The organism is Plantactinospora sp. BC1, assembly GCF_003030345.1.
In the GTDB taxonomy this organism is placed as follows: Bacteria; Actinomycetota; Actinomycetes; order Mycobacteriales; family Micromonosporaceae; genus Plantactinospora.
Genome location: NZ_CP028158.1, coordinates 5,627,943 through 5,685,140 on the forward strand (window position 1 = coordinate 5,627,943; position 57,198 = coordinate 5,685,140).

51 protein-coding genes (2 of these 51 running past the window's edge) are annotated in these 57,198 nt (G+C 72.6%); 32 read left to right on the forward strand and 19 right to left on the reverse strand.

Annotated features, from left to right (window positions below):
* The 8 genes from sufB to C6361_RS24670 all read left to right on the forward strand — a co-directional run.
* A protein-coding gene (gene sufB / locus C6361_RS24635) for a Fe-S cluster assembly protein SufB (RefSeq protein WP_107263055.1) crosses the window boundary here: on the forward strand, window positions 1–140 show its 3' portion. The gene continues 1,291 nt to the left of window position 1, outside the view; 140 of the gene's 1,431 nt are visible here — the last part of the coding sequence; its start codon lies off the left edge, out of view; the stop codon is at window positions 138–140.
* Between the two features lie 57 nt (window positions 141–197).
* The gene (sufD, locus tag C6361_RS24640) at window positions 198–1,373 is read left to right on the forward strand and encodes a Fe-S cluster assembly protein SufD (RefSeq protein ID WP_107269148.1); all 1,176 of its coding nucleotides are present in this window, start codon (window positions 198–200) and stop codon (window positions 1,371–1,373) included.
* Complete coding sequence (locus C6361_RS24645; RefSeq protein WP_107269149.1) at window positions 1,373–1,702, forward strand: non-heme iron oxygenase ferredoxin subunit; 330 nt, start codon at window positions 1,373–1,375, stop codon at window positions 1,700–1,702. Before sufD ends, C6361_RS24645 begins: the two co-directional genes overlap by 1 nt.
* Window positions 1,699–2,472, forward strand: a complete 774-nt coding sequence (sufC, locus tag C6361_RS24650; protein ID WP_107263053.1) for a Fe-S cluster assembly ATPase SufC — start codon at window positions 1,699–1,701, stop codon at window positions 2,470–2,472. Before C6361_RS24645 ends, sufC begins: the two co-directional genes overlap by 4 nt.
* A 19-nt stretch (window positions 2,473–2,491) precedes the next feature.
* On the forward strand, window positions 2,492–3,799 hold the full coding sequence (locus C6361_RS24655) for a cysteine desulfurase (RefSeq protein WP_107269150.1): 1,308 nt from the start codon (window positions 2,492–2,494) through the stop codon (window positions 3,797–3,799).
* Entirely contained in the window at window positions 3,799–4,290 is a 492-nt protein-coding gene (gene sufU / locus C6361_RS24660) for a Fe-S cluster assembly sulfur transfer protein SufU (RefSeq protein ID WP_107263051.1), read from the forward strand. Before C6361_RS24655 ends, sufU begins: the two co-directional genes overlap by 1 nt.
* Window positions 4,287–4,664, forward strand: a complete 378-nt coding sequence (locus C6361_RS24665) for a metal-sulfur cluster assembly factor (RefSeq protein ID WP_234358978.1) — start codon at window positions 4,287–4,289, stop codon at window positions 4,662–4,664. The genes sufU and C6361_RS24665 overlap by 4 nt, the downstream gene beginning before the upstream one ends.
* 99 nt (window positions 4,665–4,763) lie before the next feature.
* Window positions 4,764–5,300: an alpha/beta hydrolase gene (locus C6361_RS24670; protein ID WP_107271151.1), complete on the forward strand. Its 537-nt coding sequence runs from the start codon at window positions 4,764–4,766 to the stop codon at window positions 5,298–5,300.
* Window position 5,301: 1 nt separating this feature from the next.
* Here C6361_RS24670 and C6361_RS24675 read toward each other — a convergent pair whose 3' ends face one another.
* Window positions 5,302–8,547 (reverse strand): penicillin acylase family protein, encoded by a 3,246-nt coding sequence (locus C6361_RS24675; protein WP_107269151.1) that lies wholly within the window; start codon window positions 8,545–8,547, stop codon window positions 5,302–5,304.
* A 260-nt stretch (window positions 8,548–8,807) separates the two neighbouring features.
* On the opposite strand from C6361_RS24675, the gene C6361_RS24680 reads away from it, so the two are divergent.
* Both C6361_RS24680 and C6361_RS24685 read left to right on the forward strand, forming a co-directional pair.
* Window positions 8,808–9,434 (forward strand): LysE family transporter, encoded by a 627-nt coding sequence (locus tag C6361_RS24680; RefSeq protein ID WP_107271152.1) that lies wholly within the window; start codon window positions 8,808–8,810, stop codon window positions 9,432–9,434.
* Between the two features lie 87 nt (window positions 9,435–9,521).
* Window positions 9,522–10,169 (forward strand): acVLRF1 family peptidyl-tRNA hydrolase, encoded by a 648-nt coding sequence (locus C6361_RS24685; protein ID WP_107269152.1) that lies wholly within the window; start codon window positions 9,522–9,524, stop codon window positions 10,167–10,169.
* 92 nt (window positions 10,170–10,261) lie between these two features.
* On the opposite strand, the gene C6361_RS24690 is transcribed toward C6361_RS24685, so the two are convergent.
* Entirely contained in the window at window positions 10,262–11,176 is a 915-nt protein-coding gene (locus C6361_RS24690; RefSeq protein WP_107269153.1) for a neutral zinc metallopeptidase, read from the reverse strand.
* Window positions 11,177–11,441: 265 nt separating this feature from the next.
* On the opposite strand from C6361_RS24690, the gene C6361_RS24695 reads away from it, so the two are divergent.
* The 4 genes from C6361_RS24695 to C6361_RS24710 all read left to right on the forward strand — a co-directional run bounded on the left by C6361_RS24695 (window position 11,442) and on the right by C6361_RS24710 (window position 16,723).
* Window positions 11,442–13,049, forward strand: coding sequence for an ABC-F family ATP-binding cassette domain-containing protein (locus C6361_RS24695; RefSeq protein WP_107263047.1), 1,608 nt, complete (start codon window positions 11,442–11,444; stop codon window positions 13,047–13,049).
* Window positions 13,050–13,600: 551 nt separating this feature from the next.
* Window positions 13,601–13,828 (forward strand): helix-turn-helix domain-containing protein, encoded by a 228-nt coding sequence (locus C6361_RS24700; RefSeq protein WP_007462679.1) that lies wholly within the window; start codon window positions 13,601–13,603, stop codon window positions 13,826–13,828.
* 46 nt (window positions 13,829–13,874) lie between these two features.
* The gene (locus C6361_RS24705) at window positions 13,875–14,639 is read left to right on the forward strand and encodes an enoyl-CoA hydratase/isomerase family protein (protein WP_107269154.1); all 765 of its coding nucleotides are present in this window, start codon (window positions 13,875–13,877) and stop codon (window positions 14,637–14,639) included.
* Between the two features lie 128 nt (window positions 14,640–14,767).
* A complete protein-coding gene (locus tag C6361_RS24710) occupies window positions 14,768–16,723 on the forward strand; it encodes an ABC transporter ATP-binding protein (RefSeq protein WP_199853550.1) in 1,956 nt (651 codons plus the stop codon).
* Here C6361_RS24710 and mug read toward each other — a convergent pair.
* The 7 genes from mug to C6361_RS24745 form a co-directional block, all read right to left on the reverse strand.
* On the reverse strand, window positions 16,708–17,322 hold the full coding sequence (mug, locus tag C6361_RS24715; RefSeq protein ID WP_107263044.1) for a G/U mismatch-specific DNA glycosylase: 615 nt from the start codon (window positions 17,320–17,322) through the stop codon (window positions 16,708–16,710). The two genes, C6361_RS24710 and mug, sit on opposite strands and share 16 nt — an antisense overlap.
* A 150-nt stretch (window positions 17,323–17,472) precedes the next feature.
* A complete protein-coding gene (locus C6361_RS24720) occupies window positions 17,473–18,234 on the reverse strand; it encodes an SDR family oxidoreductase (protein WP_107269156.1) in 762 nt (253 codons plus the stop codon).
* A gap of 88 nt (window positions 18,235–18,322) precedes the next feature.
* On the reverse strand, window positions 18,323–18,892 hold the full coding sequence (locus C6361_RS24725; RefSeq protein WP_234358980.1) for a hypothetical protein: 570 nt from the start codon (window positions 18,890–18,892) through the stop codon (window positions 18,323–18,325).
* A 1-nt stretch (window position 18,893) separates the two neighbouring features.
* A complete protein-coding gene (locus tag C6361_RS24730) occupies window positions 18,894–19,745 on the reverse strand; it encodes a DUF692 domain-containing protein (RefSeq protein WP_107271153.1) in 852 nt (283 codons plus the stop codon).
* Window positions 19,742–20,680 carry a TIGR04222 domain-containing membrane protein gene (locus C6361_RS24735; RefSeq protein ID WP_107269157.1) on the reverse strand — a complete coding sequence of 313 codons (939 nt, stop codon included), beginning with the start codon at window positions 20,678–20,680 and terminating at the stop codon, window positions 19,742–19,744. The genes C6361_RS24730 and C6361_RS24735 overlap by 4 nt, the downstream gene beginning before the upstream one ends.
* A 186-nt stretch (window positions 20,681–20,866) precedes the next feature.
* A complete protein-coding gene (locus C6361_RS24740; protein ID WP_107264492.1) occupies window positions 20,867–21,445 on the reverse strand; it encodes a TetR/AcrR family transcriptional regulator in 579 nt (192 codons plus the stop codon).
* A gap of 86 nt (window positions 21,446–21,531) precedes the next feature.
* Complete coding sequence (locus C6361_RS24745) at window positions 21,532–22,329, reverse strand: thioesterase family protein (RefSeq protein ID WP_107269158.1); 798 nt, start codon at window positions 22,327–22,329, stop codon at window positions 21,532–21,534.
* 72 nt (window positions 22,330–22,401) lie between these two features.
* On the opposite strand from C6361_RS24745, the gene C6361_RS24750 reads away from it, so the two are divergent.
* From C6361_RS24750 to C6361_RS24760, 3 genes are all read left to right on the forward strand, one after another.
* On the forward strand, window positions 22,402–23,268 hold the full coding sequence (locus tag C6361_RS24750; protein ID WP_199853070.1) for a carbon-nitrogen hydrolase family protein: 867 nt from the start codon (window positions 22,402–22,404) through the stop codon (window positions 23,266–23,268).
* Between the two features lie 81 nt (window positions 23,269–23,349).
* The gene (locus C6361_RS24755; protein ID WP_107263040.1) at window positions 23,350–23,994 is read left to right on the forward strand and encodes an HAD family hydrolase; all 645 of its coding nucleotides are present in this window, start codon (window positions 23,350–23,352) and stop codon (window positions 23,992–23,994) included.
* A gap of 299 nt (window positions 23,995–24,293) precedes the next feature.
* Window positions 24,294–25,244: a serine protein kinase RIO gene (locus C6361_RS24760; RefSeq protein WP_107269159.1), complete on the forward strand. Its 951-nt coding sequence runs from the start codon at window positions 24,294–24,296 to the stop codon at window positions 25,242–25,244.
* Window positions 25,245–25,248: 4 nt separating this feature from the next.
* On the opposite strand, the gene C6361_RS24765 is transcribed toward C6361_RS24760, so the two are convergent.
* Window positions 25,249–25,494 (reverse strand): DUF2630 family protein, encoded by a 246-nt coding sequence (locus C6361_RS24765; protein WP_107263038.1) that lies wholly within the window; start codon window positions 25,492–25,494, stop codon window positions 25,249–25,251.
* A gap of 354 nt (window positions 25,495–25,848) precedes the next feature.
* Between C6361_RS24765 and C6361_RS24770 the strand changes: the two genes are divergently transcribed.
* The 4 genes from C6361_RS24770 to C6361_RS24785 all read left to right on the forward strand — a co-directional run bounded on the left by C6361_RS24770 (window position 25,849) and on the right by C6361_RS24785 (window position 29,973).
* Complete coding sequence (locus C6361_RS24770) at window positions 25,849–27,009, forward strand: polysaccharide lyase family 1 protein (RefSeq protein ID WP_234358981.1); 1,161 nt, start codon at window positions 25,849–25,851, stop codon at window positions 27,007–27,009.
* 4 nt (window positions 27,010–27,013) lie between these two features.
* Entirely contained in the window at window positions 27,014–28,051 is a 1,038-nt protein-coding gene (locus tag C6361_RS24775) for a polysaccharide lyase family 1 protein (protein WP_107269160.1), read from the forward strand.
* A gap of 305 nt (window positions 28,052–28,356) precedes the next feature.
* A complete protein-coding gene (locus tag C6361_RS24780) occupies window positions 28,357–29,001 on the forward strand; it encodes a hypothetical protein (RefSeq protein ID WP_159079460.1) in 645 nt (214 codons plus the stop codon).
* 6 nt (window positions 29,002–29,007) lie between these two features.
* Window positions 29,008–29,973: a nucleoside-diphosphate kinase gene (locus C6361_RS24785; protein ID WP_107269161.1), complete on the forward strand. Its 966-nt coding sequence runs from the start codon at window positions 29,008–29,010 to the stop codon at window positions 29,971–29,973.
* A gap of 73 nt (window positions 29,974–30,046) precedes the next feature.
* Here C6361_RS24785 and C6361_RS24790 read toward each other — a convergent pair whose 3' ends face one another.
* The 4 genes from C6361_RS24790 to C6361_RS24805 all read right to left on the reverse strand — a co-directional run bounded on the left by C6361_RS24790 (window position 30,047) and on the right by C6361_RS24805 (window position 35,200).
* Entirely contained in the window at window positions 30,047–30,829 is a 783-nt protein-coding gene (locus tag C6361_RS24790) for a TIGR03089 family protein (RefSeq protein ID WP_107269162.1), read from the reverse strand.
* Between the two features lie 82 nt (window positions 30,830–30,911).
* A complete protein-coding gene (locus C6361_RS24795) occupies window positions 30,912–31,823 on the reverse strand; it encodes an NADP-dependent oxidoreductase (RefSeq protein WP_107269163.1) in 912 nt (303 codons plus the stop codon).
* Between the two features lie 139 nt (window positions 31,824–31,962).
* Entirely contained in the window at window positions 31,963–34,767 is a 2,805-nt protein-coding gene (locus C6361_RS24800; RefSeq protein WP_107271157.1) for an aconitate hydratase, read from the reverse strand.
* Window positions 34,768–34,987: 220 nt separating this feature from the next.
* A complete protein-coding gene (locus C6361_RS24805; RefSeq protein ID WP_107263032.1) occupies window positions 34,988–35,200 on the reverse strand; it encodes a hypothetical protein in 213 nt (70 codons plus the stop codon).
* Window positions 35,201–35,259: 59 nt separating this feature from the next.
* Here C6361_RS24805 and C6361_RS24810 point away from each other — a divergent pair, with 59 nt between their 5' ends.
* Complete coding sequence (locus C6361_RS24810; RefSeq protein ID WP_107263031.1) at window positions 35,260–35,904, forward strand: hypothetical protein; 645 nt, start codon at window positions 35,260–35,262, stop codon at window positions 35,902–35,904.
* Window positions 35,901–36,587 carry a cellulose-binding protein gene (locus C6361_RS24815; RefSeq protein WP_107263030.1) on the forward strand — a complete coding sequence of 229 codons (687 nt, stop codon included), beginning with the start codon at window positions 35,901–35,903 and terminating at the stop codon, window positions 36,585–36,587. Before C6361_RS24810 ends, C6361_RS24815 begins: the two co-directional genes overlap by 4 nt.
* A 134-nt stretch (window positions 36,588–36,721) precedes the next feature.
* On the opposite strand, the gene C6361_RS24820 is transcribed toward C6361_RS24815, so the two are convergent.
* Window positions 36,722–37,615, reverse strand: a complete 894-nt coding sequence (locus C6361_RS24820) for a LysR family transcriptional regulator (RefSeq protein ID WP_107263029.1) — start codon at window positions 37,613–37,615, stop codon at window positions 36,722–36,724.
* 71 nt (window positions 37,616–37,686) lie between these two features.
* On the opposite strand from C6361_RS24820, the gene C6361_RS24825 reads away from it, so the two are divergent.
* The 3 genes from C6361_RS24825 (at window position 37,687) to C6361_RS24835 (ending at window position 44,892) form a co-directional block, all read left to right on the forward strand.
* Window positions 37,687–38,583 (forward strand): dihydrodipicolinate synthase family protein, encoded by an 897-nt coding sequence (locus C6361_RS24825; RefSeq protein ID WP_107269164.1) that lies wholly within the window; start codon window positions 37,687–37,689, stop codon window positions 38,581–38,583.
* Between the two features lie 55 nt (window positions 38,584–38,638).
* Window positions 38,639–44,200: a pullulanase-type alpha-1,6-glucosidase gene (pulA, locus tag C6361_RS24830; RefSeq protein ID WP_107269165.1), complete on the forward strand. Its 5,562-nt coding sequence runs from the start codon at window positions 38,639–38,641 to the stop codon at window positions 44,198–44,200.
* 149 nt (window positions 44,201–44,349) lie between these two features.
* Window positions 44,350–44,892, forward strand: a complete 543-nt coding sequence (locus C6361_RS24835; protein WP_107269166.1) for an NUDIX hydrolase — start codon at window positions 44,350–44,352, stop codon at window positions 44,890–44,892.
* Window positions 44,893–44,895: 3 nt separating this feature from the next.
* Here the strand turns inward: C6361_RS24835 and C6361_RS24840 are convergent, their stop codons facing one another.
* Together C6361_RS24840 and C6361_RS24850 are read right to left on the reverse strand one after the other, a co-directional pair.
* On the reverse strand, window positions 44,896–46,317 hold the full coding sequence (locus tag C6361_RS24840) for a helix-turn-helix domain-containing protein (RefSeq protein ID WP_107269167.1): 1,422 nt from the start codon (window positions 46,315–46,317) through the stop codon (window positions 44,896–44,898).
* A 719-nt stretch (window positions 46,318–47,036) separates the two neighbouring features.
* Window positions 47,037–47,543 carry a nucleoside deaminase gene (locus tag C6361_RS24850; protein WP_199853071.1) on the reverse strand — a complete coding sequence of 169 codons (507 nt, stop codon included), beginning with the start codon at window positions 47,541–47,543 and terminating at the stop codon, window positions 47,037–47,039.
* A 295-nt stretch (window positions 47,544–47,838) separates the two neighbouring features.
* Between C6361_RS24850 and C6361_RS24855 the strand changes: the two genes are divergently transcribed.
* Window positions 47,839–49,638 (forward strand): glycoside hydrolase family 15 protein, encoded by a 1,800-nt coding sequence (locus tag C6361_RS24855; protein WP_107269168.1) that lies wholly within the window; start codon window positions 47,839–47,841, stop codon window positions 49,636–49,638.
* Window positions 49,639–49,660: 22 nt separating this feature from the next.
* Here C6361_RS24855 and C6361_RS24860 read toward each other — a convergent pair whose 3' ends face one another.
* A complete protein-coding gene (locus C6361_RS24860) occupies window positions 49,661–50,707 on the reverse strand; it encodes a phosphotransferase (RefSeq protein WP_234358982.1) in 1,047 nt (348 codons plus the stop codon).
* 43 nt (window positions 50,708–50,750) lie between these two features.
* Here C6361_RS24860 and C6361_RS24865 point away from each other — a divergent pair, with 43 nt between their 5' ends.
* The 4 genes from C6361_RS24865 to C6361_RS24880 all read left to right on the forward strand — a co-directional run bounded on the left by C6361_RS24865 (window position 50,751) and on the right by C6361_RS24880 (window position 54,795).
* A complete protein-coding gene (locus C6361_RS24865; RefSeq protein ID WP_159079463.1) occupies window positions 50,751–51,995 on the forward strand; it encodes a lipopolysaccharide assembly protein LapB in 1,245 nt (414 codons plus the stop codon).
* Window positions 51,973–52,809 (forward strand): hypothetical protein, encoded by an 837-nt coding sequence (locus C6361_RS24870; protein ID WP_159079464.1) that lies wholly within the window; start codon window positions 51,973–51,975, stop codon window positions 52,807–52,809. Before C6361_RS24865 ends, C6361_RS24870 begins: the two co-directional genes overlap by 23 nt.
* Window positions 52,810–52,955: 146 nt before the next feature.
* A complete protein-coding gene (locus C6361_RS24875; protein ID WP_107263020.1) occupies window positions 52,956–53,468 on the forward strand; it encodes a SigE family RNA polymerase sigma factor in 513 nt (170 codons plus the stop codon).
* Between the two features lie 10 nt (window positions 53,469–53,478).
* Window positions 53,479–54,795 (forward strand): hypothetical protein, encoded by a 1,317-nt coding sequence (locus C6361_RS24880; RefSeq protein ID WP_107269171.1) that lies wholly within the window; start codon window positions 53,479–53,481, stop codon window positions 54,793–54,795.
* Between the two features lie 104 nt (window positions 54,796–54,899).
* Here C6361_RS24880 and C6361_RS24885 read toward each other — a convergent pair whose 3' ends face one another.
* Window positions 54,900–56,534, reverse strand: coding sequence for an ABC transporter substrate-binding protein (locus C6361_RS24885; RefSeq protein WP_107264487.1), 1,635 nt, complete (start codon window positions 56,532–56,534; stop codon window positions 54,900–54,902).
* 249 nt (window positions 56,535–56,783) lie between these two features.
* Between C6361_RS24885 and C6361_RS24890 the strand changes: the two genes are divergently transcribed.
* A protein-coding gene (locus tag C6361_RS24890; protein ID WP_107269172.1) for a helix-turn-helix transcriptional regulator crosses the window boundary here: on the forward strand, window positions 56,784–57,198 show its beginning. 548 nt of this gene lie beyond the right edge of the window; 415 of the gene's 963 nt are visible here — the first part of the coding sequence; its start codon is at window positions 56,784–56,786; its stop codon lies off the right edge, out of view.

Here is a 57,198-nt window from a genome sequence, read left to right on the forward strand (position 1 = left end):
GCCGGGGCCTGACCGAGGACGAGGCGATGGCGATGATCGTGCGCGGCTTCATCGAGCCGATCGCCAAGGAACTCCCGATGGAGTACGCCCTGGAGCTCAACCGGCTGATCGAGCTGCAGATGGAGGGCGCGGTCGGCTGACGCCGCCCGCCCCGTCGATCCGCCTTGCGACCTCGTCGAGACAAGACCAAGGAAGAGATGACTACCGAAGCATTCGCGCCCGAAGCACCCGGAGCGCAGGCGGCCCAGATCGCGCAGACCAAGGCGCAGACGCTCCGCTCGTACGACGTCCGCGACTTCCCGGCCCTGACCGGCCTGGAGGAGGAGTGGCGGTTCACCCCGCTCAAGCGGCTGCGCGGCCTGGCCGACGACACGTTCACCCCGGTCGACGGCCGGCTGCGCTACGAGGTCGCCGCGCTGCCGGACGGGGTCACGTTCGGCGGGGTGCACGAGGGTGACGCCCGGATCGGCAGCGTGCTGACCCCGTTCGACCGGATCAGCGCGCTGGCGCACGGCCGGGCCGGCGAGGCGGTGGTCGTGGCGGTGGCCCCGGAGACCCGGCCGGCCGAGCCGGTGACCGTCCGGCTGGTCGGGCAGGGCGCCGACGGCGCCTCCTTCGGGCACACCTTCCTCGACATCGGCCGGTTCGCCGAGGTCACGCTGGTGCTGGAGCAGACCGGTTCGGTGACCCTGGCCGACAACGTCGAGGTCGCGGTCGACGAGGGCGCGAAGCTGACCCTGGTCACCGTCGCCGACTGGGCGTCCGACGCGGTGCAGGCCCAGCACCTGCGGGTCCGGCTCGGCCGGGACGCGAAGGTGACGCACATCCAGGTGAGCCTGGGCGGGGACCTGGTCCGGCAGTACACCAGCGTGGAATACACCGGCCGGGGCGGCGAGGCCGAACTCTACGGCCTCTACTTCGCCGACGCCGGGCAGCACCTGGAGCACCGGCAGATGGTCGACCACAGCGTGCCGGACTGCCGCAGCTACGTCGGCTACCGGGGCGCGTTGCAGGGCGAGAGCGCGCACACCGTCTGGGTCGGCGACGTGCTGATCCGGGCCGCCGCCACCGGCACCGACACGTACGAGATCAACCGTAACCTGGTGCTTACCGACGGCGCCCGCGCCGACTCCGTGCCCAACCTGGAGATCGAGACCGGCGAGGTGGCCGGTGCCGGGCACGCCAGCGCGACCGGGCGCTTCGACGACGAGCAGCTCTTCTACCTGATGGCCCGGGGCATCCCCGAGGGCGAGGCGCGCAAGCTGGTCGTCCGGGGCTTCTTCGCCGAGCTGCTCAACAAGATCCCGGCCGAGGAGCTGCGCGACCGGCTGGGCGAGCAGATCGAGACGCGGCTGGCCAAGGCGGCGGTCTGATGATCAGGATCTGTTCGACCGAGGACGTGCCGAAGGGCAGCGTCGTCTCCGCCGCCGTGGACGGCACCGAGGTCGCCGTCGTGCACGCCGAGGACGGCAACTTCTACGCCATCCGGGACGAGTGCTCGCACGCCGCCGTCGCGCTCTCCGAGGGCGAGGTCGACGGCTGCACCCTGGAGTGCTGGCTGCACGGCTCCCGCTTCGACCTGCGTACCGGTGAACCGACCGGGCTGCCCGCGACCGAACCCGTACCCGTCTACCCCGTCGAGATCCGCGACGGTGACATCTACCTGAGTCTCACGCCGAGCAATGGAGTTACCGCACCATGAGCGTTCTGGAGATCCGTGACCTGCAGGTGTCGGTCCGGCTGCCCGAGGGCGAGCTGAAGCCGATCCTGGCCGGGGTCGACCTCACCGTGCGGGCGGGGGAGACCCACGCCATCATGGGCCCGAACGGGTCCGGCAAGTCGACCCTGGCGTACTCGATCGCCGGCCACCCGAAGTACGAGATCACCGGCGGCGAGGTGCTGCTGGACGGTCAGGACGTGCTCTCGATGGCCGTCGACGAGCGGGCCCGCGCCGGCCTCTTCCTGGCCATGCAGTACCCGGTCGAGGTGCCCGGGGTGTCGGTGGCGAACTTCCTCCGCACCGCCAAGACGGCGATCGACGGTGAGGCGCCGAAGCTGCGCACCTGGGCCGGCGAGCTGCGCGGCGCGATGGAGCGGCTCCAGATGGACCCGGCGTTCGCGCAGCGCAACGTGAACGAGGGCTTCTCCGGCGGCGAGAAGAAGCGGCACGAGATCGTCCAGCTCGAGCTGCTCAAGCCGAAGGTGGCGATCCTCGACGAGACCGACTCCGGCCTCGACATCGACGCCCTGCGGGTGGTCAGCGAGGGCGTCAACCGGGTCCGCGAGACCGGCGAGACCGGGCTGCTGCTGATCACCCACTACACCCGGATCCTCCGCTACATCAAGCCGGACTTCGTGCACGTCTTCGTGGCGGGGCGGATCGTCGAGCAGGGCGGTCCGGAGCTGGCCGAGAAGCTCGAGGCCGAGGGCTACGAGCGGTACGTCGCCGGCGCGGGCTCGGCCCGGGCCTGAGCCGAAGGGCACCGTCGAGATGACCACGATCGCGATCCCGCCGGGGATGCCACAGTACGACGACGTGCCGCGCTACGACGTCGAGGCGGTACGCGCCGACTTCCCGATCCTGGGGCGCGAGGTCAACGGCCATCCGATGGTCTACCTCGACAGCGCGAACACCTCGCAGAAGCCCCGGCAGGTGCTGGACGCGCTGCGGGAGCACTACGAGCGGCACAACGGCAACGTCTCCCGCTCGGTGCACACCGTCGGCACCGAGGCGACCGAGGCGTACGAGGCGGCCCGGGCGAAGGTCGCGGCCTTCATCAACGCGCCGAGCCCCGACGAGGTGGTCTTCACCAAGAACTCCACCGAGGCGATCAACCTGGTCGCGTACGCCTTCTCCAACGCCTCGCTCGGCGGCCCGGCCGGTGACCCGCGGTTCCGGCTCGGCCCCGGCGACGAGATCGTGATCTCCGAGATGGAGCACCACTCGAACATCGTGCCGTGGCAGCTCCTCTGCGAGCGGACCGGCGCGACGCTGCGCTGGTTCCCGGTCACCGACGGCGGCCGGCTCGACGAGTCCGGGCTGGCGGAGCTGGTCAACGAGCGGACCAGGCTGGTCTCGATCGTGCACATGTCCAACATCCTCGGCACGGTCAACGCCACCGCCCGGATCACCGAGCGGGTCCGGCAGGTCGGCGCGCTGCTGCTGCTCGACTGCTCGCAGTCGGTGCCGCACCTGCCGGTCGACGTGGTCGACCTGGACGTCGACTTCATCGCCTTCACCGGGCACAAGATGTGCGCGCCGAGCGGGATCGGGGTGCTCTGGGGCCGGGGCGAGCTGCTGGCCGCGATGCCGCCGGTCTTCGGCGGCGGTTCGATGATCGAGACGGTCAGCATGGCCGGCTCGACGTACGCGCCGCCGCCGGCCCGGTTCGAGGCGGGTACCCCGCCGATCGCCGAGGCGGTGGCGCTGGGCGCGGCGGTGGACTACCTGACCGGGATCGGCATGAAGGCGATCCAGTGGCACGAGAAGGAGCTGACCGCGTACGCGCTGGACGCCCTGGCGACCGTCCCCGGGCTGCGGATCTTCGGCCCGACGGTACCGGTCGGCCGGGGCGGGACGATCTCGTTCGCGCTGGACGGCATCCACCCGCACGACGTGGGTCAGGTGCTCGACGCCCAGGGCGTCGAGGTGCGGGTCGGCCATCACTGTGCGCGACCGGTCTGCGTCCGGTTCGGCGTACCGGCGACGACCCGCGCCTCGTTCTACCTGTACACCACGACCAGCGAGGTCGACGCCCTGGTGCGCGGGCTGGAACAGGTACGGAAGGTGTTCGGGTGATGCAGGTCGACCAGCTCTACCAGGAGATCATCCTGGATCACTACAAGCATCCGCACGGGCGCGGGCTGCGTGAGCCGTACGCCGCCGAGGCGCACCACGTCAACCCCACCTGCGGGGACGAGGTGACCGTACGGGTCGCCCTGGCCGACGACACGCTCAGCGACGTCTCGTACGACGGCCTCGGCTGCTCGATCAGCCAGGCGTCGGCGAGCGTGCTGCACGAGCTGCTCACCGGCCGGCGGGCCGGGGACGCGTTCGCGGTGCACGCCGCCTTCGTGGAGCTGATGTCGGGACGCGGTCAGGTGACCCCGGACGAGGAACTGCTCGGCGACGCGGTGGCGTTCGCCGGGGTGGCCCGCTATCCGGCGCGGGTGAAGTGCGCGCTGCTGCCCTGGATGGCGTTCAAGGACGCCGCGGCCCGGGCCGGGGTGGACGTCGAGGCAGCCGACAACCAGGACAGTAACGAGCGGAGCGAGGTGAAGACGGCATGACTGACCAGGACATGAAGGCCGCGTCGGCCGAGCCGACGGGGTCGACCGGCAGGGCCGCGGTCGCCGACATCGAAGAGGCGATGAAGGACGTCGTCGACCCCGAGCTGGGCATCAACGTGGTCGACCTCGGCCTGGTCTACGGGGTGCACGTCGACGACGAGAACGTCGCGACCCTGGACATGACGCTCACCTCGGCGGCCTGCCCGCTGACCGACGTGATCGAGGACCAGGCCCGGCAGGCGCTGACCACCGGCCCCGGCGGCGGGCTCGTCGACGACATCCGGATCAACTGGGTCTGGCTGCCGCCGTGGGGCCCCGACAAGATCACCGACGAGGGCCGGGACCAGCTCCGCGCCCTCGGCTTCAACGTCTGAGCCGATCCGGCGGGCCTCGACGGCCCGTGGTCGCCCCGCGACCACGGGCCGTCGACTTTTCCGGTGGGCTTTTCCGGGGTACGGCGGGAGGATGATCAGGTGACAGCGAAAGCGATCATCTTTCACGGTACGGGCGGGCACCCCGAGGTCGTCTGGTACCCGTGGTTGGGCCGGCGACTGGCCGACCGGGGGTACGCGGTGGAGATCCCGCACTATCCGGACCTGAACGTGGAGCCGATCGACACCTTCCTGCCGAAGGTGCTGGCCAACCACGAGTTCGACGAGCAGACCGTGCTGGTCGGGCACTCGGGCGGCGCGGCGCTGCTGCTGGCACTCCTGGAACACCTCGACACCACGGTCTCCCAGGCGATCCTGGTCGCCGGCTACTCGACCCGGCCGAACACCGACGAGGAACCGGTGCTGCAACCGGCCTACGACTGGGCGGCGATCAGGGCGAGTGTCCGGGACATCTACTTCGTCAACTCCCGGCGTGACCCGTACGGCTGCGACGAACGGCAGGGACGCGCCATGTTCGAGCGGCTCGGCGGCACGCAGATCGTCCGCGACGACGGCCACTTCGGCGACGCCGACCAGCCGTACGAGTCCTTCGAGCTGCTCGACAGGCTGATCCCCTGACTCAGTGCCGGTACGCCTGGAACTCCCAGAGCGAGAAGCCGTAGCCGGTGCCCCGGGTGAGGCCCCGCATCCGCAGGTAGCGGGTCGAGGTCGCGGGGAAGGCGACGTTGTCGGTGCCGCCGTCGCCGGCCGTGGTCGACCAGACCGGGCGCCAGGTGCTGCCGTCGGTGGAGACCTCGATCCGGTACGACCTCGCGTACGCCGCCTCCCAGTGCAGCACCACCCGGCCGACGGTGCGGGCCGAGCCGAGGTCGACGGTGATCGACTGGTTGTCCGACCAGGAGCTGGCCCAGCGGGTACCCGGATCGCCGTCCACCGCCCGGGCGGCGCCGTGTCCGAGCTGGTTGCTGGAGGCGGAGACCGGCCGCCCGGCGGCGAGGTTGCTCAGGTCGTCGCCGCGCCCGGCCGGGAACGACACCACCTGCTGGTACGTCGGCCGGTTCTGCCAGGCGATGATGTCGTGCCTGATCCCGCCCAGCGGGGACTGCACGATGGCGTCGGCGCACCACTGGTCCCCGGCGGCGCAGTGCTCGTCGCCGGGATAGACCTCGGCGGCCGGCTGGGCGGCGGCGGTGCGCAGGGTGTCCAGCAGGACCTGCCGGCAGGCGGCCAGGCTCCCGTCGCCGCAGTACGTCCGGCCGAGCCCGCCCGGGACCGGTTCGCCGAGTACCGTCCGCAGGTCGGCGTCGACGTAACCCCACCAGCCGTACTGGAACGACGAGCCCTTGTGCCCCTGGGCGTCGGCGGCCGAACCGGGCAGGTCCGAGGTGTCCCCCTGCTGGTGCCCGGAGGGTGACTCGTTGATCTGCATCGCGTTGACCAGCGCCTGGTAGAGGTCGCCGCCGAGCGGCCCGGCGAACTGGCCCCGGACCAGCAGCGGCCACCAGGCGTCGAAGACCCGGATCGCCTCGGCGTGCTGGTACGTCTCCGAGCCGGCCGAGGTCTCCACCCGGAGCGCGCCGGCCTGTCGCCACGCCTTGAGCCGGCCGATCGTCGCGGCCAGCCCGGCGTCGGTGACCGGTTGGCTCTCCAGCACCCGGACCAGCTCGTCGAGCACTTCGATCCCGCGCAGGTCGGTCAGGCCGGCCCGCTGCACCAGCGCGGTCAGCGAGGCCCGGTCGAACTTCTGGCCGGCCTCGATCGCCGCCCGGATCGGCCTGTCCAGCAGGTCGCCCCGGTGCACCGGGCCGAAGCTGAAGTTGCCGTCCGAGGCGCCGTAGTCGGCGGCCTGCTTGTTGTTCCAGCTGATGTAGTAGTCCTGGTCGACCGAGTTCGGGTGCGCCGACGCCGGATGGTAGGTCGCGGTGTTCGTCGCCGGGTCGAAGCCCTGCCACTCGTACCCCGGCTCGGCCCGCATCGGCAGGTTCGGGTTGCTGCCGGCGGCCCGGACCGGGTTCAGCCCCGAGTTGGCGTACGCGGCCTGGCGGGAGTTGACGTAGAACCAGTTGAAGGCGTACCCGATCTCGGCGGCGGCGCTCATGAACTGCGCGGCGGAGCCCATCGCGGCGGGGTCGTTGAACATCTGGAAGCCGATCGCCGAGTCGGCCTCGTGCCGGTACGTCGAGCGGAGCTGGGTGAACGCGTGCGGCGCCCCGCCGACGGTGCCCCGCCAGGCCACCAGCCCCAGCCTGGTCCGCCGGGCGACCATCGTGTACGAGCCGGCCGCCGTGCCGTCCGCCACGGTCGGCTGCCAGGAGTTGACGTGCGAGATCTCCTCCATCGCCAGGCACTGGCCGCGATACCGGTAGAAGTTGCTGGCCAGCGTCGGCGCGCTGCCGTCGGTGGTGCAGAGTGGCACCGCGTAGGTGTCGGTGATGTCCTGGGTGGCCGAGGTGGCGCTCCAGGCGTAGTCCTGGCCCCGGCCGAGCAGCACGTAGAGGTTGACTCCGGCGAACGCGGCGCCCCGGGCGCTGATCCCCGGCCCCTGCAACTCCTGCATCATCAGCAGTTGCGGGGCGAAGTAGCCGGTCTGCGGCCCGAAGACGGCGATCGGGTGGCCGGTGGCGGAGTGCGCGGCGGAGACCACGGCGGCGTTCGACATCCCCCGGGGGGTGACGGTCAGCCCCGACAGCGCGGCGGCCAGTTCGGACGGTCCGCCGCCGGCCTGCCGGGCCGAGCCGGTGGGGTTGGCGGTGACCGCCTCGGGTCGGGCCGATCCCGGGTCGGGCAGTACCACGCTGGGCGCGTCCGGGTCGGCGGCGCCGTACGGGAAGCTCTGCCCGTCGTGCAGGGTCAGTACCGTCTCCGGGTTGTTCTGCATCCGGAACGCGCTCCACACCCGGTCACCCTCGACCGGTCCGTACTTCGCCCGGGCGGCGATCCGGACCAGCGCGGACTGCATCTCGTGCCCGCCGCCGCCGCCGAAGAGCCCGCCGACCACCCCGGAGATCGCGATCAGGTCGGTCATCTGGAACGGCTCCGGCCCGCCCGCGTTGGTGATCGCGTCCAGGTGGCCGGTGAGGACGTACTCGCCGGGGCAGTTGCGGTTCGCCATGCAGTGCCGGATGTAGGCGTTGATCCCGGCGATGTACTCCTGCACGTCGGTGTAGAGCTGCTCGCCCCGGGGACCGCGCTGGCGCAGCGCGGCGACCTGGGCCGCGAGATCCGCCTCGGTGTACGGCGAGTTCCGCCAGACGCTCTGTTCGAGGGCCCGGTTGCCGGGTGCGCCGCCGGCGAACGGGGTGAGGGTGCCCCGGCCGACGTGCCGGAGCAGGTCCATGGTGAAGAGGCGGTCCTCCGCGCCGACGTAGCCGGCGCCGAACATGGTGCCGCCCCGGGTGGTGCCGGTGACGTGCGGGACGCCGGTCGCCCGGTCCCGCAGCACGGTGACGTCGGCCCGGGGCGAGTAGCTGCGTTCGACCTGTCCGGGCGGTACCCCGAAGGAGGCGTCGTTGAAGAACGCCCCGAGCTGGTCCTCGCGCAGCCCGGCGTACCCGTAGACCAGGCTGGCGTACCGGTCGAGCTGATCGCCGGCGTGCCGGGGGAGTACCCCGAGGGTCTGGTTGGCCAGCACCTCGACCAGGGTGGCGTTGCCGTTCTGGCCCGGCGGCAGGATGTCGGCGCACTGGCCCAGGCAGTGGTCGCCGGCCGCGAAGGCGGTGGTGGCCGGCGCGGCCGGCGGTGCGGTCTCCGGGCCGGTGGGTCCGGAGGGTGCCGCGGCCGGTGCCGGGGCGGCGGTCAACGCGAGCACGGCGGCGCTGAGCACCGCGATCCCGGCGGCGGCGCGGCGGCGGGGACGGTGGGCCATCGGGGATCCTTCCGACGGTACGAGCGAATGTGAGCAACATTCGGCTACCGGATGGTAACGAGTTCGCGGGCCCGATAGATAGTCCTGGATCGGCCCGCCCGAGCCGACGGATAATCCGTCGCGGGTGGCTGGCCGGCCGGCCAGAATCGTCGCGTGATCGCGCCTACCTCGTGCACCTCCGCTCTCGCCGCCGCGCCCGAACCGGCCACCCGACGACAGCGGAAGTGCCACCGGTCGGCGTCGAGCGCCCCGGCACCGTGATGGCCGACGCGCTCCTCGCCGGCCTGCTCGCCGGATACGGCGTCGCCATCCCGGTCGGCGCGATCGCCATCCTCGTGATCGGACTGACCGCGCGTACCTCGATCCGGGTCGGCGCCGCCGCCGCGCTCGGGGTCGCCACCGCCGACGGGCTCTACGCCGTCGTCGCCGTGCTCGGCGGCGCCGCGCTGGCCGGCCTGATCGAGCCGATCGCCGAACCGCTGCGCTGGGTCGCGGTCGGGGTACTCCTGCTGCTGGCCGGTACCGGAGCCTGGGGCGCCCTGCGGCACCGGGCCGACCCGGGCCGGGCCGCCAGAACCGACCGCAGCCTCGGTACCCCGCTGCGGGCGTACGGCGGGCTGCTGGCGCTGACCCTGCTGAACCCGATGACGATCCTCTACTTCACCGCCCTGGTGCTCGGCCGGCGGGCCGGTACCGACTGGTCGGCCGGGGCGGAGGCGATCTTCGTGCTCGCCGCGTTCGCCGCCTCGGCGAGCTGGCAGCTGCTGGTCGCCTCCGGCGGGTCGCTGGTCGGCCGGGCGCTCTCCGGCCCCCGGGGGCGGCTCGGCACCGCCCTGGTCTCCAGCGCACTGATCGCCGCGCTCGCCATCCAAGTGCTGCTGCGCTGACCCGGACGCGGTGGCGGGCGCCGACCCGCCGAGCGGGTACCGGACCCGGCGGCCGGGTGGTGGTGGCCGACGTCGTACCGTTCGGTGGTGAACAGCCGACCCGCTGCCGGCGGCGGCCGGTGGGTGGACGTGGCCCCGGCCCGGCTCGCCCGCTGGCTCGACGGCTTCGCCGAGCGGCACGGCGGGCCCCCCGAGGTCGCCGCCGGGCCGGACGGGCCCCGGTTGACCGCCCCGGACGGCACCCTCGCGGTGCTGCACCCGCCGCCGGGCGTGCCCGGCACGGACGACCTGCCCGCCTTCCTGGCCGCCGTCGCCGCGCCCCGGCGGCTGGGGCTGCTGCTGGCCCGCAAGGGAGCGGTGGCGGTCGGCGTCGCCGACGGCGACCGCCTCGTCGTCTCCAAGGTGGACAGCCGGTACGTGCAGGGCCGCACCGCCGCCGGTGGCTGGTCACAGCAGCGGTTCGCCCGGCGCCGCGACAACCAGGCGAAGGCCGCCGCCGCCGACGGGGCGGACCTGGCGGTCCGGCTGCTGCTGCCCGAGGCCGGCCGGCTCGTCGCGGTGGTGACCGGCGGTGACCGGCGGGCGGTGGAGACCATCCTGGCGGACCGGCGGCTCGCCCCGGTGGCGGCGCTGCGGGCCGAGCGCCTGCTCGACGTGCCCGAGCCCCGGCACACCGTACTCGTCGACGCGATCTCCGCCGCCCGAGCGGTACGCGTGCTGCTCCGCGACCCGTAGCCGGGCGGGCAGGTCGGCGTGCTGCTTCGCGACCCGTAACCGGGCGGGCCGGGCAGCGTGCCGCTCCGCGACCCGGCGCCGGGGCTAGTCGGTCAGCGGGTGGTGCCGAAGGTGTCGCAGGAGGTCGGGTCGCCGCTGGAGTAGCCGGTGCCGAACCACTTCTGCCGGTCGGCCGAGCTGCCGTGGGTGAACTGCGACTCGTCGATCCGGCCGCCGGACTTCCGCTGGATCGCGTCGTCGCCGATCGCCGCCGCCGTGTCCAGCCCCTCCTGGATGTCCCGCTCGGTGAGACTGGTGAAGATCTTCACCCCTCGCTCGTCGGCGGTGCCGGTGGCGTTGCGGGCCCACGCCCCGGCGTAGCAGTCCGCCTGGAGTTCCAGCAGCACCGAGAGGCGGTTCGCCTCGCCGGGGTCGGCCTGCCGCTGGTCGCGTACCCGTTGCTCGGTGCCGAGCAGGTCCTGCACGTGGTGGCCGTACTCGTGCGCCAGCACGTACGGCTGGGCGAACTCGCCGGGGGCGCCGAGCTGCTCGGCGAGTACCCGGTAGAAGCTCAGGTCGATGTAGACCAGGTCGTCGAGCGGGCAGTAGAACGGCCCGACCCCGGAGTCGGCCCGGCCGCAGCCACTGCTCACCGCCTGCTCGAAGAAGACCGTGTCGGACGGCTGGTACGGCCGGTCGAAGTGCTCCGGCATCGCCCGCTGCCAGTACGCCTGGATGGAGTTGACGAAGAGGGTGTTGCGGCAGTCGAGCTGGCGCAGCGCGTCGGCGGCGTCGCAGCGCTGCTCCAGTGCGGTGTTGTCGCCCTGTTCCTCGCCGCCGGAGCCGGTGAGCTGGCTGACGCCGAAGCCGCCGCCGACCAGGGTGACCAGCACGGCGATGATCAGGCCGACCAGGCCGCCCCGGCCGCCGCCGATCGGGATGGGTATCCCGGCGAGCCCGCCGCCGCCGGACCCGCGTCGGTCGTCCACCTGACTGGTATCGATCCGTGCGTTCTCGTTGAGTTCCATCACGTACCCCGATCGCCCTGATCGCCGATGCCTCGCCCGATGTCACCTGCCGGGCCGGCTGTCGCCTGCGCCGCCCGGTGTCGCGAATTGTCGATACCCGATGATCTTGATCGGTAATCCGGCACCGGTCCGGGCCGGTCGCCCGGTACAATCGCAACCGTGCTGCTCTGCGAAGGCTGAACGCCCCGAGCCGACGGATCCGTGATCCGCCGGCTCGTCCGTGTGCCCTGAGTCAGCCTTCGACCCCGAGAGCGAGTTCTCCGACATGATCACTGCGAGCGGCCTGGAACTCCGTGCCGGCGCCCGGATCCTGCTGTCCGACACCACGTTGCGGGTCCAGCCCGGTGACCGGATCGGCCTGGTGGGGCGCAACGGTGCCGGCAAGACGACCACCCTCAAGGTGCTGGCCGGCGAGGGGCAGCCCTACGCCGGGCAGATCGACCGGCGCAGCCAGGTCGGCTACCTGCCGCAGGACCCGCGCACCGGTGACCTGGGGGTCACCGCCCGGGACCGGGTGCTCTCGGCCCGGGGCCTGGACGTGCTGATGGCGCGGATGAAGGAGATCGAGGAGCAGCTCGCCGACGGCTCCGGCGACGACCGCCTGGTCCGCCGGTACGGCGCGCTGGAGGACCAGTTCGCCTCCCTCGGCGGGTACGCCGCCGAGGCGGAGGCGGCGCGGATCTGCGCCAACCTCGGCCTGCCGGACCGGGTCCTGGCGCAGACCATCGGCACCCTCTCCGGCGGTCAGCGCCGCCGGGTCGAGCTGGCCCGGATCCTGTTCCGGGACGCGGCCGAGAACGGCGGCGGCATCCTGCTCCTCGACGAGCCGACCAACCACCTGGACGCCGACTCGATCACCTGGCTGCGCGGTTTCCTCTCCGGGCACAAGGGCGGGCTGATCGTGATCAGTCACGACGCCTCGCTGCTGGAGGCCGTGGTCAACAAGGTCTGGTTCCTGGACGCGACCCGCTCGGTGGTGGACGTCTACAACGTCGGCTGGCAGAAATACCTGGAGCAGCGGGAGACCGACGAGCGGCGCCGCCGCCGGGAGCGGGCCAACGCCGAGAAGAAGGCCGGCGCCCTGATGGCCCAGGCCGACAAGATGCGGGCCAAGGCGACGAAGACGGTGGCCGCGCAGAACATGGCCCGCCGGGCCGAGAAGCTGCTCTCCGGGCTGGAGGAGGCCCGGGTCGCCGACCGGGTGGCCAAGGTCAGGTTCCCCAGCCCGGCGCCGTGCGGCAAGACGCCGCTGACCGCCGCCGGCCTGTCGAAGTCGTACGGTTCGTTGGAGATCTTCACCGACGTCAACGTCGCCGTCGACCGGGGTTCCCGGGTGGCGATCCTCGGGCTCAACGGTGCCGGCAAGACCACGCTGCTGCGGATCCTCGGCGGGCTGCTGGAGCCGGACACCGGCGAGGTCCGGCCGGGCCACGGGCTGCGGCTGGGCTACTACGCGCAGGAGCACGAGACGCTCGACGTGGACCGCAGCGTGCTGGACCACATGCGCAGCGCCGCCAGCGAACAGACCGACACCGACCTGCGCAAGATCCTGGGCGCGTTCCTCTTCTCCGGTGACGACGTGGACAAGCCGGCGGGGGTGCTCTCCGGCGGTGAGAAGACCCGGCTGGCGCTGGCCACCCTGGTCTGCTCGGGCGCGAACGTGCTGCTGCTGGACGAGCCGACGAACAACCTGGACCCGGTGAGCCGGGAGCAGGTGCTCGACGCCATCGCCCGCTACCCCGGGGCGATCGTGCTGGTCACCCACGATCCGGGCGCGGTGCTGGCGCTCAAGCCCGACCGGGCGATCCTGCTCCCGGACGGCGACGAGGACGCCTGGAGCGACGACCTGCTCGAGCTGGTCGAGCTGGCCTAGCGGCGGGTCCGTCGCCGGTCGCGGCGGATTCCGGGGTACTGACCGACGACGATCCGGGATCGGCGCCGTCCCGCCCGGGTCGAGGTGCCGAAGAGGACGGTCGGTACGACAATGTCTCGTGCTTGCCGGTGGCGGGCACAGACGGCACTGCGCGGACCGGAACACCATTCTGCGGAATCCGCCGCTACGGAATCCGAGCCGGGAACGAAACCCTCCGCGACGTGAGCCGAAACTTGACGTCCGTGGAACGAAACTCGCCGGATGATGAACCGAAACTCCCGTGGCGTGGAAGGAAACTCGACCGGGCGGCGGTAAAACAGCGTCGGCCCGGGTCGCGACCGGACGGTTGCGGCTCGAAATCCCTGCTGACGTGCGGTGCAACCTCGGATGGTGGATGCGGACCGGGCCGGTGGCGCAATCACTCAATCGGGAAACTGACAGTGCTGTGCGTGTCGGTTGGCGAAGAGTTGATATCTAGCGCATGATCGTTCGAGGCGGTCTAATAGGTGGGACCGTATCGAACCGCACAGTCTGGGACGTGAGGAATCAACATGGCAGCCACTGGCACAGCCACCAGCACTGAGAAGGGTCGCCGGATCGTCGGAGCCGAGCGCCAGACGCTCGCCAAGGACCTGGTCAAGCGGTATACCTCCGGCGAAAGCATCCGCGCCCTGGCGGCCTCGACCGGCCGTTCCTACGGGTTCATCCACCGGGTGCTCACCGAGTCTGGTGTACAGCTTCGTCAGCGTGGCGGCGCGCGTCGTCGGAAGAAGGCGTGATCCGTTCAGCAGCCTGGTCCGGACCCGTACGCCTGCGGCCTTCTGCATGACCGTCGGCGTACGACTCAATTGCGACGGGCCGGTCGCGACAGTGACGTTGTGCCGGCCCGACGTACTCAACGCACAGACGCCGCAGATGTGGCGGGCGATGCGCGACTTCTCCCGGGACCTGCCGGGTGACGTGCGCGTCGTGGTGGTACGGGGCGAGGGTCGGGCCTTCTCCGCCGGGCTCGACCTCTCCGTGGCGACCGGCCGCTCGGGGGCGGGGGACTCGCTGGCCGAGATGGCCGCGTTGCCGCCCGAGGAGTGCGCCGAACGGATCGCCGGCTTCCAGGCCGGCTTCACCTGGCTGCACCGCCCCGACCTGATCTCGATCGCGGCGGTGCAGGGGCACGCCATCGGGGCCGGTTTCCAGCTCGCGCTCGCCTGCGACCTGCGGGTGCTCGCCTCCGACGCCACCTTCGCGATGGCCGAGGTCACCCTCGGCCTGGTTCCCGACCTGGCCGGCACCAAGCGGCTGGTGGAGCTGGTCGGCTATGCCCGGGCCCTGGAGGTCTGCGTGACCGGCCGGCGGATCGACGCGGCCGAGGCCGAGCGGCTCGGCCTGGCCAGCGTGGTCGTGCCGCCGGAGGAGCTCGACGCGGCGGCCCGGGACCTGACCGCCGCGATCCTCAGCGGCGACCGGAACGCGGTGGTGGAGATCAAGGCGCTGCTGGCCGGCGCCGCCGGGCGCTCCCCGGCGGAGCAGCAGCGGGCCGAGCGCGAGGCGCAGGCCCGGCGTATGCGTGATCTTGTCGGAGCCGGCGAATAGGCTGAGCCCGACGGCGTGCGTGATCAGCCGACGGGGTGTGATCAAGGGGCGATTCGGGAAGAATCGCGCGGCCGCTCCGGTTGTCGTAGTCGTCGAGGACGACTGGGAGGTCGCGCGTGGTGAACCCGATGGGTGCCGGTGCCAGCATGGGCGGTTGGAACATGCTGCGCTCGTTGCGAAACCGCGACGAGGTGACCGCACACCGGGTGAGCCGGCGCAGCGTACGACGGGTCGTGGAGTTCGCCCGACCCTACCGGCGCGACATCGCGGTGTTCCTGGTCACGGTCGTCTTCGCCGCGATCATCGGGGTGGCGACCCCGGTCCTCGCCGGTGACGTGATCAACGCGATCTCGGGCGGCGGCGCCGACGCGGGCGGACTGGTCGTCCGGCTGGCCCTGGTGATCGCCGGTCTCGCGGTGCTGGACGCGCTGCTCTCGCTGGCCCAGCGCTGGTATTCGGCGCGGATCGGTGAGGGGATCATCCTCAACCTGCGCACCCGGGTCTTCGACCACGTCCAGCGGATGCCGTTGCAGTTCTTCACCCGGACCCAGACCGGGGCGCTGGTCAGCCGGATCAACAACGACGTGACCGGGGCGCAGCGGGCCTTCACCAGCACGCTCTCCGGGGTGGTCAGCAACATCATCCAGCTGGTGCTGACCGCCGCCGTCATGTTCACGCTCTCCTGGCAGATCACCGCGCTCTCCCTGGTGCTGCTGCCGATCTTCATCATCCCGGCCCGCCGGGTGGGTCGCCGGCTGGCGGAGATCACCCGGGAGTCGTACGACCTCGACGCCAAGATGAACGCCACCATGACCGAGCGGTTCGGGGTGTCCGGGGCGCTGCTGGTCAAGCTCTTCGCCCGGCCGGAGGTCGAGGCGCGGCGGTTCGGCGACCGGGCCGAGCGGGTCCGCGACATCGGCATCCAGTCCGCGATGTACTCCCGCACCTTCTTCGTGGCGATGCTCCTGGTGGCCTCGCTGGCCCAGGCCCTGACCTATGGGCTCGGCGGCTGGCTCGCGGTCCAGGGCGACGTCAGCGCCGGCACGGTGGTGACGCTCGCCCTGCTGCTCACCCGCCTCTACGGCCCGCTGACCGCGCTGTCGAACGTCCGGGTGGACGTGATGAGCGCCCTGGTCTCCTTCGACCGGGTCTTCGAGGTGCTCGACCTGACCCCGTCGATCTCCGAGAAGCCGGACGCGGTGGAGATCCCGCGCGGCGCCGGCCGGCTGGAGTTCGACGACGTACGGTTCCGCTATCCGTCCGCCGCCGAGGTGTCGCTCGCCTCGCTGGAGGAGGTCGCCACGCTGGACCGTACCGTCAACGAGCCGGTGCTGCGCGGCGTCTCGTTCACCGTCGAGCCGGGCCAGATGGTGGCCCTGGTCGGGCCCTCCGGTGCCGGCAAGTCCACCACCTCGATGCTGGTCTCCCGGATCTACGACGTCACCGACGGGGCGGTCCGGGTCGGCGGCGTCGACGTCCGGGACGCCACCGGAGACTCACTGCGCGACACCATCGGGGTGGTGACCCAGGACTCGCACCTGTTCCACGAGACCATCGCCGAGAACCTGCGCTACGCCAAGCCCGACGCGACCGACGACGAACTCTGGGCGGCGCTGCGCGGCGCCCAGGTGGAGGAGCTGGTCCGCTCGCTGCCGGACGGGCTCGACACCATGGTCGGCGAGCGGGGCTACCGCTTCTCCGGCGGTGAGAAGCAGCGCATCGCCATCGCCCGGCTGCTGCTCAAGGCCCCGTCGATCGTGATCCTGGACGAGGCGACCGCACACCTCGACTCCGAGTCGGAGGCGGCGGTGCAGCGGGCGCTGTCGGTGGCGCTGAGCGGGCGTACGGCGCTGGTCATCGCACACCGGCTGTCGACGGTACGGGAGGCGGACCAGATCCTGGTGCTGGACCGCGGGCGGATCGTCGAACGCGGCCGGCACGAGGAGCTGGTCGCCGTGGGCGGCCTCTACGCCGAGCTGTACCGGACCCAGTTCGCCGTCGTCGACTCCCCGGCGCCGTACGCCGACGCGGTCGGCCCGGAGCCGGTGATCACGATGCCGCGCCCCGACTACGACCCGGTCTGACCGGGCTCGGCCAGGGTCGCCGCCCGCAGTGCGGCGAACTCGGCAGCCAACCCCGGCCCGGTGAAGTGGGCGTTCAGCCCGCTCGGGTTCGGCAGCACCCAGAGCTGGGCGTCACCGATCGTCTCCGGTTGCCGGCCGATCCTTGCCGTACGCCGTGCGAACGCCGTCCGGTACGCCGTCACCCCGAGTACCGCCACCCAGCGTGGCCGGTAGCGGTGGACCTTCTCGACCAGCAGCCGGCCGCCCTCGACCAGTTCGTCCCGGGTCAGTTCGTCGGCCCGGGCGCTGGCCCGGGCCGCCAGGTTCGTGATGCCCAGCCCGTAGCCGAGCAGGTCGGCCTGGTCGGCCGGGTCGACCAGGTGCGGCGTGAACCCGCCCTGGTGCAGGGCGGGCCAGAACCGGTTGCCGGGGCGGGCGAAGTGCCAGCCGGTCGCGGCCGAGTAGAGCCCCGGGTTGATGCCGCAAAAGAGCACCCGCAGGTCCGGGGCGATCAGGTCGGGGAGGAGCCGGTCGGCGGCCGCCGCCACCTCGGCCGGGGTCGGTCGGCGCCTGGCCCGCGGCGCTGCGGTCAAGGTCGGCCGCTCTTCCGGGTCGCCCATATCACCGTCAGCACCAGACCGGACACGACCAGGCAGCCCAGCCCGCCGACGGCGAGCACGAGCCCGCTGACCGAAACGATGACATCCACCTCCCTCGGCAACGGGTGGCAACTCTATCCGGGCCGGTGCCCGGCCGGCGTGCCGAGACCGTCAGAGGCTGCGCAGCGCGCCGCCGTCGACCGGGATGGTCACCCCGGTCAGATAGCTGGCGGCGGGGGAGAGCACGAACGCGGCCACCCGGCCGAACTCGTCCGGGTCGCCGATCCGGCGCAGCGGTATCGCCGCCTCGGCGTCGGCCCGGGCCCGCTCCGGGTCGCCGGTGGCGGCGAAGAGTTCCCGGTTGCGGTCGGTCAGGATCCGGCCCGGGAGCAGGCTGAGCACCCGTACCCCGCGCGGGCCGTACTCGTCGGCCATGTCCTTGGCCACTCCGGCCAGTCCCGGGCGCAGCCCGTTCGAGATGCCGAGCCCGGGGATCGGTGCCCGGGCCGAGTTGGAGAGGACCAGGCCGAGCGCCCCGCCGGTGCTCAGGGCCGCGGCGATCGTCCGGGCGGCCCGGACGGTGCCGAGGAAGATGGTCTCGAAGGAGTCCCGCCACTGCGCGTCGGTGGCCTGGGCGGCGCTGCCGTGCGGCGGGCCGCCGACCGAGACGAGCCCGCCGTCGAGCCGGCCGAACCGCTCCAGCGCGGTCTCGACCAGCCGGGTCGCGGTCTCCGGCGCGGCCAGGTCGGCGGCGAGCCCCACCACCCGGTCGGCCGGGCCGAGCCGGCTCGCCGCCTCGGCGACCTGGTCGGGGTCCCGGGCCGAGATCACCACCCGGGCGCCGTCGGCCACCAGCGCGCGTGCGGTGGCGAGGCCGAGTCCCTTCGAGGCGCCGGTCAGCACGTACGCCCGGTCCGCGAGTCCGAGGTCCATGGAAGGGATCCTATGACCCGGACGGCGTCGAGTCGATCTTCGGGTTGCCGTGGGTGCCCGGAGTGCGCCGGGTCTGCGAGCCCGGCAGTCACGAACCGGAGCCGGCCCGGGAGCCGGGCAGGGTCCACACCCGTACCCGACCGGCGACCTGCACCACCAGCACGTCCGGGGTCCGGCGCAGCGCCGGCAGTCGACGTCGGCGCGGTGCCGTGCGGCCGTCGTACCGCCAGCCGGCCTCCCGGACGGCGAGTTCCCCGGCGGCGGGCGCCGGGAGCGTCTTCCCGGCGGCCAGCTCCCGGGCCAGGTCCCAGCCGTCCCGGACCGAGCCGGCGGGCGGGCGGCCCGCCGCCCAGGCCGCGAAGACGGCCCGCCAACTCCGGCCGTGCCCGGCGGCGAGCAGCGGCCAGTGCCGGGCGACCTCGCCGGCCCGCTTGTGCAGCAGCGCCGACCGGGCCACCCCGACCAGTCGGGCGTCGAAGCCGGCTGGCAGCGGTGCCCCGGCCACCAGGGCGGCCACCAGCGCGGCCTGCCGGTCGGCCAGCGTCCCGGCCGGTCCGGGCGGGGTCTCCCCGGTCGTCAGCTCACCGCCGGGCGGCCGGAGGCGTGGTCGTGCTGCCGTTGGGCCGGCGCCGCCGACGGCGGTGGTCCGGTCGGTCATCTCAGGTCACCGTCGGGTAGCCGGAGGCGGCGGCGATCGCGTCCAGTTCGGCGCGCAGCGCCGTCGCCGGTGGATAGTGCCCGTCCCGCTCCAGCAGCAGCGCCGGTGGCCGGTGCCGGGCGGAGAGTTCGGCGACCAGGTCGAGCACCTCCGGCGGGACCGGGTCGGTGTGCGTGTCGTGGTAGATCCCGTCGCTGGCCGCCCCACCCGCGACGTGTACGTAGCCGACCCGGTCCAGCGGCAGCCGGTCGAGCAGGTCGAGCGGGTCGGTACCCCGGTTGCGGGCGTTGGCGTAGACGTTGGCGATGTCCAGCAAGAGCAGCGCGCCGGTGCGGTCGAGGATCTCGGTGAGGAAGTCCGCCTCGTCCAGCTCGTCGTCCGGCCAGTCGAAGATGGCGGCGATCGGTTCCAGGGCGAGCGGAACGGAGAGTTCGGCCCGTACCCGGGCGACGTTTCCGACGACCGCGTCGACCGCCTCCCGGGTACGCGGCAACGGCAGCAGGTGGCCCGCCTCGATGCCGCCGGCCCGGACGAAGGCGATGTGTTCACTGGCCAGCGGGGCGTCCAGCAGCTCGGCGGCCCGGGCGAACTGGCGTACCCGGGCCGGCTCGACCGGCTCGGCGCCGCCGAGGGAGAGCCGCACCCCGTGCGGTACCACGGTCACGCCGCGGTCGCGCAGCTCGGCGAGGCCCGGCGGCGGCCCGGCGGCGGGGATCGACTCGGCGATCACCTCGACGAAGCGCAGGCCGGGCAGCTCCGCGACGAAGCCGGCGATCTCCGGCCGCCAGCCGATTCCCACCCCGTACCCGGGCTGCGGTGCCGACGCGCCGGGCAGGCCGTTCCCGGTCGTCATCCGCCACACCCGCCGCAGCCACCGCAGCCGCCGCCGCAGCCGCCGCCCGAACCGTCGCCGCCGCCGCTGCTGTCCCCGCCGCCGGATCCGCCGCCGGTATTCGCGGCCGTCCAGCCGCCGCCCGCCGCCGAACCGCTCATCGCGCGCTGCACCTCGGCCTCCATCGCGAAGGCCGGGTCGAACTCGACCAGCGCGGCCGTGCCGAACAGGGCGACGCCCAGCGCCGCACCGGCCGCGCCGTAGGTGGCATAGGCCGGGGAGTGCCTCGGTTCGAGGTGCCGGTGTTGCCGGCGCAGGTCACGCAGCAGTGCGTCCGCCGCCCGGGTCCGGCGCGGCACCACGCAGAGCAGCACCACGCTGGTGGGCGCCAGCACCAGCAGGCTCAGCCCGAGGTAGCCGACCGGCTGGCCGCCGACCAGGCCGGCGACCAGCCGGGCCAGGCCGACCGCCACCAGCCCGAGCAGCAGCACCGGCCCGATCCGGGCGACCGGGCGGGCCGACGAGGGCAGCGCCAGGCCGCTGCGGGTCAGGTCGGCCCGGAGCGCGGCGAGCGCCGCGAGGACCTGCGGGTCGCTGTCGAGGGCCCGTCCGGGTACCCCGTGCGCGGCGGCCCGGTGCACGGCGGCGTCGAGCGGGGTGGCCGGTACCGGCAACGGTCCGGTCTGCGTCAGCCGGTGCTGCGGTGCGGTGCCGATCGCCCCGGCCGCGCGGAGCGCGCCGAGGGTGGCGTGCACGGCCAGCCGGTCACCGCCGGCCAGCCAGGCGAGCTGGACGGGATGTAGCCGCTCGGCCCCCGGTGGGCGGCGCCCGGCGAAGCCGAGCAGCCGGTGGGCCAGGGTGCCGAGCAGGACGACTCCGGCGATCGCCAGGTAGCCGCTCAGGAAGACCGGGCCGGACACGCCCCAGGTCTCGGTGTGCAGGGTCAGCGCGTCCATCCGGTGCCTCCAGGCGTACGGGGGCGGACTGTCACCATTGTGGATCGGCCGTGCCAGCCGGCCGGGTCGCGGTTCGGCAAACCTCCCGAGCCGCTCGACCGGCGGCCCGGCCGGCAGCCGAGGACCGGTAGGCCCGGACCGGCAGCCCCGACCGGCGCCGCTCGGGGCGACCGGGCCGACCCGTGCTCAGCCCTCGGGGCGGCGTACCGCCTCCTCGACCAGGTCGAGCACCGGGCCGAGGTCGCCGGCCGGCCGGGCCATCGCCAGTTGCAGTACCAGGCCGTCGTAGGCCAGCTCCAGGAACCGGGCCAGCGTCTCGATCGGTACGTCGTCGCGCAGCACCCCGGCGTCCCGCTGCCGGGCCAGCCGATCCCGGGTGGCCTCGGCCAGACTCGCCGAACGTTCCGCCCAGCGCTGCGCGAACTCGGGGTCGGTGCGCAGTCGCCGGGACACCTCGAGCTGGCTGCCCAGCCAGCCGGTGGTGTCCGGCGAGGTGGCACCGGCGAGCAGGTCGCGCATGACCTGCACCAGGCCGTTGCGGGCGACCGTGGCGACCATCGCGGCGGCGTCGTCCTCGGCGACGGCGAGAAAGAGCGAGTCCTTGTCCCGGAAATGGTGGAAGATCGCTCCCCGGGAGAGCCCGGTCGCCTCTTCGAGCCGGCGCACCGTGGCACCCTCGTAGCCGTGGCGGGCGAAGCAGGCCCGGGCCGCGCCGAGAATCTCCTGACGGCGGGCGTCGAGCTGGTCCTGACTTACCCTGGGCACCATCCGATCGTGCCAGGCGGCGTCCGGGTATGCAATCCGTACGTACGTCTTGGGTTGTCGTCGACCGGTCGGCGCGACCGGGCCACTCAGCCCGACCGGCGTCCCACCATCAGCGCCTGGGCGCCCCGGCCCAGCCCGCCGGTGGCGTCGGAGAGCACCGTCTCGGCCAGCCCGGACCCGTACCCGTCCAGGGTGGTACCGGCCCGTACGTGCAGCCACTCCTCGGTCGGCTGCCGGTGCAGGTGCAGCGTCAGCTCGGTGTTGATGAACCACCACCGCTGCATGTCCAGCAGCCGGCTCAGCCCGTTGCCGGAGTCGGCGAGCAGGGCGACCCGCTGCAACGGGCTCGGCTCCTCGCCGGCCACCAGCGGAATCCGTTGCCGGGCCCAGGCCGAGGCGGGGCCGGGGCGCTCGAAGTGGCCCTCGACGAACCGCCAGTCGATCGCCCGCAGGTAGCCGATCTGCCAGCGCGGCTCGGTGAACCGGGACGGCTGCGCCGGCCGGGGCGGCGGCACCACCGGAGCGGTGACCGCCTCGGCGGGCAGGTCGACCGGGGTACGCCGGATCCGCCACACCCGGGCGCGCAGCGCCACCCGTCCGGCGGCGTGCAGCTCCGCCTCGACCAGTTCCACCGAGCGTCCGGGCCGGCCCACGGTGGCCCGTACCTCCACCTCGGCCACCGGCACGGCGCCGAGGAACTCCACCGTCAGCCGGCTGACCTGTGCCGCCCCCTCCAGCGAGCTGGGTGTCCGTTCCACGGCCCGGGCCAGCAGCGCGCACGGCGGTCCGCCGTGTTGCAGGCCGCTGCTCCACGGCCCCTCGGTGGCCGGGGTGGCGACGTACCGTTCGGGGTCGCCGGTGGGCAGGTAGAAGGCGTCGGGCACGGGCCGATTTTCCTCTCCGGCGCCGGTTTCGCAAGATCGGACGGGCTTCGCCGCCCGGTTATCATCGCGGCCGTGACGCAGACCACCGCCGGAGCGCCGGCCGCAGTACTGCCCGTCGCCGCGGTACAGGCCGAACCGGAACCCGGGAACGTCACCGGGAACGCCGGCTCCGCCGCCCGGCTGGTGGCGCGGGCCGCCGACGAGGGCGCCCGGGTCGTCGTGCTCCCGGAGTTGTTCCTGCCGGCGTACCATCCGCCGACCCTGGCCGACGATCCGGCCGGTACCGACGTGGCGGCCGACCACGACGGCCGGGTCGCGGACGCCCGGCTCGACCCGCTGCGCGCGGTCGCCCGGGATCGCCGGGTGGTGGTCGTGCTCGGCGCGGCGGTCCGGCACCCGGACGGCCGGCGGACCTGTTCGGCGCTGGTGGTGGACCGGGCCGGCCGGGTCGACGCCGGATACGCCAAACAGCACCTCTGGGGGCCGGACGAGAACGCGCTGTTCACCCCCGGGCGGAGCGGCGCGACCCTGCTGGTCGACGGTTGGCGGCTCGGTCTCGGCGTCTGCTACGACGGCTGCTTCCCGGAGCACGGCCGGGCGGCGGCGGCCGACGGGGCGCACGGCTACCTCTGCCCGAGCGGCTACCTGGTCGGCTCGGAACACCGGCGTGACCTCTACTACCGGGCCCGCGCGCTCGACAACACCATGTACGTGGTCTTCGCCAACGCCGCCGGCGGTGCGCCGCCGTGGCGGTTCAACGGCGGCGCGGCGGTCTACGACCCCGAGGGCCGGGTGCTGGGCCGGGCCGGGGACTCCGGCGAGGCCGTCGTCGTCGCGCGGCTCGACCCGGCCGAACTGCACCGGGTACGCGACGCGCACCGGATGCTCGCCGACCGGCTGCCCGAGCAGGGTCGGGTACGGACCCGGTTGACCGGTTGACGCCGTCGTCCGCCTGGCCAACCGGGCTTGTTTACATGCTGGGACTGTTGTCCGACCGGGTGCGTCCCGTACTGTGCGCAAGTGCCGCTGTTGCTCCTCGATCTGGACAACACTCTGCTCGACCGGGCGGGCCCGTTCCGCACCTGGGCGCAGGGGTTCCTGGACGAGATCGGGGCACCCGAGAGCGACATCGACTGGCTCCTCTCGGTGGACGCCGACGGCCTGACCAACCGCTGGGACGTGGCCGACGCGATCCGTGACCGGTACCGTCTCCGGATCCCCTCCATCGACCTGGTCGAGGCGCTGCACGAGGGAGTGGTGGAATACACCCGGCTCGATCCGCTGATCGCCTGCGCGCTGCGGATTGCCGACGACGCCGGCTGGGTGCCGGTGGCGGTCACCAACGGCACGCAGCGGCAACAGGAGATGAAGATCAGGCGTACCGGCCTGGACCGCTACCTGGCGGACTGGGTGATCTCCGAGGAGGTCGGGGTCAGCAAGCCGAATCCGCGGATCTTCGCGCTCGCCGCCGAGCGGGTCCGGATGCGGCTGCGCGGCGCCTGGATGGTCGGGGACAGCCCGGAGGCCGACATCGGCGGCGCCGCCGCGGTCGGGCTGCCCAGCGTCTGGCTGCACCGGGGCCGCCGCTGGATGGAGCGCCGGTACGCCCCGACCAAGACCGTGGACGGGCTGATCCCCGCCGTCGCCACGGTCCTCGCCGCCTGACCGCCTGATCGCCGCCTGACCGTCCGATCGCCGCCTGACCGTCCGATCGCGGTCGGCCATCTGATCGTGGTCGGCCGTCCGATCGCGGTCCGCCGGAGGCGTCGACCCGGCGCGGTAATTCGGTTGACCGTCGTCGTCGGGGTTGGCGAACATGTGCGCGTCGGAGGACCCTGCCCGGTCTCTCCGGGTCGTATCGCATCCCGGGCACCGCCCGGCCGAGTGGAAGGAGGAGTGACCGTGGCTGTCGTTGTGCTGCGTTTCCGCCTGCCTTCTTCCGACTCGACCAGAGGATTCCTCCAGTGCCACGCGATTATGACGACTATTCCGGTTCGGCCCGCTCCCGTGGCGGTCGCACCACCCGCCGGTTCGACGACGACGAGCCGCGCTTTCTGAAACGCAACCGGCACGCCACGACGGCCGCGTTCGACACCAACGCCGACACCGACACGCCGGACGTCGGCGACCGCTGGTCGACCTGGGACCAGGCGGTGCACGGGCCGGAGCCGCATCCCGACTGGCTGGTCACCGAGCTGGCCGCCGTCGACACCGAGCTGGGCGTGCTGAAGACCGGCAAGGAGGCGGACGTGCACCTGGTCCGCCGGGCCGTGCCGGACAGTGACCGGAGCTGCCTGCTCGCCGCCAAGCGCTACCGCGACCCGGAGCACCGGCTCTTCCACCGCGACGCCGGCTATCTGGAGGGACGGCGGGTACGCCGGTCCCGGGAGAACCGGGCGATGGAGGGGCGTACCGCGTTCGGCCGGCAGATGATCGCCGGTCAGTGGGCCGCCGCCGAGTTCGCCGCGCTGAGCCGGCTCTGGCAGGTGGGGCGGGAACTGGGCAGCATCGCCGTGCCGTACCCGGTGCAGTTGATCGGGACGGAGCTGATGCTCGAGTTCGTCGGCGATCCGGTGCAGGGGGAGGCGGCTCCCCGGCTGGCCCAGCTCCGGCCCGACCCGGTGCTGCTGCGCCAGCTCTGGGACCAGCTCGTCGACGCGCTGGTCGTACTGGCCCGGGCCGGGCTGGCGCACGGCGACCTCTCGCCGTACAACCTGCTGGTGCACGCCGACCGGCTGGTGCTGATCGACCTGCCGCAGGTGGTGGACGTGGTCGCCAACCCGGGCGGGCGGGAGTTCCTGGCCCGGGACGTACGGGTGGTGGCCGCCTGGTTCGCGGCGCGCGGACTCGCCGGCGAGCTGGTCGATCCGGGCGTACTGACCGGGCGACTGTTCCGGGAGGCGGGGCTGCGCTAGGGGTTCACTGGAGGTACTTCTCGACCTCGTTCACGCTGCGTGCTCCGGTGGTGTCCGGGTCGCTGCCGGCCTGCCGGGCGGCCCGGCGCCGTCGGAGCAGGTCCCAGCACTGGTCGAGCGACTCCTCCAGCTCGCGCAGCCGGGTCCGGTCGTCGTCGGTCGAGTTCTCGACCTGCTGGGCGTGGTTGCGGAGCCGGTGTTCCTCGTCGACCAGTTCGGAGATCCGGCTCAGAATCGTCCTGTCGTCCATGTCCAAGATCCTGGCACAGCGTCGAACCTGCCGCCCACCATCCGCGAGGCTGATGGGCGGCCCGGGCCGGCGCGTCGTCGGACGGGGTGGTCGGCACCGGTCGGCGGCGCGGTGCCCGGGGTCGGGCACGAGGTCGGCGACCCCGTCCCGGACCGCCGGAAGACATTCATTGACATAGTTCTCCGTGGTTCCTATCGTGGCGGTTAGGAAAGCGCTTTCCAGGTCGCCCGTACCCGTCGGAGCCGCTTCCCGGCGGCGCCGCACACCCACCTGCCGCGCGCCGGCCGACCACGCTCCGCCAGCCACCCCACCGAGCCCGCGCATCCCCGCCACCACCGGAAAGGCAGAAGACCCGTGACCTCACCGCGCACCAGGGCCGGCACCACCGTCCCGGCCGGTCGCCGCTGGCGGCGACCCGCCGCCGTCGGCCTCGCCGTCGCGCTGGCCGCCACCCTCAACCACGGCGCCGGCACCGCCCAGGCCGCCAGCCGCACCGACACCCGCGACGTCACCGCCCGGGCCGCCCCGCCCGGGCCGCCCCCGACCTCGTCGACGGCCGGCATCTCCGGCCCGACCGTGCTGGTGCCGGCGGGCCCGGCGGACGGCTTCGCCAGCGTCGACGCGCTCGGCCAGAACGGCACCACCGGCGGCGCCGGTGGACCGGTCGTCACCGTGAACAGCACCGCCGCGTTCCTCGACCACATCGCCCGACCCGGCCCGTACGTCATCCAGGTCGCCGGCACCATCACCCTGCCGACCGGCGACAGCGACGGCATGCACGACGTCACCTCGGACAAGACGATCGTGGGCATCGGGGCGAACGCCACCCTGCGCGGCGGCGGCCTCAACATCGGCCTGCCGGTGAACGACGACACCACCGCACCGCCGGCCGACGCGGTACACAACGTGATCATCCGGAACCTGCACCTCACCGGGGCCACCGACGACCTGCTCAACGTGCAGATGTTCTCGCACCACATCTGGATCGACCACAACGAGTTCTCCAACGGCGACGACGGCGCGGTCGACATCAAACGCGGCTCGGACTACGTCACCGTCTCGTGGAACCACTTCCACGACCACGACAAGACCCTGCTGCTCTCGCACGACGAGGACGCCGGCGCCCAGGACATCGGGCGGCTGCGGGTCACCTACCACCACAACTGGTTCAACGCCTCCGACCAACGGCACCCCCGGGTGCGCTTCTCGGCCATGACGCACGTCTACAACAACTACTACTACGAGAACAGCTACGGGGTGGCCTCCACCTACGACGCCGCCGTGCTGGTCGAGGAGAACTACTTCTACAGCGTCAACAACCCCGGCCGGGTCGAGTTCAGCGGCGACCTGGGCCGGATCGTCGAACGCGGCAACATCCTGGTCGACTGCAACCACCCGATCGAGACCCGGGGCACGGTACCCGAGCCGAGCGGCTTCTACCGCTACCAGGCCGACGACGCGGCCGCCGTCCCGACCATCGTCCCGGCCGGTGCCGGGGTGGGAAAGCTGGGCTGACCCGATGACCGAGAACCTCCTGGTACGCCGAGCGGCCCGGCGCCCCGTCGCCGTCGCCCTCGCCGGGACGCTGGCCGTGACCCTGACCGCCGTGATGGTCGCCGGCACCGGCCCGGCTCGGGCGGTACCGCCGTCGACCGGCGCGCTGCCGAGCGCGGTCGGGCAGCCGGACGGCTTCGCCAGCGTCGACGCGCTCGGCCAGAACGGCACCACCGGCGGGGTCGGCGGACCGGTGGTCACCGCCACCAACGCCGACGACTTCCTGGAGTACATCGACACGGTCGGGCCGATGACGATCCGGGTACAGGGCACCATCCGGATCAGCAGCAAGCAGGGCGTACGGCCGAACAAGACGATCATCGGCGTCGGGTCCAACGCCACCATCGACGGCGGCGGGCTGGACTTCTACCGGTCGTACAACGTGATCGTGCAGAACCTCAACTTCACCAACGCCGAGGACGACGCGGTCAACGTCGGGCAGGAGTCGCACCACATCTGGATCGACCACAACCGGTTCACCGGCGCGGTGGACGGCTCGGTCGACGTCGTTCGGGGCGCCGACTACGTCACCGTCTCCTGGAACCACTTCGACCACGCCGACAAGAGCATGCTGATCAGCCACTCCGACGGGGCCGCCTCGACCGACGTCGGGCACCTCAAGGTCAGCATCCACCACAACTTCTTCGACAACAGCCGGCAGCGGCACCCCCGGGTCCGGTTCGGCGAGCCGGTGCACGTCTACAACAACTACTTCCTCGGCAACGAGCTCTACGGGGTCGCCTCGACCGAGAACGCCGGGGTACTCGTCGAGGGGAACTACTTCGAGAACGTGCCGTACCCGCTCCACTCGGCCAGCGGCTACGCCGACAGTGGACCCGGCCGGGCGGTACAGCGGAACAACATCTTCGTGAACTCCGGCGTACCGGAGACGGCGGGTTCGGTGGTCGAGCCGCGGACGTACTACGCGTACCAGCTCGATCCGCCCGCCGGGGTGCCGGCCTCGGTCCGGGCCGGCGCCGGTACCGGAAGGATCTCCGGCTGACCCGATCCCCGACTGACCCGGTCGTTGCCTGACCGGTCAGTCCGTGGCCAGCCGGGGCGGACGGTCGGGAGGTGGGTCCCGACCGTCCGCCGGTCAGTGCCCCCCGCGCGACGCGCGGGGGGCACTGCGCGTCGTGGGTCGGTGACCGCCGCTGCTATTTGGTCATTCGGCTCCGACCGGGGTGTCCGTTTGATATGAACTACCAAACCCGGTGCCGGGAAGCCCGCAGATCGGGCATTCTCGATGCCGGGGAGGTAGTCCTGTCCTCAGGGGACCAGACCCGGAACGGAAAGAGCCCGAACATCATGGACCAAGCTACGTTGCCGACACCGCTCCGCGAGGCTGTCACGGTCACCACGGCCGGGGCCACCGGGGTGGCCCGGCTGGTGATCCAGGGTCTGCTCGACCTGATCGACGACCCCGCCGCGACCGCCGCCGCGACGGAGTTCCTGACCGCCCGGCTGCCCGGCTACGCGCCGATGTGGCACATCGCCAACGCGGTGCGTTCGGCCGAGCCGGCCGAGGCGCTGCGGCGGATCCGGGCCGAACTCGACCACGCCGTGGAGAACACCGTGAAGGCGGCGGTCACCTGGGTCGGCGAGCAGGGTGTCCCGGTGACCTACGCGCCCAGCAGCTCGATCGTCAAGCAGATCCTGGCCCAGTTGCCGGAGTCGCTGCGCAGCGGCGAGCCGGCGGTCGCGCTGGCCGGCGCCGACGCGATCGGGCCGGACACCGTGCTCAACATCCGGGGTACCCGGGAACTGGCCGAGACGCTGCCCACCCTGATCGTCACCACCGCGCTGAAGCTGGTCCCCGCGCCGGTCTTCGCCCGCCTCGGCGCGCCGGTCTTCGAGCACATCCCGCTGGACGGCTTCGTCGGCGTGGTGCTCGACGGTGAGCTGCTCAGCCCGGGAGAGGTCGGCCGGCGAGCCGCGGAACTGCGTGAGTGACCCGCGATGGCCACCCCCGGCGCCCAGCAGATCCCCGCCTTCCTGTCGACGCTTCCGGAAAAGCGGTCGCTCTACGCGGTCGACACGTACTTCCGGGAGAGCTTCGAAGACCTGCTCGCCGTCGGTGGTGGCCGCATCGAGGAGTTCTGCCACGACCACGCACTCCTGCTGCTGAAACCGGACGCCGTGGTCAGCCGCCGGCTCGGCCCGGTGCTGCGCTGGGTGCTGGCGTACGGTTTCAGCATCGTCTGGGCCGCGACGGTGACGATCGACCGGCACGGCGTACGGGCGCTGTGGCAGTACGGCCTGAACGCCGCCAGCCGGGACCGGCGAGACGCCGCCGACCTCTACGTCACGGCCTGCGAGTGCCTGCTCCTGCTGCTCGCCCTGCCCGGCCGTCCCGAACCGGCCTCGCTGGTGCTCAGCACCGCCAAGGGGCCGGCCGACCCGGTCCGGTGCCGTCCCGGGCAGCTCCGCTACGACGTCGGCAGCTTCAACTACCAGCTCAACCTGGTGCACGCCGCCGACGAGCCGGCCGACCTGCTCCGGGAACTCGCCGTGCTCTGCAACCACGAGACCCGGGCCGGCCTCTACCGGCGCACGCTGTGTGGATCGGCGGGGCCCGCCCCGGACGGTCGGTCCGAGGCGTTCGCCCTGGCCGACCGGCTGGAGGCGGCCACCCCGCAGGTCGACCTGGAACTGGACCGGACCCTCGGCGAGCTGGCCGACGTCGCCGAGGCCCGCCGACGCGGCGGCTCCGGCACGTCGGCCGGCGAACTCGTGTCGCTGATAGAGCGGATCCGGGCCCGCTGCTCCCGGGACTGGCGGGCGGTGGTGCGGCTGGCCGAGTCGAGCGGGGTACCGGTCAGCCGGTGGCAGCGGATCGTGCTCGCCACCCACCTGCTCGACCCGTACGTGCCCGGCGCCACCAGCCTGCTCCCGGACAGCTCCACCACCGCCGCCGACCCGTAGGGCAGCCCAGCGGCACCCTGACCCCCGGCTCGGCCGGGCCGTCAGAGCAGACCGACCCGGCTGGGCGGGGCCGTCAGAGCACCCGGGTCACCCGTTCGGCCTGGCTGCGCCGCTGCACCGTCGCCGGGTCGAGGTTGGCGCAGAGCACCACGGTGGCCCCGGCGGCCAGCGGTGCCAGCAGCCACTTCACCGGGTGCTCGTGCTCGGCCGCGTCGACCAGTACCCGGTCGCCGGGGCGCAGCCCGAAGACCTCGTCGGCCATTCCCCGGGCCAGCCGGCCCCACTCGGCGTAGCTGGTGCCGTCCACAGTGGCCGCGTCGTCGGGGTGCAGCGGCACGTACGGCCGCAGGTCGGGGTCGTGTCGGCGTACCTCGGTGAGGTAGTCCCGGTAGCCGTCCGGCGGCTCGGCCAGCGGGGCGCCGTCCGGCGCGAACCCGAGCACGAACCGGTGTCTCGCCTCGGGTACGTGATCGAGCCAGTCGTCGATCCGGGGCAGCGCGGCGTACGTGACGTCGAAGGGCTCCTCGACGCCCGGGCCGAGCCGGGGCAGCCCGGCGGTGGCGGTGCCGTGGAAGCTCACCGACACCCCCGCCGACCAGGCGCCGAGCAGTACGGCGGCGGTCTGCCAGTGCGGCGGCAGCAGCACCGCGGCCCGGGCGCCGATGCCCAGCCCGCAGCCGTGGACCAGCAGGTTCGCCGTCCGGGCCACCCACTCGGCCAGCGCCTCGGCGGAGAGTTCGGTGCGTTCCCCGGTCGCGTCGTCGTAATAGGTGAGCAGCGGCCGGGCCCGATCCGTCGCCAGCGCGGAGGCGAAGAGCGCCGGTACCCCGCTCACCCGGACCGAACTCTGCCGCATGGAATGCCCCCTGCCCGCTGGCTGCCGGTGCTCGCGCGGGCCGTCCCGCGCGGCACCGACGATACCGGTCCCGGCGCCCCGCTCAGTCGATGGTGAGCACCAGCTTGCCCCGGCCGTGCCGGGTCTCCAGCTCGCGGTGCGCCTCGGCGGCGCGCTCCAGCGGCAGCGTCCGGCGGACGTGGATCCGCAGTTCGCCCCTGGTGTGCAGGTCGACGAGTCCGGCCAGCCGGTGTGCCGACCGGAGGTTGCGGGTGACCCGGATGCCGAGTTCCTCGGCCCGGCCGTGCTCGACCAGGGTGAGGATCCGCTTGCGGTCGGGCACCAGCTCCAGGCTGACCCGCAGCGCGTCGCCGCCGGCCCCGTCCAGCGCCGCGTCCACCCCGTCCGGCGCGAGCGCGCGGACCCGGTCGGCCAGGCCCGGCCCGTACGCCACCGGGGTGGCGCCGAGCGACCGGAGGTAGTCGTGGTTGTCCGGGCTGGCCGTGCCGAGCACCGTCGCGCCGGCCGCCACGGCGAGCTGTACCGCCACCGTGCCGACCGCACCGGCGGCGGCGTGCACCAGCAGCGTCTCGCCGCGCGCGACGGCCAGCTCGTCGAGGGCGATGTGCGCGGTCTGCGCCCCGGCGGTGAAGCCGCCGGCCACCTCCCAGGGCATCTCGGTGGGCTTGGCGGTGATCTGGTCGGCCGGGATCACCAGGTATTCGGCGTAGCAGTCGAGCTGACCGAAGCCGAGCACCTCGGCACCGACGGCGACGCTGCTGACGTCCGGGCCGAGCTGGTCGACGATGCCGGCGAACTCGTTGCCGGGCACCCTCGGCAGGTCGCCGGTCACCCCCGGCGGCGCCCAGCCGGACCGGATCGCGCAGTCGTACGGCTGCACCCCGGCCGCCTTCACCCGGATCCGTACCTGGCCCGGGCCGGGCACCGGGGTGGGCAGCTCCAGCAGCCGCAGTACCTCGGGACCGCCGTACTCGGTGAAACCCGCCGCTCGCATCGGACATCCTCCCGTCGTGGAGTTGACGGGCCGAGTCTGCGTCCTCAACCTCGATTGAGGTCAAGTCGCCGGGAACGGGCCGGGCCGGTCACCCCGACTGGGGTGACCGGCCCGGTCTCGCGGGGCTGGCGGCGCCGGCTCAGGCGGCCAGCATCTTGCGCAGCACGTACCGCAGGATGCCGCCGTGCCGGTAGTAGTCGGCCTCGCCGGGGGTGTCGATCCGGACCACGGCGTCGAACTCGACTCCGGTGTCGGTGGTCACCCGGACGGTACGCGGGATCTGGCCCTCGTTCAGCGCGGTCACCCCGCTGATCGAGAACGTCTCGGTGCCGGTCAGCCCCAACGACTCCGCGTCGGTGTCGGCCGGGTACTGCAACGGCAGCACGCCCATCCCGATCAGGTTCGACCGGTGGATCCGCTCGTACGACTGGGCGATCACCGCGCGTACCCCGAGCAGCATGGTGCCCTTCGCCGCCCAGTCCCGGGACGAGCCGGAGCCGTACTCCGTACCGGCCAGGATCACCAGCGGGATGCCGGCCTCCTGGTAGGCCACCGAGGCGTCGTAGATCGAGGTCTGCTCGCCGGTCAGGTGGTTGACCGTGAAGCCGCCCTCGACCCCCGGCACGAGCTGGTTGCGCAGCCGGATGTTGGCGAAGGTGCCCCGGATCATCACCTCGTGGTTGCCGCGCCGGGACCCGTACGAGTTGAACTCGTGCCGGGCCACGCCGTGCTCGGCGAGGTATTTGCCGGCGGGGGAGTCGGGCTTGATCGAGCCGGCCGGCGAGATGTGGTCGGTGGTGACCGAGTCGCCGAGCTTGGCCAGCACCCGGGCGCCGGAGATGTCCTGCACCGGGGTGGGTTCCCGGTCCATCCCCTCGAAGTACGGGGGCTTGCGCACGTACGTCGACTCGCCGTCCCAGGCGAAGGTGTCGCCCTCCGGGGTGGGCAGCGAACGCCACTGCTCGTCCCCGGCGAAGACGTCGGCGTAGTCCTTGGTGAACATCTCGCTGCGCAGCGCGCTCGCGATGACCTCGTCGATCTCGGCGGCGCTGGGCCAGATGTCCCGCAGGTAGACGGGCTGACCGTCGGCGCCGGTGTCGATCGGCTCGTTGGCCAGGTCGATGTCCATGGTGCCGGCCAGCGCGTACGCCACCACCAGCGGCGGGGACGCCAGGTAGTTCATCTTGACGTCCGGGTTGATCCGGCCCTCGAAGTTCCGGTTGCCGCTGAGCACCGAGACCACCGACAGGTCGTGTTCGTTGACCGCCGCCGAGACCTCCTCGGGCAGCGGGCCGGAGTTGCCGATGCAGGTGGTGCAGCCGTAGCCGACCAGGTGGAAGCCGAGCTTCTCCAGATAGGGGGTGAGGCCGGCCCGCTCGTAGTAGTCCATCACCACCTTGGAGCCCGGGGCCAGGGTGGTCTTCACCCACGGCTTGCGGGACAGCCCCCGGTCGACGGCGTTCCGGGCCAGCAGCGCGGCGCCGATCATCACCTGCGGGTTGGAGGTGTTGGTGCAGGAGGTGATCGCGGCGATCACCACCGCGCCGTGGTCGAGTTCGTATTGCACGCCGTCGTCGCCGGTGACCTGGACCGGGTTGCTGGCCCGGCCCTTGGCGCCGGTGGCGGCGGAGACCAGCTCGTGGGGGGCGTCGGCGGGGTCGTTGACGTCGTTGGCCGGCGGGTCGCTGGCCGGGAAGGACTCCTCGCTCGCCTCGTCGGCCGGGCCGAACGTGCCGTCGGCGCCGTCGCCGACGTAGTCGATCAGCGCGGACCGGAAGAGCGTCTTGGCGTTGCCGAGCGGCACCCGGTCCTGCGGGCGCTTCGGGCCGGCCAGTGACGGCTCGATGGTGGAGAGATCGAGTTCGAGTCGCTCGCTGTAGTCGGGTTCGGCGGCCGGGTCGTGCCAGAGGCCCTGCTCCTTGGCGTACGCCTCGACGAGCGCGACCTGCTGCTCCGAGCGCCCGGTGAGCTTCAGGTAGCGGACCGTCTCCTCGTCGATCGGGAAGATCGCCACCGTGGAGCCGTACTCCGGGGACATGTTGCCGATGGTGGCCCGGTTGGCCAGCGGCACCGCGCTGACGCCGGGGCCGTAGAACTCGACGAACTTGCCGACGACGCCGTGCTGGCGGAGCATCTCGGTGATGGTCAGCACCAGGTCGGTGGCGGTGGTGCCGGCCGGCATCTCGCCGTGCAGCTTGAAGCCGACGACCCGGGGGATGAGCATGCTGACGGGCTGGCCGAGCATCGCGGCCTCGGCCTCGATGCCGCCGACGCCCCAGCCGAGCACGCCGAGCCCGTTGACCATGGTGGTGTGCGAGTCGGTGCCGACCACGGTGTCCGGGTACGCCTGGCCGTTGCGCTCCATGATCGTGCGGGCCAGGTATTCGATGTTGACCTGGTGCACGATGCCGGTGCCGGGCGGGACGACCTTGAACTCGTTGAAGGCGGTCTGGCCCCAGCGGAGGAACTGGTAGCGCTCCCTGTTGCGGCCGTACTCCAGCTCGACGTTGCGGGCGAAGGCGTCCTGCCGGCCGAAGAGGTCGGCGATCACCGAGTGGTCGATCACCAGCTCGGCCGGTGCGAGCGGGTTGACCTTGGTCGGGTCGCCGCCCAGCTCGCGGACCGCCTCCCGCATGGTGGCCAGGTCGACCACGCAGGGCACGCCGGTGAAGTCCTGCATCAGCACCCGGGCCGGGGTGAACTGGATCTCCACGCTCGGGTCGGCGTCCGGGTCCCAGTCGCCGAGCTGCCGGATGTGCTCGGCGGTGATGTTCGCACCGTCCTCGGTGCGGAGCAGGTTCTCCAGCAGGATCTTCAGGCTGTACGGCAGGCGCTCGTGCCCGGGTACCGTGTTGATCTTGAAAATCTCGTAGCTCGCGTCTGCGACGCGTAGCTGGCTCTTCGCACCGAAGGTGTCGAGGCTCGCCACGTCGTACTCCTTCACGCTGTCTTCGTCCCGGCCCATGCGGTCGGCGTGTCCGGGGGCGGGTCGGCCGGCCCCCGGCCGGCGGGCGACCGGGCGTAGTACCCCGCAGTCTTTCCTACCCAGTACCTCACCGCAGGGCTCAGGTAACCCTTACCAACGTCCCGTTCGACTCAACAAAACCGTACGTCCGTCTTGCTAGAAACGCAAGCCTTTCCGGATGCCGGGACACCGGGTGCGGCTAGGCCGGGTGCTCGGTGGGGTCCGGCCCGGCGGCCGGCCGACCGTCGTCGGACGTCGTCCCACCGAGCGCCTCGGCGTGCCGTTCCCGCAGCCGGTCGCGGATCTGCTCCGGGGTGTACGCCCGGCGGCGCCGCTCGGACCGGGCCAGCACCACCCCGGTGGCGGCCACCCCGACGACACTCGCCACACCGATTACCTTCCACCAGCGCATCCGCCTAGGGTAGTCAGTCGGCGGGCCCCGGGACGGCCCGGCGGACCGAGGTGGGAGCGATGGCCGAGGAGCGCACCGAACTCAGCCTCGACGAGGCGGTCGAGCTGACCCGTACCGGCGACGTCTGGGTCTTCCGGGGTCGCAGCGTGCCGGATCGGGCGATCCAGTTCACCACGAACAGTCCGGTGAACCATGTCGGAATGTCCGTGGTCATCGAGGACCTGCCGCCGTTAATGTGGCACGCCGAACTCGGCCGGTCGCTGCCCGATCTGTGGTCGGGCAGCCACCAGCGGGGCGTGCAACTGCACGACCTGCGCGACGCCGTCCGGGTCTGGGGAATCCGGTACGGTCAGCGCGCCTGGCTGCGGCAACTCGAACCGCCGGCCGACGACGAGATGGAGAACGGGGTGCTGCGTACCATCGCCCGCCTGGACGGAACGCCGTTCCCGTCCACCGCCCAGCTCGCCTGGCGGTGGCTGCGCGGCCGGGCCCCCGCCGTGCGCCGCCGGCCGAACGACAGCACCCTGGAGACGGCGTACTGCGCCGAGGTCGTCGCGGCGACCTACCAGGCGATGGGGCTGCTCCCGGCCGGCCGCCGACCGAACTGGTACGACCCCGGTCGGTTCTGGAGCGGCGACGACCTGGAACTCTCCTCCGGACGACGGCTCGGCAACGAGATCTCGGTGCGGATTCCGGCGCGGTGAGCGCCCCCGAACCGACCCGGCCGAGGCTGCTCGCGGCGGCGCCGTGGATCGTCGTGCTGGCCGGCGTCCTGGTGATGACCGTGCTCTTCGCCCTCGCCGCCGGATACCTCACCGGTGACCGGCGCACCTCCGGCGCGCCCGAGCCGGCCTGGCCGTTCGCCCCCGGCTCCACCCCGGCACCGGTGGACTCCGGCACCGACCCGGCGAGTCCGAGCAGTTCCCCGTCGGCGGCGCCCCGGACCCCGACGCCGACCTCGGCGCGGCCGAACGGCGGCAAGCCGGCCGCGTCCCGGCCCGCTCCGCCGCGCACCACACCGGCACGGCCCCGGCCGACCACCTCCGCACCGAAGCCGCCCGAGCCGCTGACCGGCCGCTACCGGGTACTCGCCGACTACCGTGACTCGTTCATCGCCGAGGTGCTGGTGCGCAACGAGAGCGGCTCGGCACAGTCCTGGACCGTGGAGCTGCGGTTCCGGCACGAGGTCGACGACCTGCGGGGCTTCTGGGTCGAGGGCGCGCCCCGGCCATCGGTGGACCGCGACGACGGGCGGTGGATCTTCCGCAGCGGTGCACCGCTGGCCGGTGGAGAATCCGATCCGCTGCGGTTCCAGTTCGAACGCTGGGGCGACGGCGAGCGGCCGATCAGCTGCACGGTGAACGGTCGGGCCTGCCAGATCCCGTAGCCGCCCGGAGCACCGCGTCGGCGAGCCGCTTGCCGAGCATCTTGCGTCGCCGTGCCCCGAGCCTCGTCCGCCGCCGTCTCCGCACCCGGCCAGGGTAGGAGCGACGGCCGTCGGGCGCCGCCAAATATCCGGGGTCAGCCGCCGAGGAAGCCGCTCGTGGCGGTGCGGATCGCGGCGACGAAGGCGGCGGTCGCCGGATGGCTGGCGGCGCCGCGCCGGTATGCGATCCGGGTCCGGCGTCGGGTCTCCAGCGGCACCAGCCGGACGCCGACCGGTGGCTGCGCGGCGGCGAGCTGGGGGATCACCGAGACGCCCTGGCCGGCGGCGACCAGGGCCAGCACGGTGGCGAAGTCGTCGGCGTGGTGCCGGGCCCGGGGCGTGAAGCCGGCGGTCCGGCAGACGTGCAGGGTGGCCGTGTGGCAGAGGGTGCCAGGGCTGGCCAGGATCCAGGCCGCGTCCCGGGTCGCCCGCAGCGGGTCGGCGGATTCCGGTTCGCCGGCGGGCACGGCGAGGAAGACCGTCTCGTCCAGCAGCGGTAGCGTCTCCAGCCCGGGATCGGGTTCCACCGGTACGACGTCGTAGTCGTGCAGCAGACCCACGTCGAGCCGGCGCTCGCGCAGCCCGGCCGGTACCGCGACCGGGTCCAGTTCGGTCACCCGCAGCTCCAGCCCGGGGTGCTGCTGGCCGAGCGCGACCAGGGTGGCCGGGAGCAGCGTACGGACGGCGGTGGGGAAGGCGCCGATCCGCAGCGGGCCGGTCGGGCCGGTGGCGACCGCGGCGAGCGCGGCGGTGGTCTGCTCCAGTGCGGTGAGGACGGTCTCGGCGTGCCGGACCAGCACCCGGCCGGCGGTGGTGAGGGTGACCCGCCGCCCGGTGCGTTCCAGCAGCGGCACGCCCGCCTCCCGCTCCAGCGTCGCCAGTTGCTGGGAGACCGCCGACGGGGTGTAGGTGTGCGCCTGCGCCACCGCCGCGATGGTGCCGAGGCGGGCGAGGTCGCGGAGCAGCCGGAGTCGACGTACGTCGAGCATCAGCAGAGCTTACGCAACTGTTCAGAAAGCTGTACTGGACCTTACGGGTCTGCCTGCCGGACGCTGTGGTCATGACGTTCTCCGGCGTGTACGTACCGCTGATCACCCCGTTCGACGCCACCGGCGCGGTGGCGCTCGACGCACTCGACGCGCTGACCCACCAGGTGCTGGCGGCCGGTGCGGCCGGGGTGGTGGCGCTGGGCACCACGGGCGAGCCGGCGTCGCTGAACGTCCGGGAGCGGCAGGCCGTGGTCGACGCCGTGGCCCGGGTCTGCCGGGAGCGGAACGCCCCGCTGATCGTCGGGGCGAACGCGGTGGAGGCGGTCGAGGCGCTGCCCCGGCGGGCCGAGGTGGTGGCGGCGCTCAGCGTGGTACCGCCGTTCCTGCGCCCCGGCGAGGCCGGCGTACTCGCGCACTTCGCCTCGCTCGCCGCCGCCAGCCCGGTGCCGCTGGTCGTCTACCACGTGCCGTACCGGACGGGTCAGCACCTCGGCACGGACGCGATCCGGCGGCTGGCCGAGCTGCCCGGGGTGGCCGGGATCAAGTACTCGGTCGGTGCCATCGACGGCGGCACCGTCGAGTTGCTGGCCGAACCGCCGCCCGACTTCGCGGTGCTGGGCGGCGACGACACGCTGATCTCCGCACTGCTGGCGCTCGGCGCGCACGGCGGCATCCTGGCCTCGGCACACCTCGGCACGGCCGCCTTCGTGGCGCTTGCCGAGGCGTGGCGGGCCGGCGACGCCGCCCGGGCCCGGTCGCTCGGGCACCGGCTCGCCGCGCTCTCCACCGCGCTCTTCGCCGAGCCGAACCCGACGGTGATCAAGGCGGTGCTGCACGCCCAGGGGCGCATCCCGACCCCCTCGGTACGGCTCCCGCTGGTCCGGCCCGGCCCGGAGGCGGTACGGGCGGCGGCACGGCTTGCGCAAGATGATGGATGGCGGACGCTTTCATTGCAAGGTCTTGCATAGACTTTCCGCAAAGGACTAGCGTGCGGGCGAATCAGCGACCACAGGAAGGCCGTCGATGAAGCCGCTGCCGCTGCCGCCGACCGTCGTGCCACGCACCGCGCTGCGGCGTACCGTGCTGCTGGTCCTCGCCGCCGCGCTCACCCTCCCGCTGACCGGAGCCGGCGCGGCCGCCGGACCGGGGTTCAGCCCGGCCGGCCGGCCGGGCGCGGCAGCCGGCCCGGACGACCGGGCGGAGTCCACCAGCGCGACGCTCGGCGCAGAGTGGACGGCGGAACCCTCGGCCGAGGCGCTGCTCGACGCGGCCGACGCCGACCGGGGCCGGGCCGAGCAGTTCTACTTCGTGCTGCCGGACCGGTTCGCCAACGGCGACCCCCGCAACGACCGGGGCGGACTGGCCGGCGACCGGCTGCGCACCGGCCACGACCCGAGCGACAAGGGCTTCTACCACGGCGGCGACCTGCGCGGCCTGCTGGACAGGCTGGACTACGTCCAGGGGCTCGGCACCACCGCGATCTGGCTGGCCCCGGTCTTCGTCAACCGGCCGGTGCAGGGCAGCGGGGCGGACGCCTCGGCCGGCTACCACGGCTACTGGATCACCGACTTCACCCGGGTCGACCCGCACTTCGGCACCAACGAGGAGCTGCGGAAACTGGTCCGGGAGGCACACCGGCGAGGCATCAAGATCTATCTGGACGTCATCGTCAACCACACCGCCGACGTCATCCGGTATCCCGACGGTCAGACCGGCTACCGGGACAAGGCGAGCCAGCCGTACCGGGACGCGCAGGGGAGAGCGTTCGAGGACCGCAACTACGCCGACGGCAGCCGTGCCTTCCCGGCGGTGGACGAGGAGTCCTTCCCGTACCGGCCGACGTTCGCACACGAGGCGGACCGGCGGGTCAAGGTGCCGGCCTGGCTCAACGACCCGACGATGTACCACAACCGCGGCGACTCCACCTTCGTCGGCGAGAACAGCGAGTACGGCGACTTCGTCGGCCTGGACGACCTCTGGACCGAGCGCCCCGAGGTGGTACGCGGGATGACGAAGATCTTCGCCGACTGGGTCACCGAGCTGGGCGTCGACGGCTTCCGGCTGGACACCGCCAAGCACGTCAACCTGGAGTTCTGGCCGCAGTTCCGGGCCGGCGTCGAGCAGGCCGCCCGCCGGGCCGGCAAGTCGGACTTCTTCATGTTCGGCGAGGTCTACGACGCCAACCCCGAGGTCACCTCGACGTACGTCCGCCGGGGCGGGCTGCCGGCCACCCTCGACTTCACCTTCCAGAACGCTGCCCGGGGCTACGTGGCCAGCGGCGGCGGCTCGGCGAAGGCGCTGGCCGACGGGTTCGCCGCCGACGACCTCTACACCGCCCGGGACACCGACGCCGGCCGGCTGCCGACCTTCCTCGGCAACCACGACATGGGCCGGATCGGCTCCTTCATCGCGAACGGCGGCACCGACCCGGCCAGCCACCTGCGCCGGGACCAGCTCGCACACGAGCTGATGTTCCTCACCCGGGGACAGCCGATCGTCTACTCCGGAGACGAGCAGGGCTTCACCGGGCCGGGCGGGGACCGGGACGCCCGGCAGGACATGTTCGCCTCCCGTACCGCCGACTATCTCGACGACGACCTGCTCGGCACCGACCGGAGCCACGCCGTCGACCAGTACGACCCGACGCATCCGGTCTACCGGACGATTGCCGGGCTCGGTGCGCTGCGCAAGGCGCATCCGGCGCTGCGGGACGGCATCCAGGTCACCCGGTACGCCGCCGACGGCCCCGGGGTCTTCGCCTTCAGCCGGATCGCCCCCGCCGACCGGGTCGAGTACGTCGCCGCGGTCAACAACGCCCCGACCGCGCAGACCGTCACCGTGCACACCTGGTCGGCCGGCACCCGGTTCAGCGGCATCTACGGCTCGGACGCGACCGCACAGGCCGGCCCGGACGGGAAACTGAGCATCACCGTGCCGCCGCTGGCCGCCGTCGTGCTCCGGGCGGACGCCCCGATCGCCCGGCCGACCGCCGCGCCGAGCGTCCGGATCACCGACCCGGCACCGGACGCGGCCGTGCCGGCCCGGGTCGGGGTGGTCGCCCAGGTCACCGGGGACCCGCTGGCCACCGTCACCGTGGCGGCCCGGGTCGACGGCGGCGCCTGGAGGCTGCTCGGCCAGGCCCGCAACCAGGGCGGACCGGTGCCGTACCGGGTCCACCACGACCTGCAAGGGTTGCCGGGCGGCGCCCGGATCGAGTACAAGGCGGTGGTGCGGGACTCGTCGGGGCGTACCGGCACCGCCCGGTCGACGGCGACGGTGGGCACCCCGCCCCGGACCGACGCCCGGGACTGGCTGGTGGTGCACTACCAGCGGCCGGCCGGCGGGTACCCGGACTGGCAACTGCACGCCTGGGGCGACATCGACCCGGCGTACCAGACGCCGTGGCCGACCGGGCAGCCGTTCGCCGGGGAAGACTCCTACGGCCGGTTCGCCTGGGTGAAGCTGAAGCCGGGAGCCCGCACCGTCGGCTTCCTGGTGGTGGACGCCGCCGGCAACAAGGACGTGCCGGTGGACCGCAGCGTCGACGTGACCCGGACCGGCGAGGTCTGGCTCAGGCAGGGCGACCCGACGGTCCATCCGAGCCGCCAGGCGGCGACCGGCGAACCGGACCCGCCGGTCGACGAGAGCGTGGCGGTGCTGCACTACCGCCGGGCCGGCAACGACTACGCCGGCTGGGGGCTGCACGTCTGGGACGGTGCGGCGAACCCGACCGACTGGGCCAGCCCGCTGCCGCCGGCCGAGCGCGACGAGTTCGGCATCACCTTCCGGGTGCCGCTGGCCGCCGGGGCGACCGGACTGAGCTACATCATCCACAACGGCGACACCAAGGACCTTCCCGACGACCAGCGGCTCGACTTCGCCGGCGCCGGCCGGGAGGCGTGGCTGCTCGCCGGCACCCCCGGTCGGCTGTTGCCGGCCACCGGCAGCGCCGCCCCGGACCTCGACATCACGAAACAGCGGGCACACTGGATCGACCGCTCCACCCTGCTCCGGCCACCGGGGCAGCCCACCGACGGCCGGCGGTACGCCCTGGTCAGCGCCCCGGACGGCGGGCTGGCGGTGCGGGACGGCGAGCTGGTCGGGACGTACACCGAACTGCCGTTGCGGGCGGTGCCCGGCGGGCCGACGGAGGCCCAGCGCGCGAAGTTCCCGCATCTGTGGCAGTTCCAGGCCCTCAAGCTGGACCCGCGCGACCGGGCCAAGCTGCCGGCGGCGCTGCGCGGTCAGCTCGTGCTGACCGAGCGGGACGCCGCCGGGTCGCTGCTCGGCGCCACCGGGGTGCAGCTGCCCGGGGTGCTCGACGACCTCTACGCGCCGGCCAGCGCCGCCCGGCTCGGCCCGACCGTCGATAGTGGACGACCGAGCCTCGCCGTCTGGGCCCCGACGGCCCGGAACGTGACCCTGGAACTCTCCGACTCGCCCAGCGCGACGGCTCGGACCGTGCCGATGCGCCGCGACGACCGGACCGGCGTCTGGTCGGTGCGCGGCGAACGGGACTGGCTCGGCCGCTACTACCGCTACCGGGTGCAGGCGTGGCAGCCGGCGGCACAGCGGATCGTCACCGCCTCGGTCACCGACCCCTATTCGCTGGCGCTGACCGCGAACTCCACGCACAGCCGGATCGTCGACCCGACCGACCCGGCGGCGGCCCCGGCCGGCTGGGCGGGGCTGCGCAAGCCGGCGGCGGTGCCGTCGACGCGTACCCAGATCCAGGAGGTCTCGGTCCGGGACTTCTCCATCGCCGACGCGTCGGTGCCGGCGGAGCGGCGCGGCACCTACCTGGCCTTCACCGACCCGGCGACCACCGGGATGCGGCACCTGCGGTCACTGGCCGACGCCGGGGTCAGCCACCTGCACCTGCTGCCGACCTTCGACTTCGCGACCATCCCGGAGCGCCGGGCCGACCAGGCCGGGCCGCCCTGCGACCTGGCGGCGCTGCCGGCCGACTCCGAGCGCCAGCAGGAGTGCGTCGGCGCGGTCCGGGACACCGACGGCTACAACTGGGGGTACGACCCGCTGCACTACACCGTGCCCGAGGGCGGCTACGCGGTCGACCCGGACCGGCGGACCACCGAGTTCCGGCAGATGGTCGCCGGAGTCAACGCGGCCGGGCTGCGGGTGGTACTGGACGTCGTCTACAACCACACCTCGGCGGCCGGCACCGACCCGAGGTCGGTACTCGACCAGATCGTCCCCGGCTACTACCACCGGCTGCTCGACGACGGTACGGTCGCCAACTCGACCTGCTGCGCCAACACCGCCCCCGAGCACGCCATGATGGGCAAGCTCGTGGTCGACTCGGTGGTCACCTGGGCGAAGGCGTACAAGGTCGACGGGTTCCGGTTCGACCTGATGGGACACCACCCGAAGGCGAACATCCTGGCGGTGCGGGCCGCGCTGGACAGGCTGACGGTGGCCCGGGACGGGATCGACGGCCGGTCGATCCTGCTCTACGGCGAGGGCTGGGACTTCGGCGAGGTGGCCGGCGACGCCCGGTTCGTCCAGGCGACCCAGGCCAACATGGCCGGTACCGGTATCGGCACCTTCAACGACCGGCTGCGGGACGCGGTGCGCGGCGGCGGGCCGTTCGACGCCAACCCCCGGGTGCAGGGCTTCGGCTCCGGACTCTTCACCGACCCGAACGGCGACCCGGTGAACGGTACGCCGGCCGAGCAGCGGGCCCGGCTGCTGCACCAGCAGGACCAGCTCAAGGTCGGGCTGACCGGCAACCTGGCCGGCTACCGGTTCGTCGGCTCGTCCGGCGAGCCGGTGACCGGGGCCGACGTCGACTACAACGGCGCGCCGGCCGGCTACACCGCCAAGCCGGGCGAGGCGGTCAGCTACGTCGACGCGCACGACAACGAGATCCTGTACGACGCGCTGGCGTACAAGCTGCCGCAGGGGACGTCGGCGGTGGACCGGGCGCGGATGCAGGTGCTCTCGCTGGGTACGGCGGTGCTGAGCCAGGGGACCGGCTTCGTGACGGCGGGCAGTGAACGGCTGCGGTCGAAGTCGCTGGACCGGAACTCCTACAACAGCGGGGACTGGTTCAACCAGATCCGCTGGGACTGCGCCGAGGGGAACGGGTTCGGGGTCGGACTTCCGCCGGCCGCCGACAACGCCGACAAGTGGCCGTACGCCCGGCCGCTGCTGGCCGACCCGACGCTGGTACCCGACTGCGCGGCGATCGGGCTCGCCGAGGCGCGCTACCGCGAGCTGCTGCGGGTCCGGTCCTCGTCGCCGGTCTTCGGGCTGGCCGACGCGGCCCAGGTGCAGCGGCGGGTGTCGTTCCCACTCTCCGGAGTGGACGAGACGCCGGGGGTGCTGACCATGAAGCTCGACGGGACGGGGCTGGACCCGCGCTGGCGGTCGGTGACGGTGGTCTTCAACGCGACTCCTGCGGCGGCGACCCAGACCGTTGCCGGGCTGCGGGGCGCGTCGGTGGCGTTGCATCCGGTGCTGCGCGAGTCGGCCGACCCGGTACTCCGGACGGCCTCCTTCGACCGCTCCACCGGCACCTTCACCGTCCCACCGCGCAGCATCGCCGTGTACGTCGAGGGATGATAAATCGGAAGTAGCGGCCGTTGTCGGTGAAGTGTCGGCAAGTGACTGTTTCGAGATTGAGGTTCCGTGCAGATTTATGCTGCGATGCGCTCCGTAGTTGCGGGAAGGCCTGATGTGGGCTGTCGAATGTCGTATAGGCAGGCGGGCCATTGACTCGGTGGGTGGTTCACGAAGAACGAATAGTCGACGGCAGTCGGCGAGCGCAGCTAGCCATCGCGAACGTGGAGTTGCCGGATGGGACGCGGTTCGAGCAGTACGTGATCCGCGCACCTCGGTCCGCGATGGTCGCGGTCCTGGACGAGCAGGAGCGGCTGCTGCTGATGCGGCGGCACCGGTTCGTCTTCGATCGGTGGGTGTGGGAACTGCCCGGTGGCTACGTCGATGACGAGGAGCACCCGGCGGAGTGCGCCGTACGCGAGGTCGAAGAGGAGACCGGCTGGCGGCCGGAGGCAGTCGAGCCGTTGTTGTCCTTCCAGCCCTGGGTGGGCATGGCCGACGCGGAGAACCTGCTGTTTCTGGCCCGACGGGCCGACCTTACTGGTGCGCCTGTAGACATCAACGAGGCCGAGCAGGTGGCGTGGATTCCGCTCGACGAGGCGCGTGACCTCGTGTCGCGGGGCGAGATTGTCGGCGCCGGCAGCATCATCGCCGTGCTCGAACTGGTCGCCCGAAAGGCGAGGGGTGTCCTGTAAAGGTCAACGCCGCTTACCCAAAACCGCGTCGACCTGGTTGACGAACTGGCGAACGGCCGGACGGCGACGGTGCGCCGCAAGCAGCGACTGGAGGTCGCGCAGATAGCGAACGGCTCGCGCCGACCGCAGGTCCTTGGTCTTGGCCAAGGACTCCGTGCCGATCGTGCATGCCCGGTCGACCTCGCCCTGCCCCGCGTAGATGCTCGCCAGCAGCGCCAGGTTGAAGCTGTTGCCACGTACGTAGCTCGGGTTCATCCTCAAGGAGCGAACGGCGAAACGCTCGCCTTCGCGCAACTGCCCCAACGCATGGAAGCAGTGCCCGAACTTGGCAGACAGGTACGCCTCGTCGAAGTAGCTGATCCATTCTGGGCCACTGCCCCGATCGGCGCGGTCGAGCGCTTGTTCTGCTTGATGAAGGGTGCGGACGCAGGCGCGCTTGTCACGGCCGACGGCATGTGCGTGAGCCTCCATCACGAGGGCTTCGGCGACCAGGATCCGCATGCCGGTTCGGCGGGCCGTTTCCCGGGCGGCGCGGGCAAGGTCTATGCCGGTGGCGGCATGACCGAGGTAGGTGGCTTGGTGACTCATAGCGGCGATGATCTCCGCGCCAAGATTGTGGTCACCGGCCTCTCCGGCGAGGTCGAGCGCGAGGGTGAGATAGCGCTGCGCGATGCCGTGTTCGGCCATGTCATACGCTTGCCACCCGGCGAGCTGGCTCAGTTCCGCTGTCGCGCTGAGGAGCCGCCGGCCAGTGTCGTGGTCATATCGACCGTCGATCAGCAGCGGAGCAACCTCCAGGTCGAGATAGCGGGCAACGGCGTCCCTCGCATGGCCGCCCCCGTACTGGTTGTCCAGCCGTCGGTAGGCGGCGGTCATCTCCCGAATTGTTTCGACCTCCGGTGGACCGACACTACGGCTTCCCCTCTGGGCGAGGGGAGCCGGATCCGACGCTGTGAGCCAGCGCAGCGCCGGCAGCGTGTACCCGGCGGTGGTGAACGCACTACGCCGCAGCAAATCTCGACGGTTCACGTCACCTCGCCACAGATCGACACAGCTCCGTACGCTGTCCCGCCACGCCCGGCGGGGACCATCCTCAGCCTTCCGCTCTTCCTTGTCGAAAGCCATGTCAGGACGACATGGCCTCGTCCTCGGTGCCAAGCCCATAGCCATCCGCGACTCGTCGGGCATGTCGCAACCGTCCGCGATCCGCTCCAGAACCTCGATGGAGGTCACCCTTCGGCCGTTCATGATCCGGCTGACGTATCCCTGCTCAAGGCCACAGGCGGCGCCCAAGCGGGTCTGGCTGGCTCTGGTTAGTCGGGAGATCAAGCGGAACAATGCGCCGATGTCCCGCCCGACCAGCGCCACCCGCACGTCATGGTCGGACCAGACGTCGTCAGGTATCCGAAGCGGATCGAGCAGCACGGCGGTCTCCGTGTCGTGGCGTGGCTACTCCAGGTGCTTGACTCGGATCGTAGGGGCTACGTCATCGCAGGTCGAGCCGGCCCATGTCAGGCTGCCATGGCTGTTTGTCATGGCCTCGGGAACCGTCGCACGGAATCGTGCGGGCATGCCTTTCGACCTCACCAATCCGCCTGTCGAGCCTCCGCCCGAATGCGAATCACCGATCGTGTGGCGGCTTGCGCGCAAGCTGTGGCAGCAGCATCGCCCCGACGACAGCGGATGCTGCCGCAACCCTGCCTGCCGGGGCGGTGGCCAGTACGTTCCCTGCTGGCCGTCGCGCTTAGCGATCCGTGGAATGAACGCGGCCTGTCGAACAACATCCGCAGACTCGCTGGTGTGGATATCTATGGCACGCCGAAGGCTCGGTGCGGATCCGCCACGGCAGACAGACGCCCGGCAACGAATCGACGGCGCCGACGAGAGGCGACTCCGGGAGCCGACGTCCACCATCTACTCCTCAGAAGCCCTGCGGGACTACGCGTACCCGTCAGATCGACACTGCCGACACGTTTCTCATGATCCATCGCGAAGCTGGTCTCGGTCTTTGCCGCTGCGGTCGTTTGTATCCCTGTGGCGATCGAAGCTACTGGTCAGGGATCCGAGAGCACTACCAGGGGCTGCTTCGGGACGTCGAGCCGCGAGGCAGTGGAAGCTAGCTGCACTTGGTGCGGCGGTCGGCCTCAGTGCGGCGGGTCGACCAGGGTCTGCGCCCAGCGTCGGGCGGGGGAGTCGGGCGCGGTCGCGCACCAGCGGCGGAACAGTTCCCGGCTCTCCTCCCGGCGGATCCCGCCGACGATCACCGAGGGAGCCGCGAACCACGGTACGGCCGGCTCGGGTCGCCAAGCCGCCGCGACCGAAGCGCCGCCGTCGCTCGGCGACTCCAGTCCGAAGTAGACCTCGTCCACGCCGAGTGCCATCGCCGTACCCAGGCACATCATGCACGGTTCCAGGTTCACCGCGAGCCGCAGCGGAGCCGGGCGTTCCCGCCAGCCCAGCCGCTCGTCGGCCTCGATCATGGCCAGCAGGTCGGCGTGCACCAGCCGGCGCCGGAGGTCGCGTTCCCGGGTGAAGCCCCGCCCGACGATCTCGTCGCCCAGCATCACCACGGCGCCGATCGGCTGTTCCCCGGCCGCCAGGCCCGCCTCGGCGACCTCCAGGGCCGCCCCGACCATCTCGTTGGGATTCACCGGCCGACCCTACGGGGCGTCGATGACCCCGCACCATCCCGAGACGCCGACCGCCTCCGGCCGACCGTCCCGGTGCACTCTCCATCCGGGCTCGGCGTACCGGCGCCGGATCCTCGACGTGCGGGCGGGCCGGCTGACGGTTGACGCCTGGGACAGAGGTCGGTCGGTTAAGCCGGCCGGAGCCGGGTAAGCGGCTGCCCGGATGTAGTAGGGAGAAACAGCCGTGATCCGGACGAAGCGCTGAGCGGAGGCGATCGGGTCGCCCGGACATCGACCAGCCAGGGGGTGGCCTGCGGTGTGCGCCCGTCGGATCGACGACTACGGCTACCTCGCCGACGGCCGGTCCGGGGCACTGGTCGGCCGGGACGGGTCCGTGGACTGGTGGTGCCCGCCCCGGTTCGACGCGCCCTCGGTCTTCGCCCGCCTGCTCGACGACGCCGGTGGGCACTGGTGGATTCGCCCGGCGGGCGAGTTCCGGGTCGAGCGGAGCTACCTGGACGACACGCTGGTGCTGCGTACGGTCTTCACCACCGAGGAGGGGTCGGTGGCGGTCACCGATGCCCTGGCCCTGGGCCACGGCCGGGGGCACGAGATCGGCCGCAACTCGCCCAGCCTGCTCCTCCGGCTGGTGGAAGGGCTCACCGGGCGGGTGCCGATGGTGATGTCCTACGCACCCCACTTCGAGTACGGCCGCGTGCGGGCCTACCTCGAACGGCGCGGTCAGACCGTGATCGGGACCGCCACCGGCGCCACCCTGGGGATGACCGCGAGCGTTCCGGTGGACTGCCATGAGACGACCGCCTCGTCGTTGTTCACCATCGGGGCGGGCCAGCGGGAGAGCTTCTCGCTGGCCTACTGGTCGAGCTACCGAGAAGATCCACCGGTCGCTCCCGACGTCCCGGCGTCGCTCGCCGAAACGGTCGAGGGCTGGCACTCCTGGATGGCGGAGCACGACTACACGGGAGAGCATTCCGATCTGGTACGGCGCAGTACGTTGCTGCTGGTGGGGTTGACCTACCAGCCCAGCGGCGGTGTCGTCGCGGCGGCCACCACCTCCGTGCCGGTGCGGCCGGAGGGGCACGACAACTACGACTACCGCTACGTGTGGCTGCGCGACTTCAGCCTCACCCTGCGGATGCTCTCCATCGCGGCCTGCCCGAAGGAGGCGGACCGGCTCTTCTGCTGGTTGGCCGAGTCGATCGGCGACGCCAACCTGGCGCCCGTACCGATCATGTTTGGCGTGGAGGGCGAGCGTGACCTCGCCGAGCGGGAACTCGGCACGCTGGGCGAGCCGGGGGAGAACGATCCGGTGCTGCTCGGCAACGACGCCTGGCACCAGCGCCAGCAGGACGTACTCGGTCAGGTGCTCGACGCCGCGTGGTTGCTGCGCAGGCGGCTCGACCCGATGCCCAAGCCGGTACGCCGAATGCTGCGGTCCCTGACCGACCGTGCGGTCGAGACGTGGCGGCTGCCGGATTCGGGCATGTGGGAGCTGCGGGGCGAGGAGCGGCACTACCTGACGGCCAAACTGGGCTGCTGGATCGCACTGGATCGGGCCGTACGCTTCGACGCCGTACTGGGTGACCCGGCCGAGGTGGCGCGGTGGGCGGCCGTCCGCGACGAGATCCGGGAGGCGATCCTGCGGTACGGCTGGAATCCCGAACTCGGTGCCTTCACCGACGCCTTCGAGTCGGACCGGCTGGACGCGTCGGTTCTGGTCCTTCCCCTGGTGGGGTTCATCTCCGCGGCCGATCCGCGGATGCGTGCCACGATCGAGCGGATCGAGCGGGAGTTGACCACCGACGGGCTGGTCCGGCGCTGGCCCGGTGACTCCGCCGGCTTCGTCATCTGCTCGTTCTGGCTGGTGGGTTGTCTCGCGCTCCTCGGCGAACAGGACCGGGCCGATGCACTCTTCACCCGGATGGTCGCCCGCGCCAACGACCTCGGCCTCTTCGCCGAGCAGATCGACCTGCGGACCGGTGAGCAGCTGGGCAACTTTCCGCAGGCGTTCTCGCACATCGGGCTGATCTCGGCGGCGTGGCGGCTCACCTCGGCCAGGACGGGCCGGCCCACGCCGATCACCACGGTGGTGTGACCGGCAGCCCTGCCGGCTCGGCTCAGACCCGGGCGGCCGGGAGCGTGCCGATGTGCTCCAGCACCGAGCGGAGGATCGTGAACGACTCGTCGTCGTCCTCGGTGCCGGCGTGCGGGGCCCGGAACCGGCTCGTCTCCTCGGCGACGTCGGCAAGGTGCCACCAGCTGCGGTACAGCTCCAGCATCTCCGCCAGCGGTGCCGCGCCGGTCGCCTCGGCGTAGCCGTCGAGCACCGACCCGTCACCGGGTTCCATCAGCCAGAGGTCGCGTTCGGGCGGCGCGACCCGCACGGTGTCCCAGTCGATCAGCCGCCAGCCGTCGACCGTCCGCATCGTGTTGCCGGGATGCGGTTCGCCGTGGGTCAGGACCATCCGGCCCGGCTGAGCGCGCGCCGCCCGCACGAGTTCGCCGTGCCGGGCGAGCAGCCGGCGTACCGGTGCCGCGTGCGTGACGAGCAGCCGGGCGGCAGGGCCGGCGTACGGGCCGGTGTCGGGGACGTCACCGGTGCCGGCCAGGCCGAGTCCCAGCTCGTCGGAGTGCGGGATGGCGAAGTCGTCGACCGGGGCATGCGCGCGGGCCGCTGCCGGCGCCGCGTGCACCGCCAGCACCATGTCGAGTACGCCCCGCAGGTGCGCCGCCGACGAGAACGCGCCCCACCGGAAGCTCTCCCCGTCGACGTACGGGTAGAGCGCGAGCGCGAACCGGCCGCCGACCCGGACCAGCGGCTCGCCGCCCGAGGTCGGGATCGGCGCCACCACGAACCCGCGGCCGTGCTCCCGGAGCCGCCGGGCGGTGCCGAGCGCGGCGCGCAGCCGGGCGTACGCGGCGTCGAGCGGGTCGGTCAGGGTCAGCCGCTTGGTGGTCAGCTCGTCGACGGAGACGAACCGCCGGCCGCCCTCGGCGTCGGTGACCTCCCAGTGGTGACTGCCCCGCCCCACCGCGCGGTATTCGAGGGAGCCGACCCGTAGCCCCCAGTCCCGCAGCAGCGCAGCCCGGAGCAGGTCCTCGGGGAGATCGTCGGGCGGGGTCAGCACCCGTCCACCCTGGAACGCGGCGGACAGCGCCGGCAACCGGTTTTCGCCCCGGTCACCCGCCGGCTGGCACCATGTGCTGATGTCCGAGCTTCCCCGGCCGTCGGCCGCGCAGGCGTACCAGCGCGCCCGGCTGCTCGCCGACTCCGGCCGGTACGACGACGCCGAGCGCCAGATCCGCTCCGGGTTGGCCGTCGAGCCCGACGACCCGGACTCGCTCGTCTTCCTGGCGTACCTGCTGCGGGTCCGGGAGCGGTACGTCGAGGCGCTCGCCGCCTGCGACGCCGCCGTGGCCGCCGCGCCGGGACACGCCGAGGCGTACGTGGAACGGGCCGAGGCCCTGGTCGCGGTCTTCCGGGGCGAGGCGGCGGTGCGGGCCGCCACCGAGGCGGTCCGGCTCGACCCGGGGGCGCCGAGGACGCACCGGAGCCTCGCCCGGGCGCTCGCCTTCACCGAGGAGTACGACCGGGCCCGGTACGCCGTCCGGCAAGCGCTCGCGCTCGACCCGGGGTCGGTCGACTCGCTGCTGACCCTGGCCGCCCTGGAGCGGGACGCCGGCAACCGGGGCGCCGCCGAGCAGGCGGTCCGGGCGGCCCTGCGGCACGAGCCCGACAACGCCCACGGCCGGCGGCTGCTCGCGATGCTCGACGCGGACCGGTGGCGGGTCGGCCGCTCGATGCGAATCCTGCGCGCGGTCGCCGCCCAACACCCCGCCGATCCCGACCCGGTGGCGATGGTCTGGCCGCTGCGCCGGGCGCTGACCGGCCCGTGTCGCTGGCTCTCCGGCGGTGCCGTCCTGCTGGCCGTCGCCGCGCCGCTCGCGGCCGGGCCGCTGCCCGCCCCGGCCGGCATCCTCGGCCGGCTGGCCGCCGCCCTGCTGGCCGTGGCCGTCGTCGCCGTCCAGTTCCGGGTGCTGGCGCCGGCCGGGCGTACGCCGTGGCGCTGCCTGCGACTGGTGCCCCGTTTGCTGCGTACCGCCCTCGGTCTCGGTCTGCTCGTCTCGACCGCGCTGCTCGGGCTGCTCGTCGGGTACGCCGGCACCGGCTGGTGGCCGCTGCCGCTGATCGCCCTCGCCCTCGTCCCGCCGCTCTGGGCCTGCGTACTGGCGGAACGGATCGGTGCGCATGCCGACGACCCCGGCCTGCACCAGGCGGCCCGGGACATCGGCTCCGGCTTCGCCCAGTGGTGGGCGGAGCTGCGGCAGTGGTGGACCGAAACCCGCCGGGACCTGCGGACCGCCTGGCAGGAACCGGCCGCCGTACCGCCCACAGTGGATGGAACGGGCGGCGGCGTAGGATCCGGCGATGCCCGAGAAGGTGACCGATGAACCGCCGGACGGGTCCGGCGGCTCCGGCGACGCCCCGGCGACCGCGATGCCGGCGGTCGGCTACCTGACCCTGCTCGCGTTCGGCGTCGGCCTGCTGGCCTGCTGCGGCGGGGTCGGTACCGCCTGGTTCGGCCCCGGGTTCGGCCCGGCCGCGCTCGGGCTGGGCGCCGCGGGTCTGGTCCTCACGGTCGGCAGCTTCGCCCTGATCAAGGCCAGGGGCGGGGACTGGACCAGCCGGGTGCCGCCGCCGGACGTACCGCCGGAACGGGTGACGGAGCTGGCCCGGCGGTACCAGCTCGGCGAACACCTGGTCTCCCGGACCGGGGAGAGTCCGGCCGGCACCTTCGGGGTGGTGCTGGTCTGCGCCGCCGGCCTGGTCGGGATCGCCCTCGGCGTCGGCTGGCTGCTCGACACCGTCGCCCTGCGGCGGCTGGCGTTCGTCGCGGTGCTGCTCGTGGTGGTCACGGTGGTACTCGTGCCGGTGGCGCTGCTGGTCCTGCCGACCAGGAAGGTCCGGACCGACCTGTTCAGCCACGGCCTGGTGCACGGCACCCGGCGCCGGCCCCGGGCGGTCTACTGGCACGAGATCGACCGGATCGTGCTCTGGATCGCCGCCCAGGGCAAGCTCTTCGGCGGCCGGATCCTCGGCTACCACGTCCGGACCAGGGACGGTGCCTGGCTGCGCATCGAGGCCCGCCCGCACCAGCGGTCCGACCCGTTCGGCGAGCGGTTGCTGGCGGCGGCCGAGGCGGCGCGGCTGCCGGTCGAGCGGGGCGGCCCCTACTACGGCGAATGGCGGCCCCGCCGCTCCTGACCCCGACGGCGGCCCCGCCGCTGGAGAACCGACGGCGGCCCGGCGGAAAGATGCCCGTTACGTGCCGTTCGCTCCGACTCCTCCCGACTGCAACGCCCGAACGGCTGTCGCCCGTCATCGGTGCGGAGCATCCAGAAGGGAGCGGCATGCGTGCCGACTGCGAGACCGAGTACGTGGAGTACGTCACCGCACGGCTGCCCGCGCTGCACCGGGCCGCGTACCTGCTGTCCGGTGACACGCACCGTGCCGACGACATCGTGCAGAGCACCATCACCGCCCTGTACCGGCACTGGCGGCGGGCCCGGGCGGTCGACAACCTCGACGGGTACGTGCACCGGATCCTGGTCCGCAAGCACCTCGACGAGGTACGCGGACCCTGGGCCCGGGTACGGCTGATGTTTCAGCCGCCCGACCGGCCGGCGGCGCCGGCGGCCAGCGTCGAGGACCGGGACACCGTCCAGCGGCTGCTCGGCGAGCTGACCGGGGCGCAGCGGGCCGTCCTGGTGCTGCGCTTCGCCTGCGACATGTCGGTGCAGGAGGTGGCGGCGGTGCTGAACACCTCCACCGGCAACGTCAAGAGCCACACCGCACGGGGGCTGGCGGCACTCCGGCGCCACCTCGACGTCCAGCAGTCCGGCACCGGCACCGCAGAGCGCTGAGGGGGAGATCATGCCTATCGAAGACGACCAGGAGACGGCGCGGACGCTGCACACACTGCTGCGCGAGGCGGCGGTGCCGCCGAGCAGGGCCGACATCGGCGAGGCCGTCCGGCAGGGGCGCCGGGCCGAGCGACGTCGCCGGGGCGCGGCAGCCACGGTGGCGGCGGTGGCGCTGCTCGGGGTGATCGGGACGGCCACGGTGGTGCTGGGCCGGGGCGGGGAGGTCCGGCCGGAGCCGGCCCGCCCCGTCCCGTCGATCTCGCCCGGCCCGATCGGCACCGTGCCCGCGCAGGTGCGGACCGTGCCGGTGACCATCAGCGACGAGACGCTGAGCTGCGACATCGCCCCCCTCGTGCTGCCGACCGAAGCCCGTCAGGTGCACGTCGAGGGGATCGACCCGAGCGGGCGGTTCATCGTCGGCAGGATCGCGATTGCGGCCGGACGGGTAGCGCAGCGCGCCGAAGGGCAGCAGGTGCTGTGGGATCGGGGCACGCCGAAAGTCTTCCACGTGCCGAACGGCTCACGTCGCGGATCGCCGGTGGTGAACGCCGACGGTGTGGTGGCCGGCACCGGGAACGACAACCAGGGCCAGGGGCGTGAGCGGGAGTTCGGCTGGGTCTACCGGGACGGCCAGGTCCACCGGCTGCCACTGCTCTCCGGTTACGACGCGGCCCGGGTCGGGGCGATCACCCCGCAGGGCGACATCGTCGGGCACGCCTACCGGATACCGCCGATCGGTGAGACGGTCAGCGTCGCCGTACCCGTGCTCTGGCGGTCGGACGGCACCGGCGGCCCCTGGCCGCTGAGCACCCCGGAAAACGGCGGCGAGGTGCTGGGGGTGACCCGGGACGGCACCGTGGTCGGCGCGCACGGGATGTCCCGGATCCGGATCTGGCGGCCCGACGGCAGCGCCGCCGACCTGCAACTGCCGCCCGGGATCACCCGGACCTCCGGCTGGCACGTCAGCGGCGACTGGGTCACCGGGTTCGTCGCGCCCGGCGACGCGCAGTCGCCGACCCCGCTGATGCGCTGGAACGTCCGCACCGGAACGCTCGACGTCTATCCCCGCATCGACACCGAGGGCGTCTTCAGCATGGCCGTCAACGCCGGGGGAAGGATGATCGTCTCGACCGCGAAGGACCGCCAGTTGGTGGTGGCCCCGGACGGCACGGTCCGCCGGCTGCCGACGCCGCCGGGCGCGGAGGAATGGCCGAAGCAGCTCGACGCGAGTGTCATCAGCGACAACGGGCTGGTGGTCGGCAGCGCCTACCACGGGCCGAGCGCCCCGGTCGTCCGCCGCGACTACACCTGGCAGTGCGGCGGATGAGACCCCGGTAGCCGGCCGAGCGCCGTCCCTCCGCCGCCGGCGGCACCAGCGGCGGAGGGACGGGCCGTCGTCGGGTACGTCCCCGACGGCCGGGTCGGCACCGGTCAGCCGGTCGCCTCGATCTTCAACAGGTCGACCTGGCCGAACGCGTCCATCTCGACGTTGCTGACCCGGGTCGAGTGGCCGAAGTTGTTCTGGCCGAACCGGAGCGGGATCACCGGCATCTCCCGGGCCAGGATCTGCTCCGCCTCCTGGTACTTCTTGATCGCCGCCTCCTGGTTCGGCGCCCGCTCACCCTCGGCGACCAGCCGGTCGAACTCGGCGTTGCTGAAGCCGTAGTAGTTCGACGACCCGTCGGTGGTGTAGATCGGCCCGAGGTAGTTCTGCATCGACGGGTAGTCCATCGACCAGCCCATCCGGAACATCCCGACCGGCGTCTTCGCCTCCACCTTGTTGAGCAGGTCGGCGAACCTCGCCTCCGGAGTACTGCTGCACTTCACGCCGAGGTTGTTGGAGAGCTGGTTGCAGGTGGCCTCCACCCACTCCTGGTGGCCGCCGTCGCCGTTGAAGGAGATCTGCAACCGGGCCGGTCCGCCGGCCGCCTGGTAGTCGGCCTTCGCCCTCGCCGGATCGAACTGGCACGCCTCGCCGCAGGTGTCCGGCCGGGCACCGGCGAGCAGCGGGGAGACGAAGGACCGCGCCGAGGTCTGCGAGTCCTTGAAGACGGACTTCACTATCTCGTCCCGGTCGATCGCCATCGAGATCGCCTTGCGTACCTCGGCCCTGGCGAACTCCGGCTGGAAGGTGGGGAAGGCGAGGAACTGGAACGACGACAGCGGGCTCTTCTTGAACCGGTCGCCCAGGTCGCCCGGCGCGGTGCCCAGCGCCTCGGTCGGCACCTGCCTGGTCACGTCGTTGTTCCCGGCGAGCAGGTCGGCGTAGTCGGCGGCCAGCTCCTGGTAGATCTGGAAGACCACGCCGCCGATCTTGGGCTTCGGGCCGGGGTACGCGTCGTAGCGCTCGACCTCGATCCGGCTGTCGTGCTGCCAGCTCCCCTTCATCCTGAACGGCCCGTTGCCGATCGGGGCCTGCTCGAAGCCCTCCTTCAACACCCCGTCCGAGGCCCACGCGGCGTTCGGCAGCGGCGCGAAGACGTGGTAGCCGAGCACCGACTCGAACTCGGCGAACGACGCGGAGAGGGTGATGGTGAAGGTGAGGTCGTCGACCTTCTGCAGACCGGTCAGCTTCTTCGCCTTCGGCTCCGGAGCCTTCTGCGGACCCTCGCCGTCCGGGTCGGTCGACTGGAGGTCGTCGTACCCCTGGACCTTGCCGAAGAAGTATGCCCCGCCGTGGCCGTTCGGCCCGTACGCCGCGTGGTTCCAGGCGTTGATGTAGCTGTCGGCGTTGACCGGCTCTCCGTTGTGGAAGGTGTACCCGCTCTTCAGCTTCACCGTCCACAGTTTGTTGTCGGTCGACTCGATCGACTCCGCCGCCACCTCGAACGGCTTCTTGTTCTCGTCGAAGTCGACCAGCGGGGTGTAGAGGGCGGCCAGCACCTGCGCCCCGGCGCTCTCGGTGGCGTTCGACGGGATCAGGTGCTGCGGCTCGGCGATGCCGATCCGCACCACCGCGTCGGCGTCCGAGGTGCTCGGGTCCTCGCCGCCGCCACTGCACCCCGTCGCGGCGAGTACGGCGGCCAGCGCCGCCGCGCTCCAGGTCATCCGTCTGGACACCGGCATGAAGACTCCCTCACATCGACGCCGCACCTCGGGCACCGCCGGCGGCGTGACCTCGCCGGGCGCGACGGTCGTCGTCCGGCCGGACCGGACCATCACCGGCCGGCTCCTGCTCCCAGTTACGAGCCGATCAGCCCGTCGCGGCAATGCTTTTGACTGGGTCCAAACCGTCCGGAGAGCCGACAACTGGGCGGCGGGGTGACCGCGTCTCGTGATCAGACATCAGCCGTGCGGTGCCGCTCGGCTCCAGGCGTGGAGGTGGTGATGATCCGGATCTGGTTGGGCCCCGAGGACATCGCCCGGACCCGGATCGCACCCGCGCCCCTCCCGCTGTACGAGGTTTTCCTCAGCCTCGCCGGGTCCCCGGCCGACGACGCGGCGGGTCCGGTGGCCGGGCCGGAACTCGCCGGCTGGCTGCGTGAGCTGACCGAGGCGACCGACGCGGCGTGGGGCGTCCGGCGGAGGTCGGCGGCCGCTCTCCGGCCCGAGTCGGCCGACCTGCTCGCCCCGCTGACCGAGGACCGGACCCTGGAGGGTGCCCTCGCCTGGTTGCTCACCACCTCGGCGCGCCGGGCCCGCAGCCTGGCGGCGGCGGTGCGCGGCTACTACGACCGGCGGGTACGCGCCGAGCTGACCGCCTGGGAGTCGGTGGTCCGGCTCGACGTCA

Coding starts and splice junctions, on each gene's coding strand:
- sufD (WP_107269148.1), top strand. CDS start 198: ATGACTACCGAAGCATTCGCGCCCGAAGCACCCGGAGCGCAGGCGGCC.
- C6361_RS24645 (WP_107269149.1), top strand. CDS start 1,373: ATGATCAGGATCTGTTCGACCGAGGACGTGCCGAAGGGCAGCGTCGTC.
- sufC (WP_107263053.1), top strand. CDS start 1,699: ATGAGCGTTCTGGAGATCCGTGACCTGCAGGTGTCGGTCCGGCTGCCC.
- C6361_RS24655 (WP_107269150.1), top strand. CDS start 2,492: ATGACCACGATCGCGATCCCGCCGGGGATGCCACAGTACGACGACGTG.
- sufU (WP_107263051.1), top strand. CDS start 3,799: ATGCAGGTCGACCAGCTCTACCAGGAGATCATCCTGGATCACTACAAG.
- C6361_RS24665 (WP_234358978.1), top strand. CDS start 4,287: ATGACTGACCAGGACATGAAGGCCGCGTCGGCCGAGCCGACGGGGTCG.
- C6361_RS24675 (WP_107269151.1), bottom strand. CDS start 8,547: ATGGCCCACCGTCCCCGCCGCCGCGCCGCCGCCGGGATCGCGGTGCTC.
- C6361_RS24680 (WP_107271152.1), top strand. CDS start 8,808: ATGGCCGACGCGCTCCTCGCCGGCCTGCTCGCCGGATACGGCGTCGCC.
- C6361_RS24690 (WP_107269153.1), bottom strand. CDS start 11,176: ATGGAACTCAACGAGAACGCACGGATCGATACCAGTCAGGTGGACGAC.
- C6361_RS24695 (WP_107263047.1), top strand. CDS start 11,442: ATGATCACTGCGAGCGGCCTGGAACTCCGTGCCGGCGCCCGGATCCTG.
- C6361_RS24700 (WP_007462679.1), top strand. CDS start 13,601: ATGGCAGCCACTGGCACAGCCACCAGCACTGAGAAGGGTCGCCGGATC.
- C6361_RS24705 (WP_107269154.1), top strand. CDS start 13,875: ATGACCGTCGGCGTACGACTCAATTGCGACGGGCCGGTCGCGACAGTG.
- C6361_RS24710 (WP_199853550.1), top strand. CDS start 14,768: ATGGGTGCCGGTGCCAGCATGGGCGGTTGGAACATGCTGCGCTCGTTG.
- mug (WP_107263044.1), bottom strand. CDS start 17,322: ATGGGCGACCCGGAAGAGCGGCCGACCTTGACCGCAGCGCCGCGGGCC.
- C6361_RS24720 (WP_107269156.1), bottom strand. CDS start 18,234: ATGGACCTCGGACTCGCGGACCGGGCGTACGTGCTGACCGGCGCCTCG.
- C6361_RS24725 (WP_234358980.1), bottom strand. CDS start 18,892: ATGACCGACCGGACCACCGCCGTCGGCGGCGCCGGCCCAACGGCAGCA.
- C6361_RS24730 (WP_107271153.1), bottom strand. CDS start 19,745: ATGACGACCGGGAACGGCCTGCCCGGCGCGTCGGCACCGCAGCCCGGG.
- C6361_RS24735 (WP_107269157.1), bottom strand. CDS start 20,680: ATGGACGCGCTGACCCTGCACACCGAGACCTGGGGCGTGTCCGGCCCG.
- C6361_RS24765 (WP_107263038.1), bottom strand. CDS start 25,494: ATGGACGACAGGACGATTCTGAGCCGGATCTCCGAACTGGTCGACGAG.
- C6361_RS24775 (WP_107269160.1), top strand. CDS start 27,014: ATGACCGAGAACCTCCTGGTACGCCGAGCGGCCCGGCGCCCCGTCGCC.
- C6361_RS24780 (WP_159079460.1), top strand. CDS start 28,357: ATGGACCAAGCTACGTTGCCGACACCGCTCCGCGAGGCTGTCACGGTC.
- C6361_RS24785 (WP_107269161.1), top strand. CDS start 29,008: ATGGCCACCCCCGGCGCCCAGCAGATCCCCGCCTTCCTGTCGACGCTT.
- C6361_RS24790 (WP_107269162.1), bottom strand. CDS start 30,829: ATGCGGCAGAGTTCGGTCCGGGTGAGCGGGGTACCGGCGCTCTTCGCC.
- C6361_RS24795 (WP_107269163.1), bottom strand. CDS start 31,823: ATGCGAGCGGCGGGTTTCACCGAGTACGGCGGTCCCGAGGTACTGCGG.
- C6361_RS24805 (WP_107263032.1), bottom strand. CDS start 35,200: ATGCGCTGGTGGAAGGTAATCGGTGTGGCGAGTGTCGTCGGGGTGGCC.
- C6361_RS24810 (WP_107263031.1), top strand. CDS start 35,260: ATGGCCGAGGAGCGCACCGAACTCAGCCTCGACGAGGCGGTCGAGCTG.
- C6361_RS24820 (WP_107263029.1), bottom strand. CDS start 37,615: ATGCTCGACGTACGTCGACTCCGGCTGCTCCGCGACCTCGCCCGCCTC.
- C6361_RS24825 (WP_107269164.1), top strand. CDS start 37,687: ATGACGTTCTCCGGCGTGTACGTACCGCTGATCACCCCGTTCGACGCC.
- pulA (WP_107269165.1), top strand. CDS start 38,639: ATGAAGCCGCTGCCGCTGCCGCCGACCGTCGTGCCACGCACCGCGCTG.
- C6361_RS24865 (WP_159079463.1), top strand. CDS start 50,751: ATGTCCGAGCTTCCCCGGCCGTCGGCCGCGCAGGCGTACCAGCGCGCC.
- C6361_RS24870 (WP_159079464.1), top strand. CDS start 51,973: ATGCCCGAGAAGGTGACCGATGAACCGCCGGACGGGTCCGGCGGCTCC.
- C6361_RS24875 (WP_107263020.1), top strand. CDS start 52,956: ATGCGTGCCGACTGCGAGACCGAGTACGTGGAGTACGTCACCGCACGG.
- C6361_RS24880 (WP_107269171.1), top strand. CDS start 53,479: ATGCCTATCGAAGACGACCAGGAGACGGCGCGGACGCTGCACACACTG.
- C6361_RS24885 (WP_107264487.1), bottom strand. CDS start 56,534: ATGCCGGTGTCCAGACGGATGACCTGGAGCGCGGCGGCGCTGGCCGCC.